Consider the following 57,671-nt stretch of genomic DNA (forward strand, 5'->3'; position numbering starts at 1 on the left):
GCAACAACGCCCGCACCAACAGTACGGCCGCCTTCACGGATTGCGAAACGCAGACCGTCGTCCATCGCGATCGGGTGGATCAGGGTAACAACCATTTTGATGTTGTCGCCCGGCATTACCATCTCTACGCCTTCCGGCAGTTCGATGGTACCAGTCACGTCAGTAGTACGGAAGTAGAACTGCGGACGGTAGCCTTTGAAGAACGGAGTATGACGGCCGCCTTCGTCTTTGGACAGAATGTACACTTCAGATTCGAACTTGGTGTGCGGCTTGATAGAGCCCGGCTTAGCCAGTACCTGACCACGTTCGATTTCTTCACGTTTGATACCACGCAGCAGAACACCAACGTTCTCACCAGCACGGCCTTCGTCCAGCAGTTTGCGGAACATTTCAACGCCAGTACAGGTAGACTTAGCAGTCTCTTTGATACCAACGATTTCAACTTCTTCACCAACTTTGATGATACCGCGCTCTACACGACCGGTAACAACGGTACCACGACCGGAGATGGAGAATACGTCTTCGATAGGCAGCAGGAACGGCTTGTCAATCGCACGCTCTGGTTCTGGAATGTAAGAATCCAGGAAGCCAGCCAGTTCGATGATTTTCGCTTCCCACTCTGCTTCGCCTTCCAGCGCTTTCAGAGCAGAACCACGAACGATCGGAGTGTCGTCGCCCGGGAAATCGTACTGAGACAGAAGTTCACGAACTTCCATTTCTACCAGTTCCAGCAGCTCTTCGTCATCAACCATGTCGCATTTGTTCAGGAACACGATGATGTACGGAACGCCTACCTGACGACCCAGCAGGATGTGCTCACGAGTCTGCGGCATCGGGCCGTCAGTCGCAGCAACAACCAGGATCGCGCCGTCCATCTGCGCAGCACCGGTGATCATGTTTTTAACATAGTCGGCGTGGCCCGGGCAGTCTACGTGTGCGTAGTGGCGAGTCGGGGTGTCATATTCAACGTGAGAAGTGTTGATGGTGATACCACGAGCTTTTTCTTCCGGCGCGTTATCGATCTGGTCGAATGCACGAGCAGCACCGCCGTAGGTTTTAGCCAGTACGGTAGTGATTGCAGCGGTCAGGGTAGTTTTACCGTGGTCAACGTGGCCGATGGTGCCGACGTTAACGTGCGGTTTTGTACGTTCAAATTTTTCTTTAGACACGGCTATATTCCTTACTATAGTGCTCTCCCCTATGGAGAGAGCACGGGACTTAGGTTTTAATCCTGTGGATTATTTACCACGGGCTTCAATAACGGCCTGAGCAACGTTGTTCGGCGCATCGTCGTACTTCAGGAACTCCATGGAGTAAGAAGCACGGCCTTTGGTCAGAGAACGCAGCTGGGTTGCATATCCGAACATTTCAGACAGCGGAACTTCAGCATGGATAACAACGCCAGTGACGTTGGATTCCTGACCACGAAGCATACCACGACGGCGGCTCAAGTCACCGATTACGTCACCGGTGTTCTCTTCCGGAGTCTCTACTTCAACCTTCATGATAGGCTCAAGCAGAACTGGTTTCGCTTTCTTAAAGCCATCTTTGAAGGCGATAGAAGCGGCCAGTTTAAACGCCAGCTCAGAGGAGTCAACGTCATGGTAAGAACCGAAGTGCAGACGCACGCCCAGATCAACAACCGGGTAACCAGCCAGCGGGCCAGATTTCAGCTGTTCCTGGATGCCTTTATCAACGGCCGGGATGTATTCGCCAGGAATTACACCACCTTTGATGTCGTTGATGAACTCGTAGCCTTTCGGGTTTGAACCCGGCTCCAGCGGGTACATGTCGATAACAACATGACCGTACTGACCGCGACCACCAGACTGCTTAGCGTGTTTACCTTCGATATCGGTAACTTTCGCGCGAATCGCTTCACGGTAAGCAACCTGAGGTTTACCGACGTTCGCTTCAACGTTGAATTCACGCTTCATACGGTCAACGATGATGTCGAGGTGCAGCTCACCCATACCAGCGATAATGGTCTGGTTAGATTCTTCGTCAGTCCATACGCGGAATGACGGGTCTTCTTTAGCCAGACGGCCCAGAGCCAGACCCATTTTTTCCTGGTCAGCTTTGGTTTTCGGTTCTACCGCGATGGAAATTACCGGCTCAGGGAATTCCATACGTTCCAGAATGATCGGGTGATCCGGGTCACACAGAGTGTCACCAGTGGTCACGTCTTTCAGACCGATAGCAGCAGCGATATCGCCCGCGCGAACTTCTTTGATCTCTTCACGTTTGTTAGCGTGCATCTGTACGATACGGCCGAAACGTTCACGTGCAGTTTTCACGGAGTTCAGGATGGTGTCACCGGAGTTAACCACACCAGAGTACACGCGGAAGAAGGTCAGGTTACCCACGAACGGGTCGGTAGCGATTTTGAATGCCAGAGCAGCAAACGGCTCGTCATCGCTAGCATGACGCTCAGCAGGAGTATCTTTACCGTCGTCCAGAATACCGTTGATCGCAGGTACGTCTACTGGGGATGGCAGGTAATCAATTACCGCATCCAGCATCGCCTGAACACCTTTGTTCTTGAACGCAGAACCACAGGTTACCAGGATGATTTCGTTGTTCAGAACACGCTGACGCAGAGCTTTTTTGATCTCTTCTTCAGTCAGTTCTTCACCACCCAGGTATTTCTCCATCAGCTCTTCTGAAGCTTCTGCAGCGGACTCGATCAGGTTCTGGTGCCATTCTTCAGCCAGTTCCTGCATGTCAGCCGGGATATCTTCATAAGTGAAGGTTACGCCTGCATCTTCTTCGTTCCAGTTGATGGCTTTCATTTTCACCAGGTCAACAACACCGGTGAACGCTTCTTCAGCGCCAATTGCCAGCTGCAGCGGAACAGGGTTCGCGCCCAGACGGGTTTTGATCTGACCAACAACTTTCAGGAAGTTCGCACCCATACGGTCCATTTTGTTAACGAACGCAATGCGCGGAACTTTATATTTGTTTGCCTGACGCCATACGGTTTCAGACTGAGGCTGAACACCACCAACTGCGCAGTAAACCATTACTGCACCATCAAGCACACGCATGGAACGTTCTACTTCGATAGTGAAGTCAACGTGCCCCGGGGTGTCGATGATGTTTACGCGATGCGGTTCATACTGCTTAGCCATACCAGACCAGAATGCAGTAGTCGCTGCGGAGGTGATAGTAATACCACGTTCCTGCTCCTGCTCCATCCAGTCCATGGTGGCTGCGCCGTCATGAACTTCACCGATTTTATGGTTTACACCGGTGTAGAACAGAATACGTTCGGTAGTAGTGGTTTTACCGGCGTCGATGTGCGCACTGATACCGATGTTACGGTAGCGCGCGATGGGTGTTGTACGAGCCATTTGATTCCTCGTTTATCTTTTAGGCGTTCAATTTAAGTAGCCCAAAGCGGGCTGCTTACTAGAAGCGCCCGCCTGGTGACTAAAACTCCGAAGGGATTACCAACGGTAGTGTGCGAACGCCTTGTTGGCTTCTGCCATACGGTGAACGTCTTCACGTTTCTTAACTGCAGTACCTTTGTTTTCTGCAGCATCAGAAAGTTCGTTCGCCAGGCGCAGAGCCATGGATTTATCACCGCGTTTACGAGCAGCTTCAACGATCCAACGCATTGCCAGAGCATTACGACGGACCGGACGGACTTCAACTGGTACCTGATAAGTAGAACCACCAACGCGGCGAGACTTAACTTCGACAGTCGGGCGCACGTTTTCGAGAGCTACTTCGAAAGCTTCCAGTTCGTTTTTACCAGAACGCTGAGCCAGGGTCTCCAGCGCGCTGTATACGATAGTTTCGGCAGTAGATTTTTTACCATCTACCATCAGGATATTTACAAATTTAGCCAGCAGTTCTGATCCGAACTTCGGATCCGGCAGAATTTTACGCTGACCAATGACGCGACGACGTGGCATGGAAATACTCCGTTGTTAATTCAGGATTGTCCAAAACTCTAAGAGTTTAGTTTGACATTAATATAAAACGTTTGGCCTTACTTAACGGAGAACCATTAAGCCTTAGGACGTTTCACGCCATACTTGGAGCGTGATTGCTTACGGTCTTTAACGCCGGAGCAGTCAAGCGCACCACGAACGGTGTGGTAACGAACACCCGGGAGGTCTTTTACACGACCGCCACGGATCAGGATCACGGAGTGCTCCTGCAGGTTGTGACCTTCACCACCGATGTAGGAAGTCACTTCAAAACCGTTAGTCAGACGAACACGGCAAACTTTACGCAGTGCGGAGTTCGGTTTTTTAGGAGTGGTAGTATATACACGAGTACATACGCCACGTTTCTGCGGGCATGCTTCCAGCGCAGGCACGTTGCTTTTTGCAACTTTGCGTGCACGTGGTTTGCGTACCAGCTGGTTAACTGTTGCCATTAAATAGCTCCTGGTTTTAGCTTTTGCTTCGTAAACACGTAATAAAACGACCTCATACAATATGAGGACGCAGAATTTTAGGTCGGTGTCGAAAAGGTGTCAAGAAATATACAACGATCCCACAATTACCAGGACATCTGGCTGGGATGCTTCACCGTAAGTCTGACGAAGTCAGTATAGCTAACCCTGACGACACTGTCTGAAATTTGACCGCTCAACCCGCGAGCCTTAATGTCTTCTTCCAGTACATAGACCTTAATGGAGGCATTTTGCAGACTTTCAAGGAAACGGCTTCCTTCGATTGCTGCCGTCACGCCATCCTGGAGCAATAAAAGTTCATCGTCTTTATCAATCAGACGAAGAAGAGAGGAGAAATCGGTAAGCCACGCGGAGCGATGTAGTGTGTGCAGCATGAGAGTCTCAAAACCTTAAAATGACGTCATAGTTGCCTAACTCACGGCGTAAATCTTCCGGTTCAAGCGCTGTCGCATCGATCACAAAATTACTCCCCTGCTGAAGGCCCCGCTCGCGTAATGAGGCAGCGCAGAGCCAACATTGATCGATATCGTACAACCCTAACAGTTTGAAGGTCGCGATATAGTCTCGCGCCAGCACGGCATCCGGTTGCTGTCCCTGAAGGATTTGAAAGACGCCATCTCCGATAAAAAACACGCCGAGGTCTTCCGTTAATGCAGAGGTCGCCAGCAATGCATCTAACCCTTCACGGCCAGATGCGCTGCCGTGCGGCACGGTAGAAAAGACAAAAGCAACACGTTTCATCAGAATTGCACCACGCGATCGCAGGTCAGGGATGCCTCAGCCAGCGATCCAAGCCCGCTGAGGTTAAAACCTGATTGTAAATTAGCTCCTGCCAGCCCCAGCCGCTTTGCCTCAGTCTCATCAACCACGCCGCGTCGCAACGCCGCAGCCACGCAAATATTCAGTGTTACACCATGCTGTTGGTTCAGCTGTTGCCAGGCCCGTACCAGATCGTATTCATCACTGGCAGGCGAAGTGAGTAGGTTGGCGTTATACACACCTTCACGATAGAAAAAGATGCTGCTTAACTCATGCCCTTCTTTGAGTAGTGCATGAGCAAATTGCAACGCGCTGCTCGCCTGCTGCGTGCCGTACGCAGGCCCCGTCACCATGATGGCAAAACGCATTACTTATCTTGCCCCTGGAAATCGCCACTTTTGAACTGACGAATATAGAGGTAGACCGTATGTTTGGAGATGTTCAGCCGATCGGCGACCTGGTTGATGGCATCTTTAATATCGAAGATGCCTTTCTCATACAAATTCAGGACGATCTGGCGGTTCTTCGCGTTGTTGGAAACATTACGATCGGCATTCACTTCTTCGATTGTGAATTCCAGCGTCTGGGTAACCAGATCTTCCACCGAAGAAGCGAAGTTGACGGCAGAGCCCACTTCCGGGGTTTCCGGTGGGATAAAGGTATTCATTATCTGCGAGAAAGGGACATCAAGGTTCATGTTGATGCACAGCAGACCAATCACGCGATGCTCACGGTTGCGAATGGCAATCGTCACCGACTTCATCAAGACACCGCTTTTCGCACGTGTGAAGTAACACTTCGACACGCTGCTATCCGCACCCGTCATATCATGCAGCATACGCAACGCAAGGTCAGTAATCGGTGAGCCAATTTTACGGCCCGTGTGTTCACCGTTAGCAATGCGGATGGCCGAGCATTTCAAATCCTGCAAAGAGTGCAATACGATTTCACAATGGGAACCAATGAGCATCGCCAACCCGTCCACTACCGCTTCGTAGGATTTGAGGATATCGAAGTCGGTTTGATCGAAAGGACGTTGATCCAGCAAATCTAGCTCACTGGTTTCGTTGGTTAAAAGCGACCTGGACATGAAAAAAAGCACTCCTTTTCAGGAGCCTGTCGTTATGTTGTCAGGGCAGGCTCATCACTATTATAGGGGCATCTAAAGTAATACAGCGCACAAGGCGCTTTCCAGTATTAATTATATCCTGTCGATAATAAAAAACCGCCGCCCTGTGGGCGGCGGTTTTTGTTAGCTTATTTTTTGCTGCTGTCTGCAGCTTTATCTGCCGGTGCAGCATCTGGCTGCGCGTCAGCTTTCGGTGCCGGTTTGATGTCTAACAGTTCAACATCAAAGACCAGCGTAGAGTTGGCCGGAATGCCCGGAACGCCCGTTTTGCCGTAAGCCAGATCCGGTGGGATAACCAGCTGGATTTTGCCGCCTTTCTTGATGTTTTTCAGGCCTTCAGTCCAGCCCGGGATCACGCCGTCAAGACGGAAAGAGAGCGGCTCACCACGGGTATAAGAGTTATCAAACTCTTTACCATCGATCAGCGTACCTTTGTAGTTAACAACCACGGTATCGCTGTCTTTCGGTGCAGCGCCGGTACCTTCTTTCTCTACTTTGTAGACCAGGCCAGTAGCCGAGGTTTTAACGCCTTTCTCTTTAGCAAATTTCTCGCGGTAAACTTTACCTTTGGCTTCGTTGTCAGCCGCGTCTTTTTCCATTTTTGCCTGGGCGGAGCTCTTCACGCGCGCTTCAAACGCCTGCAGAGTTTGTTCGATTTCCTGGTCAGACAGTTTGCTCTTGTCTGCAAACGCATCCTGAACACCAGCGATCAGCTGATCTTTATCCAGTTTGATGCCCAGCTTTTCCTGCTCTTTCAGAGAGTTTTCCATATAACGACCCAGGGACGCGCCCAGCGCGTAAGCGGCTTTTTGGTCGTCATTCTTGAATGCTGCTTTGCTGTCAGCAGTAGCGGCTGGTTTCGCAGCATCAGCAGCGAAGGTGATCGGGGCATGCAGAGCAACAGCCATTGTGGTCGCCAGCAGCGTTACTTTAAACAGTGATTTCATCCATATCTCCAGGGCCGGGGCATCTCACCCCAGGGTTAACTAACATAAAAATGTACTATAAAGCGTTGCAGAACAAATCAACATACAGGCACGCCCTATTATCACCACTTTTCAGACTCTTTTTGTTTAAATTAGTTTCGTGACCGAAGATTGAGTGCTGTGCAAACAGGCAAAGTTAAGTAGAATTCGCCGCAGTCCGCGATCTGCCGGAGAAAAAAGAAAGAGGTGAATCATGCAGGATACAACAATGGAAACTCGCCTGGCTGAACTGGAAAGTCGCCTGGCATTTCAGGAGATAACCATTGAAGAGCTCAACGTGACGGTGACCGCGCATGAACTGGAAATGGCCAAACTGCGCGACCATCTGCGTCTGCTGACGGAAAAGCTCAAAGCAACGCAACCGTCCCACATCGCGTCGCAGTCTGAAGAGACCCCTCCGCCACATTATTGAGACGTAAAAAAGCGGGGATATCCCCGCTTTTTTTGTGTCCGAAAGCGCTAACGCTTATCGGATCTACTCACATATACCCAAAGGATTTCAAATCACAGCAAGGCGGCAAGCTTGAGGAAGTCCTGGGAGCATAGATAACTATGTGACCAGGATTCGAAAGCGCAGCCAACACCGCTGTGGGTTGAAAGACGAAGGGTATTAGTGGCAACCGCAGCCGCCGCCGTTACCTTTACCGCCACCGCCGCAGCAGCCTTCGCCGCCGTGCTCGTGACCATGGTCGTGGCCGTGACCACCGCAGCAACCGTCATGACCGTGGTCATGATCGTGGTCGTGACCGTGCGCACCGTGAACGTGGCCGTGAGCCAGTTCTTCTTCGGTCGCTTCGCGGATAGCAACAACTTCTACGTTGAATTTCAGATTCTGGCCAGCCAGCATGTGGTTACCGTCAACCACAACGTGGTCGTCTTCCACTTCGGTAATTTCTACCGGTACTGGACCCTGGTCAGTTTCAGCCAGGAAACGCATGCCAACCTGCAGTTCGTCAACGCCCATGAAGACGTCTTTAGGAACGCGCTGCACCAGGTTTTCGTCGTACTGACCGTATGCGTCGTTTGCGCCAACAGCAACATCGAATTTGTCGCCAACTTCATGACCGTCCAGCGCTGTTTCCAGGCCAGAAATCAGGGAACCGTGACCATGCAGGTAGTCCAGCGGTGCACTCACCGGAGACTCATCAACCAACACACCGTCTTCTGTACGTACCTGATAGGCCAGGCTGACCACCAGGTCCTTTGCTACTTTCATGATATCTCCTGAGCATGGAAAGAATAGTGGCGCAGATTGTAGCGGAATTCTGCACCCGTGTACCCTCTAGCTTAAAAAAAGCTGCGCCATATCGCTAGTCCGGATGAAAAATCCCGATCACTTGCTCTTCTTTGCGAACGTGCTCGCGCGCCTCTTTATCGGCTTCCCGCATCTGATGACCGCACTTAACACACTCAACAATATCGATATTATTTTCACGCCACATCGCCAGAGTATCCTGCGACTGGCAGGACGGACATTTTGCACCTGCGATAAAACGTTTACGAATTGCCATGATTATCCTCTACTCAAATTCATCCCAGCCATCCAGCTGACGTCGCTCTTGCTGCATCTCTCGTTGGAAAATTTCCTCCAGCTCGCGCCGTGCTTCCCTGGCTCGAGAGATTTGTACCGTATCTGTATGCATGGGGATCAGTTCCCGCAGCATGCGCATATCCAGCCGACGAAAATGCAGCTGGGCACGCTGGGCCTGGTGCGGATGCATCCCCAGTGTAACCAGCGTTTTACGCCCCAACTCCAGCGCACTGGAGAACGTTTCGCGCGAAAACTGCGTCACACCGGCCTGTAATAACTCATGCGCCTCTACACGTCCGCGCGCTCGCGCAAGAATATGCAAATGCGGAAAATACTGTTGGCACAGTTCCACCAGTTTCATTGTGTCTTCAGGCTCATTACAGGTAATAACAATAGACTGTGCCGCCTCTGCCCCTGCGGAGCGCAACAGTTCCACCTGAGTGGCGTCACCGTAGTAGACCTTATAGCCATATTTGCGCATCAGATTCACCGCGCTGATATCTCGCTCCAGGACGGTAATACGCATTTTATTGGCCATCAACAGGCGACCAATAACCTGACCAAAACGCCCAAACCCCACCACAATCACCTGCGGTTTATCATCTTCCACCCAGGGTTTTTCGTCTTCCTCATCCGTGCCGTTAAACTGGCGGGAGAGCCATTTATCAATCAACTTCATCACCAGCGGCGTGGTCATCATCGACAGTGTGACGGTCACCAGCAGCAACGCCATTTGGTCGCCCTGAAACAGCCGTTGCGAGGATGCCGTTGAAAACAGCACGAAAGCGAATTCACCGCCCTGACTTAAAACCCCGGCAAATTGCATCCGTTCAGAGCTTCTCATGCCGTTAAGACGCGCCAGTACATACAGCACCAGCATTTTTACGACCACCAGCACGATCACACTCGCTGCCACCCACAGAATATGGGTGTAGAGCACGCCGAGATTGAGCGACATGCCAACGGAGATAAAAAACAGCCCGAGCAACAGTCCTTTAAAAGGATCGATTGCCGTTTCCAGCTCATGTCGGTATTCACTTTCCGCCAGCAGCACACCCGCGATAAACGTTCCCAGCGCCATTGACAGCCCCAGCGCATCCATAAATAAAGCAGAACCCAGCACCAACAGCAGCGTGGCAGCGGTGAACACTTCCCGCACGCCAGAATCCGCAATAAAGCGGAAAACCGGACGCAGCAAATAGCGCCCGCCAATCAGCATGCCGGCAAAGGCCAGCACCTTCATTCCCACTTTAATCCAGTCAAAATGTTCGTCAGCAGACCCCGCCAGCAGCGGAACCAGCGCCAGCGCAGGGATCACCGCCAGATCCTGAAACAGCAGCACCGAAAAACCCAACTGCCCGGATTCACTGCGGTTCATGCCTTTCTCACGCATCAACTGTAGCGCCATCGCGGTCGATGACATCGCCAGACCAATGCCGCCAACCACTGCCGCCTGCCAGGAGAACGCAGTGAGCATCAATAATCCTGCCAGCACCACCGCGCTCAGCATCACCTGCGCGGCGCCGACGCCAAAAATTGAACGCCGCAGTTGCCACAGCTTGGCCGGATTAAGTTCCAACCCAATGATGAACATCAGAAAAACCACGCCCAGCTCGGAAAAGTGCAGGATTTCATCCACATCGCTGATGAACCCTAATCCCCACGGGCCGATGGCAATACCCGCCAGCAAGTAACCCAACACCGGACCGATACCCAACCTGGACGCCAACGGTACCGCCGCCACCGCCGCGAAGAGAAACAACACTCCGGCTGTCAACAAATCTGAACCTTCCATCAGCGGCCTCCCACAGGGATCGGATTCGCCAGCCAGTCACCATACGCTTTCGCATGGCTGTCCAGCTCCTGCTTCGTTTGCCTTCTGGCCCAGTAAACGATAATAGGGCTCATCCAGTGCATGCGGCACATACCGGCCGTCAGCTCGAAAGGGCGCAGCACATCGCTCATTGGATAACGGTTTAGCGCGTCATAGCGGTAGGCACTTTCCGGTTCTCCGGTAGTGATAACGCTACGCCAGTACTTTCCCGCCAGTTGATTCCCTCCGGGACCGCTGGCAAATCCGCGGCTCAGTACGCGGTCAAGCCACTCCTTTAACAGCGCCGGACAGCTATAGGTGTAAAGCGGATGCTGAAAAACGATCACATCATGCTCACGCAGCAGCGCCTGTTCATGCGGAATATCGATAAAAAAATCAGGATAGTGCGCGTAAAGGTCGTGCACGGTAACATTGCTGAGCTGCATGGCCGGTTTAAGCAGAACACGGTTCGCGACCGAGTCCTGAGATTCCGGATGGGCATACAGCAGCAAGACTTTCGCTGGCTGGAACATCATCCCCCTCCCGGTTTTGTCTTTTGTCTATTTTCGACGTTTTGGGCTACCATTGCGCCTCGGTGCGGCAAACGGCCCGCACATTACATTATCATAATGATAAATTAACATAGTCTGAACATACGGCGCCTTATGATTGTTTTCTCATCGTTACAAATTCGTCGCGGCGTGCGCGTCTTGCTGGACAATGCCACGGCCACCATTAATCCAGGGCAGAAGGTTGGCCTGGTGGGTAAAAATGGCTGCGGTAAATCTACCCTGCTGGCATTGCTGAAAAATGAACTCAGCGCCGACGCTGGAGGATTTACCTATCCGGGAAACTGGCAGCTCGCGTGGGTGAATCAGGAAACGCCTGCGTTGCCACAGCCCGCGCTGGAGTACGTCATTGACGGTGACCGCGAATATCGTCAACTGGAAGCGCAGTTGAACGACGCCAACGAACGTAACGATGGACATGCCATTGCCACTGTCCATGGCAAGCTGGATGCCATCGACGCCTGGACCGTGCGTTCACGCGCCGCCAGCCTGCTGCATGGCCTCGGTTTCTCCAACGAACAGCTTGAACGGCCGGTCAGCGACTTCTCCGGTGGCTGGCGTATGCGCCTCAACCTGGCCCAGGCGCTGATTTGCCGTTCAGACCTACTACTGCTCGATGAACCTACCAACCACCTCGATCTCGACGCGGTGATCTGGCTGGAAAGATGGCTGAAAAGCTATCAGGGCACGCTGATCTTGATCTCCCACGACCGCGACTTCCTCGATCCAGTGGTGGATAAAATTATTCATATCGAACAGCAAACCATGTTCGAGTACACCGGCAACTACAGCGCGTTTGAAATACAGCGTGCGACCCGCCTCGCGCAGCAACAGGCAATGTACGAAAGCCAGCAGGAGCGCGTGGCACATCTGCAAAGCTATATCGATCGTTTCCGCGCTAAAGCAACGAAAGCAAAACAGGCGCAGAGTCGTATCAAAATGCTGGAACGCATGGAGCTGATTGCCCCAGCGCACGTGGACAACCCGTTCCACTTCAGCTTCCGTGAACCGGAAAGCCTGCCAAACCCGCTGCTGAAGATGGAAAAGGTCAGCGCTGGCTACGGCGATCGCGTCATTCTCGATTCGATCAAACTGAACCTGGTGCCGGGTTCCCGCATCGGTCTGCTCGGTCGCAACGGCGCGGGTAAATCGACGCTGATTAAGCTGCTGGCCGGCGAACTGGCCCCCATCAGCGGCGAGATTGGCCTGGCGAAAGGCATCAAGCTGGGCTACTTCGCGCAGCACCAGCTGGAGTTTTTACGCGCCGATGAATCACCAATTCAGCATCTGGCACGCATGGCGCCGCAGGAGCTGGAGCAGAAACTACGAGACTACCTGGGTGGATTCGGCTTCCAGGGCGATAAAGTCAGCGAAGAAACTCGCCGCTTCTCCGGTGGTGAAAAGGCGCGTCTGGTGCTGGCATTGATCGTCTGGCAGCGCCCGAACCTGCTGCTGCTCGATGAACCGACCAACCACTTGGACTTAGATATGCGTCAGGCGCTGACCGAAGCGCTGATCGATTTTGAAGGCGCGCTGGTTGTCGTCTCGCACGACCGTCACCTGATCCGCTCCACCACCGACGACCTCTATCTGGTACACGACAAGAAAGTCGAGCCGTTTGATGGCGATCTGGAGGATTATCAGCAGTGGCTGAGCGATGTCCAGAAACAGGAAAATCAGAGCGACGAACCGGCGAAAGAAAGCGTTAACAGCGCCCAGGCACGTAAAGACCAGAAGCGTCGTGAAGCTGAACTGCGCACTCTGACGCAACCGCTGCGCAAAGAGATCACCCGTCTGGAAAAAGAGATGGAGAAACTGCACGCGCAGTTAGCTCAGGCGGAAGAGAAACTCGGCGACAGCGAACTGTACGACCAAAGCCGCAAAGGCGAACTCACCGATTGTCTGCAACAGCAGGCCAGTGCGAAATCCGGGCTGGAAGAGTGTGAAATGGCCTGGCTGGACGCTCAGGAACAACTTGAGCAGATGCTCGCCGAGTAGTCATAATTGCCGGATCCGACGCCAATACGTCCTATCCGGCATTTTTGTTGAATTATCCCTGCATCGCCAGACGCTGGCGGATTTCTTCGAAATGCTCGTGGTTAAACAGCTTGCCGTTGAGAAAACGAGTTTTCAGCTCCCCTTCCTGCTCTTGCTCCCAAGTCTGTTCATCATGCAGACGCAGTTCCCCTTGCTCATCACGTGTGACGCGAAGCAGACCACGGGCTGAGCGCTTCAGGCCATTATCGGTTTTCGGCTCTTTGAAAATCGTCCGGCCTTTGCCGTCGACTTCTCCCCACGTCGCTTTCATCGCAAAACCGAAGGTGTCACGCGTGTTGTACTGATAGGTAAAGGAACCGACGCCAAACACGACGTTTGAACTGGCAAATCCTTTCGCTTCCAGACGACGCAGGATCTCATTCGCCCGCTCAAGGGTGATGGAGTCGCCATAAATCAGTCCAACATGCGGGTCGAGCACCTTGTAACCTTTGGCGTTAATCGTACCGCCAAAAATCTCCCACAGCACTTCCACGGACCCTTTCTCCTGAGCGGTACGATCGCTGCTTGTATCGTTATCTTCGCCAGTACCGCACAGAATCTCTACCGGGTTGCCGCTATCCGGACGGAATACCACACGACCTTCACGCGCCAGAATGATGCCCTTCAGTTCACGGGTATATTCCGTCAGTACCTGCCAGTAGTCCCAGGTATCAGATACTATCGATACAAATCCTTGCGGGTAGAGATCGGCAATCAGGCGGCGGAAGGTTTCAATCTCATGCTCGCGCTCGCCCATACACATCACGCTGTGTTCAGTAGCTGGAATGCTGGCGCCGATAAAATAGGGCTCGCCGTCGGTGTAGTAATCGCGGGCGTACAACAGAGATGGAATACTGTCGGTCCCTTTAAAGCTCAACAAATGCCCACTGCCCGCCTGCATGGTGTCCTGTAATCCGGACATACCGCGAAATGAAAAGTCATGGCACTGGAAGTCAAGATGCGTCTGGTCGCTACAGGTTTTCTGTGCCCAGCGTGCGCAGATTTTGCGGTAATGGTGAGCAATCGTGGCGTTTGTCGACGCTTTCCACAATTCCGCCGACAGGACGGTCTCCAGGTAATTCACCAGCCAGAAAAATTCGGGTTTGGTGTTGATAATGGTTAAAACCGGCACCGTCATTGGGACTTTGCTACCTTCATCCAGCGCCTTGATGTGCAGCGGCAGATAGCCCAACTGATGCAATGCACGAATATGGTCCACCGCCACTGCATCTTTGCCGAGATAGCTATCCATGACCTGTTTGTATTCACTCACAACCTCATCTTCCGGGCGGGCAAAGAACGCCTCATTAAACAGGTCGACTAAAAACCACTGCATAAACCCCTGCAGGCCGAAAAATACCAGTTTGCCATCCGCCAACGGCGAGGAGAAAAAGCGATCGCTGCGTGGGGTAAAGTTGGAATACACGCGACGGGTGCCCTGCGGATACTGCACGCGGTGAGACACTTTGTAGCCGTCGATAGCTAAAATTGGATTCATTTTCATAACAGGTGTCTCCCTCAGGCGCGGTAAATAGCGTCAATATCGATAAGTTCAAGCTGCGGATGTTCCAGCGTCGGGGCAGCTAAAGAAGTGGTGGTGTAGATGGCGTCAATACCGTTAGCAAACAGGTGTTCAACGCCCTTAGAAAAGATCCCGTGGGTGACGTACAGGCTAACGCTGCGGGCACCGGCATCACGTAGCACCTGCGCAGAACCTATGAAGGTGCCACCAGCATCACACAGGTCGTCGACAATCAGCAGATCCCTCCCCCTGACGTCTCCGGCCAATAACGCAAATCCCGTCAGGCTGCCGCTTGCCACATCACGTTTTTTGCTCAGGATGGCGTACTGCTCCACACCGGCCGCTCTGGCTACGGCATCAATCTTCTTCAGCGATCCTGCATCGGGAGCAACCAACATCAGCGCGTTTTGCTGAAACAGCCGCGATAATGACGCGCTTTGCATCAGGCAAACCTCCTGGGGGATCGCCACAAAGTTGTCGATTGCAGCCGCCGCCGCGTCACTGTGCGGGTCGAGCACGTTGACCTTGTCAAATTTCAACGTATTGAGCTGACTGGCGAAGACTTTCAGCGCAAAGCTGTCACCCGATACCATATGTCTGTCCTGACGCGCCCACGGCAGCCAGGGAAGGTCGAGATGGCTGACCAGTACATCGGTCTGATGACGGACCGCCTCAACCAGTTGCGCCAGCAGCATAAAATCGTTCATATCGCGCATAGCCGTGGCACGGATGCGCATCAGGCGAGCAAAGGTTGGCAACGCATCGGTGACTTTTAACCAGACAGCACCATCAGGAAAAACACCGCTGGCGACGACATAGACCTGGTCGTCCAAAGTTAGTGTCAATTTTATGTTCATCGCACTCACCCCTTAATTGTGTCCCTTCGACACAATTAATAATGTCCCTAAGACACATATTAAGCAAGCAGAAAATGAATTATTTTTAAGCTGTTAGTTAATCAACTGATAAGTAATGAGAAAAAACGAACCTTGCCCCCCGGTGCCGGGCTGGTACACTTATCAGCGTTACAAATCATCGTGAGTACCTTATGACCACCGAAGCCGACTACCTGAATCAGTACGACGCCAGCCGCTTCCCTTCACCTCTGGTGACGGTAGATAGTGTGTTATTTACCCTGCATCAGCAGGCGCTGTGCGTATTACTGGTCGAGCGGGCAAAGCAGCCGCAAAAAGGACGTTGGGGATTACCCGGCGGCTTTATTGATATCGAAAACGATGATTCAACCCGTACCACCGCGCTGCGCAAACTCACTGAAAAAACGGGTGTTTCGCCTTCGTGGCTGGAACAACTGGATACCTTTTCCGGGCCTGATCGTGACCCGCGCGGCTGGAGCCTGACGGTCACCTGGTTTGCACTAATCGCCTGGGTAGACTGCGCGCCCCATATCGCCAGCGTCAGCAATGCCCGTTGGGTGCCGGTTGATGAGCTGAAAAACTATTCACTCGCGTTTGATCACGAGAAAATCATTACAGCGGCGCTGCATCGCTTGCGGCAAAAAACGATGTACTCGCTCCTGCCAGTGTACTGCTTGCCAGAAACATTTACCCATGGGCAACTACTCGAAGCCACTGAGGTGATCCTCGGTCAGTCGATCCAGCGTAAAAGTCTGATTCGTCGCTTTGAAGCGTCAGGAATGTTTGAAGATACTGGAGAAAGCGTGGCGACAGGGACGCGTAAAGCCCGCCTGTGGCGACGTAAACCTAACGTCGATTTTCATTTTTTCTCGCGTAACCTGCTGACTGACTAGCGACAAAATCACATATTGGCTAACCCGCACGCGCTGTGCGCGGTATAGTTATTCTTTCCGATTATTAATTGCTCCGGTGTTATGGTTGAAATCACGTCCACAGAAATGACCCCACCTACCGACGATTCGCGAGAATTCCGCCCGATGCGCGGTATCAGTAACCGCCATCTGCAGACGATGCTGCCGCGATTAATTCGCCGTAAGGTGAAGTTCGACGCCCACTGGCAGCGTCTGGAATTGCCCGACGGCGATTTCGTCGATCTGGCGTGGAGTGAAGATCCGCAACAGGCGAGACACAAACCGCGCCTGGTGGTTTTTCACGGTCTGGAAGGTAGTCTGAACAGCCCCTACGCACATGGCCTGATTGAAGCAGCACAAAAGCGCGGCTGGCTGGGCGTGGTAATGCATTTTCGCGGTTGCAGTGGTGAGCCCAATCGTTTGAACCGTATTTATCACTCCGGTGAAACAGAAGATGGCACCTGGTTTTTACACTGGCTGGATCGTGAGTTCGGTCGCGCACCGACCGCCGCGGTAGGTTATTCACTCGGTGGAAACATGCTGGCTTGTCTGCTGGCAAAAGAAGGCAACGATATTCCGATAGATGCAGCGGTTATCGTTTCTGCGCCTTTCGTGCTCGAAGCCTGTAGCTACCATATGGACAAGGGCTTTTCCCGTGTCTATCAGCGCTACCTGCTCAATTTATTGAAAGCCAACGCCTCGCGTAAGCTTGAGGCATATCCAGGTTCGCTGCCGGTAAGCCTGGCCCAGTTGAAATCTTTGCGCCGCATTCGCGATTTTGACGATCTGATCACCGCCAAAATCCACGGTTTCGCCGATGCTATCGACTATTACCGCCAGTGCAGCGCCATGCCGTTGCTCAATCGGATCGCCAAACCAACACTGATTATCCATGCTAAAGACGATCCGTTTATGGATCATCACGTGATCCCGAAACCGGAAAATCTGCCTTCACAGGTGGAATATCAGCTGACTGAACATGGCGGCCACGTCGGATTTATTGGTGGCACAGTGCGCCGTCCTGAGATGTGGCTGGAATCAAGAATCCCGGACTGGCTGACAACGTATCTGGAGGCGTCATCATGATTATCCCATGGCAAGATATCTCTCCGGACGCGCTGGACAATCTGATTGAAAGCTTTGTCTTGCGTGAAGGCACCGATTACGGTGAACATGAACGCTCGCTCGAACAAAAAGTCGCCGACGTCAAACGCCAACTACAATCAGGTGAAGCCGTGCTGGTGTGGTCCGAACTGCATGAAACGGTCAACATTATGCCGAGGAAGCAGATTCACGAGTAATCCGTAGCCGCCGGCCGACTTTACTATAATTACAACCATTTCATGGAGTTGTTATGTCTGCCAAACATCCGGTGATTGCGGTAACAGGATCCAGCGGCGCGGGGACCACCACCACCAGCCTCGCGTTTCGTAAAATTTTCGCGCAGTTAAACCTGCACGCCGCCGAGGTGGAAGGTGACAGTTTTCACCGCTATACCCGTCCGGAAATGGACATGGCGATTCGCAAAGCACGCGATGCCGGGCGGCATATCAGCTATTTCGGCCCCGAAGCTAACGACTTCGGTCTGCTGGAGCAAACCTTCATTGAATACGGCCAGACGGGCAAAGGTCAGTCGCGTAAATACCTGCACACCTACGATGAAGCAGTACCGTGGAATCAGGTTCCGGGGACATTCACGCCCTGGCAGCCGCTGCCTGAACCGACGGATGTCCTGTTCTATGAGGGACTTCACGGCGGCGTTGTCACCCCTCAGCAAAATGTGGCCCGACATGTCGATCTGCTGGTTGGCGTGGTGCCAATCGTGAACCTGGAGTGGATCCAGAAGCTGACCCGCGATACCAGCGAGCGTGGACACTCGCGTGAAGCGGTGATGGACTCGGTGGTGCGCTCAATGGACGATTACATCAATTACATCACGCCACAGTTTTCCCGTACGCATATCAACTTCCAACGCGTACCAACCGTCGATACCTCTAATCCCTTTGCCGCCAAGAGCATTCCGTCACTCGATGAAAGCTTTGTCGTGATTCATTTTCGTAATCTGGAAGGGATCGACTTCCCGTGGCTGCTGGCCATGCTGCAGGGCTCATTCATTTCTCATATCAATACGTTGGTCGTACCGGGCGGAAAAATGGGTCTGGCGATGGAATTGATTATGCTGCCGCTGGTGCAGCGACTGATGGAAGGCAAAAAGATAGAGTGATATGTGGAAAGCGCCCGATGGCGCTTCGCTTATCGGGCCTACGACTCAACATCACCCTGTAGGCCGGATAAGGCAACGCCGCCATCCGGCATCAGCAATTACGCGGCAACCACTTCATAGGAGTGGGTAATGTTCACCGCCTTTTCCAGCATCAGCGCCACGGAGCAATATTTTTCCGCCGAAAGATCGACCGCACGTGCGACGGACGCATCTTTCAGATCGTTACCCGTTACGATGAAATGCAGGTTGATATGGGTAAACAGGCGCGGCGCTTCATCACGACGCTCGGAGGTCAGCTTCACTTCGCAGTTGGTCACATCCTGACGACCCTTTTGCAGGATCGACACCACATCAATTGCGCTGCAACCACCCGCAGCCATTAAGACCATTTCCATCGGGCTCGGCGCTTTATCACCGGAATTACCGTCCATCAAAATCTGGTGGCCAGAGGCGGACTCACCGAGGAAGGTCAGCCCTTCAACCCACTTAACACGTGCTTGCATATTTTATTACTCCGATGCATCAATTTTCCTGACAGATTACGCGCACACAACAAATCTCGCAACGGAAGGCGACCTGCGTCATGCTGAAGCGAGACACCAGGAGACACACGGCGAAAGCTATGCTAAAACAGTCGGGATGCTACAGTAATACATTGACGTACTGCATGTATGCAGAGGACATCACATTACAGGCCGTCGCACGTATTGACAGCCCCCTTCCCAGGTAGCGGGAAGCACATTTTTGCAAACCCAGAGACAGGATGTTTTTTGGCTCTGGAGACAGCTTATAACAGAGGATAACCGCGCATGGTGCTTGGCAAACCGCAAACAGACCCGACTCTCGAATGGTTCTTGTCTCATTGCCATATTCATAAGTACCCATCGAAGAGCACGCTGATTCACCAGGGTGAAAAAGCGGAAACGTTGTACTACATCGTTAAAGGCTCAGTGGCAGTGCTGATCAAAGATGAAGAAGGGAAAGAAATGATCCTTTCTTATCTGAATCAGGGCGATTTTATTGGTGAATTAGGCCTCTTCGAAGAAGGTCAGGAACGCAGCGCCTGGGTCCGTGCTAAAACTGCATGTGAAGTCGCTGAAATTTCCTACAAAAAATTTCGCCAATTAATCCAGGTCAATCCAGATATTCTGATGCGCCTGTCCTCTCAGATGGCTCGCCGTCTGCAGGTCACGTCTGAAAAAGTGGGCAACCTTGCCTTCCTCGACGTTACCGGTCGTATCGCGCAGACTCTGCTGAATCTGGCGAAACAGCCTGATGCGATGACCCACCCGGACGGCATGCAGATTAAAATCACCCGTCAGGAAATCGGCCAGATCGTTGGCTGCTCCCGTGAGACCGTCGGTCGTATTCTGAAGATGCTGGAAGATCAGAACCTGATCTCCGCACACGGTAAGACCATCGTCGTCTACGGCACACGTTAACCCCATCGAAGTGGCGCGTTACCCCGTAATGCGCCACTTTTGTTTGCTCCGATGTGGCGAAGACTGATATACCACCCAGAGATCAACTACGCACTACGACAAACGCTGGTGCTATGTTTACCTGTGGCCGTCGGCCTGATCATCGGTCAGCTTCATCTGGGACTCCTCTTTTCCCTCGTCCCTGCCTGCTGCAATATTGCCGGTCTTGATACCCCGCATAAGCGCTTTTTCAAACGCTTAGTGATTGGCGCGTCTTTGTTTGCCGGATGCAGTCTGATCATGCAATTACTGCTGGCACAGACTATACCGCTGCCGCTGATCCTCACCGGCCTGACGCTGATTCTTGGTGTAACCGCAGAATTAGGCCCTCTGCATGCGCGACTACTACCTGCCTCGCTTATCGCGGCAATTTTCACACTCAGTCTGGCAGGTAACATGCCCGTCTGGGAGCCGCTGCTAATCTACGCGCTGGGCACATTGTGGTATGGCCTGTTCAACTGGTTCTGGTTCTGGATGTGGCGCGAGCAGCCGCTGCGTGAGTCGCTCAGCTTGTTGTACCGCGAATTAGCCGATTACTGTGAGGCCAAGTACAGCATGCTGACCCAGCATGCCGACCCAGAAAAAGCGCTGCCTCCCCTGCTGGTGCGCCAGCAAAAAGCGGTGGATTTAATTACCCAGTGCTATCAGCAAATGCATATGCTGTCGGCGCATCGCAACAACGATTATAAGCGCCTGCTACGTGCCTTTCAGGAGGCGCTCGATTTACAGGAACATATTTCCGTTAGCCTCCACCAGCCGGAAGAGGTGCAAAAGCTGGTCGAACGTAGCCACGCCGAACAAGTGATTCGCTGGAATGCGCGCACCGTCGCCGAACGCCTTCGCGTACTGGCCGATGATATTTTGTATCACCGCTTACCGACCCGTTTCTCAATGGAAAAGCAGATTGGCACGCTGGAGAAAATCGCCAACCAGCATCCGGACAATCCGGTGGGTCAATTTTGCTACTGGCACTTCAGCCGTATTGCCCGTGTGCTACGCACCCAGCGGCCACTGTATGCCCGTGATTTAATGGCTGACAAGCAGCGTCGGCTGCCGCTGATCCCTGCCCTGAAAAGCTATCTGTCGTTGAAATCCCCGGCGCTGCGTAATGCCGGACGCATCAGCGTCATGTTGAGCATTGCCAGCCTGATGGGCAGCGCCTTACACCTGCCAAAACCCTACTGGATTTTGATGACAATCCTGTTTGTCACGCAAAATGGCTACGGGGCAACCCGGGTACGTATTTTACACCGTTCAGTAGGGACGCTCGTCGGTCTGGTGATCGCCGGCGTCACGCTGCACTTTCATATTCAGGAAGGTTACACGCTGGCAGGCATGCTACTGATAACCCTGGTGAGTTATCTGACCATCCGCAAAAACTACGGCTGGGCTACCGTCGGCTTTACCGTCACCGCGGTATATACCCTGCAACTGCTGACACTGAACGGGGAACAGTTTATCGTGCCGCGGTTTATCGATACGGTCACTGGCTGCCTGATCGCTTTTGGCGGGATGCTCTGGCTGTGGCCGCAGTGGCAGAGCGGTTTACTGCGTAAAAACGCCCACGATGCGTTAGAAGCCGATCAGGAGGCCATTCGCCTGATTCTTAGCAACGATCCCCAGGCCACACCGCTGGCGTATCAACGCATGCGGGTCAACCAGGCGCATAACACGCTGTTCAACTCACTTAACCAGGCGATGCAGGAGCCTGGGTTCAACTCGCACTATCTGGCGGACATGAAACTGTGGGTTACGCATAGTCAGTTCATCGTCGAACACATCAACGCAATGACTACGCTGGCAAGGGAACATACGATGCTGACGCCGGATTTGGCGCAGCGATATCTGGAGTCCTGTGAAATTGCGATCCAGCGCTGTCAGCAGCGGCTGGAATATGACGGACCCGGAAGCTCCGGCGATGTGAATATTCTTGAGGCGCCAGAGATGCTGTCCCATGGGCCTTTAAGCACCCTTGAGCAGCATCTGCAGCGGGTTTTGGGGCATCTGAACACCATGCATACCATTTCGTCGGTAGCATGGCGTCAGCGACCGCACCACGGGATCTGGCTGAGCCGCCGGTTGCGGGACATGAAAGGTTAAGATCGACTGCCGGATGCGCTACGCTTATCCGGCCTACGAATCACACCTTACCCTGTAGGCCGGATAAGGCGCTCGCGCCGCCATCCGGCAATCAACCCACCACTTTCGCCACGGCCTGCGCGAAGCGCTGCATCCCTTCATCGATATCGGTCTGCTCCACCACCAGCGACGGCGCGAAACGCATCACGTCCGGTCCGGCGTTCAGTACCATCACGCCTTCATTCGCCGCGGCGTACAAGAAATCACGCGCCCGGCCTTTAAACTGCGGCTTCAGTTCGGCGCCAATCAGCAGTCCCATACCGCGAATGTCGCTGAAAATGTCAAACTGCTGGTCAATTTTCTGCAAATGCTGAACAAACGCCTGGCGTTTGGCCTGAATACCTTCCAGCACTTCCGGCGTGTTGATGATATCAAACGCAGCTCCCGCAACCGCGCAGGCCAGCGGGTTACCGCCGTATGTGGAGCCGTGTGAACCCACGTGAAACGCGGAGGCAATCTCCTGGGTGGTCAGCACCGCGCTCACCGGGAAACCGCCACCGAGCGCCTTGGCGCTGGTGAGGATATCCGGCGTCACGCCGTAGTGCATATAGGCAAACAGTGAGCCAGTACGCCCCATCCCGCTCTGTACTTCATCAAATACCAACAGCGCCTGGTGCTGATCACAGAGCTCACGCAAGCCTTGCAGGAATGCCGGCGTTGCCGCAGTAACGCCACCCTCGCCCTGAATAGGCTCGATCACCACCGCGCAGGTGTGATCGTCCATCACCGCTTTGACCGCATGCAGATCGTTAAACGGGACATGGATGATATCTGCCGGCTTTGGTCCAAAGCCGTCGGAATATTTCGGCTGCCCGCCGACGGATACGGTAAACAGCGAGCGGCCGTGAAACGCGTTATGGAAGGCAATGATTTTGGTTTTGAACGGGCTATGACGCACGCAGGCATAGTGGCGCGCCAGCTTAAAGGCGGTTTCGTTAGCTTCGGTACCGGAGTTCATGAACAGTACGCGTTCGGCGAATGTTGCCTCAATGATTTTACGGCCTAAGCGCAACGCAGGTTCGTTGGTGAAAACGTTGCTGGTATGCCACAGGGTTTCACCCTGGGTTTTTAACGCCTCAACCAGCGCAGGATGGCAATGCCCTAACGCGGTAACTGCAATGCCGCCCGCGAAATCAACATACTCTTTACCCTGTTGATCCCATACTCGACTCCCTTTCCCTTTTACCGGGATAAACTCAGCCGGTGCATAAATCGGCAGAATCACTTCATCGAATGTCGCGCGTGTAATTGCAGTTTGTTCAGTTGCCATGTCATTACCACCCTGTTAAGCAGAAATGCTAGTGAAATTATAATCACAAAATATGAATAAAAAATCACTGAATAGCAACCACAAATCACCGGTTGAGGAAATTAGCCAGCAGCTGATGCCCCTGTTCGCTGAGAATGCTCTCCGGGTGAAACTGCACCCCTTCCATATCCCACTCCCGGTGGCGAATACCCATGATCTCCTGCGTTTCACTCCAGGCGGTCACCTCAAAGCAGTCAGGAAGGGTTTCGGGAGCAACCACCAGAGAATGGTAGCGCGTTACCGTTAATGGATTGGCGAGCCCCTGAAAAACGCCCTGCCCGTTATGCGTAATCGGCGACGTTTTACCATGCATCACTTTCGCCGCCCGAACCACGGTCGCGCCAAAGGCCTGCGCCATCGCCTGGTGCCCCAGACAAACGCCCAGCAGAGGGATCTTCCCTGCGAAATAGCGAATAACCTCCAGCGAAATACCGGCGTCATCCGGCGTACAGGGTCCCGGGGAAATGATGATTTTTTGCGGGCTCAGCGCGTCAATTTGCGCCAGCGTCAGATCGTCGTTGCGCCTGACAAGGACATCAGCCCCCAGTTCGCAGAAGTATTGGTACAGGTTCCAGGTAAAAGAATCATAGTTATCGATAAGCAGGATCATGGCGGCTCCGGTACATAAGAACCGCGCTATTCTACTCAGTTTCCGGTGCTTCGCTTACCACTTTACGAAATATCGCCCGCAGTGCAGACAGGTCACCCATCGCCCCGCTCTGATTAGCCTGATTCCACTCCTCAACCGGAATGCCATCCCAGCTCAGCACATACCCTGCATGAATCGCTAACTGTTCGAAGAAAATACGCTGCGCCAGACCGCTACCAATGCGAAACGGATGCAGCACATTGATTTCGCAATAATAGTGCGCAAGACGATCGACAAACTTGTCTTCCGGTAATCCCACCAGCCAGGACTCATCTTCCAGGTCCTGCATCAGTGCATTGCCCTCTTTCTCGATATAGGCGAAATGGCAAAAGCGAGTATCGCCCTGGTAAATATCGACTTCGCGCAGGTGTCCCGCCCAGTCAAAAATATCCCGATACAGCTGGCGATGAATGGCGCACAGGTGCGGTAAGCCCCGTTTAAGCGGCCCCAATTCGATAGTCGCCGCACGCAGCGCCGTCAGTTCATAAGCCGCCTGCGCCAAACGCTGCGCCTGATGAATCCCCAGACGGTTACGCATGACATTCAGGCCCGGATATAAATACGGGTCGCGACCATCACCGAATTTATCGCTCATAGTGCCTCCTCAGCTCTTCAAGACGCGCCAGAGCGTCTTCAGCACTCAGAGTAACCCGTAGAATATCTACGCCTTCCAGCCGTCGGCTGGCCTGGAAATTGGCGTTTCGCCGCTGTTCCCACAGCCTGGACTTTTGTTTATCGGTGAGTTTTTTCACGTGACCTCCCTGAATGAGCCGACACTTGCCACAAGTATAAGCAGCAATTTCGGGTTACGCAGAGAGAGGGGGGAACGCGGGCAAGAACTACCCGCGCGAGATACGATTACGGCAGAACTTTAGCAGAAAGGATAACAATCGGTTTTGACGGAACATTCTGGTATGGACCGACATCATGGGTCTGTACCTGAGAGATCTTATCCGCGACATCCATACCTTTCACAACTTTTCCGAAGACAGCATAGCCAAAGTCGCGCTGGCCGTGATCGAGGAAAGCGTTGTCTGCAATGTTGATAAAGAACTGGCTGGTCGCGCTGTCTTTATCCGCTGTACGCGCCATAGCAATCGTGCCGCGGGTGTTACGCAGTCCGTTATCGGCTTCATTCTTGATTGGCGGGTTAGGTTTCTTCTGCTGCATCTGCTCGGTAAAACCGCCACCCTGCACCATGAAGCCAGGGATAACACGGTGGAACGTAGTGTTGTTATAGAAACCGCTGTTGACATAATCGACAAAGTTTTGCACTGAAACCGGGGCTTTCTGACTGTTCAGCTCCAGCTCAATGTTACCAGCAGAGGTTGTCAGCAGAACATGAGGGTCACCTTTTGCTGCCAGTGCTGCGGGAGAGAGAGCAGAAAGAGCGAGAACAGCTGCAACAGCCGCCAGAGTCGATTTGAGCATGAGAATTCCTTAACAAGAGCAGAAATGAAGCAAGTGAATTGATTCTAAAGAGCCTTCAAGGACAAGGCCATCCCTTTACCTAATTTTACGTACTTGAAACAAATGTAACCTTACTGCCGCATGAATCAATGTGATTTAGATCACATACAAAAATGTAATAAACAAACTCATTACCAATAAATATTTAAATACATCACAAAAGCGCCTAAAATCTGCCCGCTCACGGCGCAGTCAATGCGCCTTACACTTCTATACAGGCCAGTCATGACTAACAGCAATCGCATCAAGCTCACATGGATTAGCTTTCTCTCCTACGCCCTGACAGGTGCGTTGGTAATTGTCACCGGGATGGTGATGGGAAACATCGCAGATTACTTCCATTTGCCCGTTTCCAGCATGAGTAACACCTTCACCTTCCTGAATGCCGGCATTCTGATCTCTATCTTTCTGAATGCATGGCTAATGGAAATCGTGCCCCTGAAAACCCAGTTGCGCTTCGGCTTTATCCTGATGGTACTGGCAGTCGCCGGACTGATGCTCAGCCATAGCCTGGCCTTGTTCTCTGCCGCCATGTTTGTATTGGGTCTTGTGAGCGGTATAACCATGTCGATTGGTACGTTCCTGGTAACTCAAATGTACGAAGGTCGCCAGCGCGGTTCCCGCTTACTGTTTACTGACTCCTTCTTCAGCATGGCCGGGATGATTTTCCCGATGGTTGCCGCGTTCCTGTTAGCGCGCAGCATCGAATGGTATTGGGTCTATGCTTGCATCGGCCTGGTATACGTCGCTATTTTCCTGCTGACCTTCGGTTGTGAATTTCCGGCACTGGGTAAACACGCTCAGCAGTCAGACGCGCCGGTAGTAAAAGAAAAATGGGGGATTGGCGTGCTGTTTCTGGCGATCGCCGCGCTGTGCTACATCCTCGGTCAGTTGGGCTTTATCTCCTGGGTTCCGGAATACGCCAAAAGCCTGGGTATGAGCCTGAACGACGCAGGTAAACTGGTCAGCGACTTCTGGATGTCTTACATGGTTGGCATGTGGGCGTTTAGCTTCATTCTGCGTTTCTTCGATTTGCAACGCATCCTGACCGTACTGGCGGGTCTGGCCACCGTACTGATGTATCTGTTTATCACGGGTACGCCGGAACATATGCCGTGGTTCATTCTAACGCTGGGCTTCTTCTCCAGCGCGATTTATACCACCATCATTACCCTTGGCTCCCAGCAGACGAAGGTCGCCTCACCCAAACTGGTTAACTTCGTTCTGACCTGCGGCACCATCGGTACTATGCTCACCTTCGTGGTAACCGGCCCTATTGTGGCACACAGCGGCCCACAGGCAGCATTGCAGACGGCTAACGGCTTGTATGCGGTTGTATTCGTAATGTGCTTTATTCTTGGGTTCGTCACGCGTCATCGCCAGCATAACGCGCCAGCAACGCATTAATCTCAGTGCCGGGGCGCTTAGCTAGCCCGGCCTACACACTGCCGGATGGTATCCACATCATCCGGCATATTTTCGCCTCCTCTCTTCTTTCTCTGGTCATGTAGGCCAATTCTTACAAAAACCCCTTAATTTGTACGCTATTTGTACAAACACGAAAACTCAAATAATTCCGTCACTTATAAAAATGCTGACAAATCAGTTATATACCTCTTAAGGAGTATATAAGGGCGAATTTGATTTGCATCAATAAGTGCGGTTGCTGAATCGTTAAGGTAGGCAGTAATAGAAAAGAAATCGAGGCAAAAATGAGCAAAGTCAGACTCGCTATTATCGGTAATGGTATGGTCGGCCATCGCTTTATTGAGGATCTTCTTGATAAATCCGACGCTGCCAATTTTGATATTACCGTCTTCTGTGAAGAACCCCGCAAAGCATACGACCGCGTACACCTGTCTTCCTACTTCTCCCACCACACCGCCGAAGAGCTTTCTCTGGTGCGTGAAGGATTCTACGAGAAGCACGGCGTTAAGGTGTTAGTGGGCGAGCGCGCAATTACCATTAACCGCCAGGAGAAAGTAATCCACTCCAGCGCAGGTCGTACGGTTTACTACGATAAGCTAATCATGGCGACGGGCTCTTACCCGTGGATCCCACCGATTAAAGGTTCGGAAACCCAGGACTGCTTCGTTTACCGCACCATCGAAGACCTCAACGCGATTGAGTCTTGCGCGCGCCGTAGCAAACGCGGTGCCGTGGTCGGCGGTGGCCTGCTGGGCCTGGAAGCCGCTGGTGCGCTGAAAAGCCTCGGCGTTGAAACCCACGTGATTGAATTCGCCCCAATGCTGATGGCTGAACAGCTGGATCATATGGGTGGCGAGCAGTTACGTCGCAAAATTGAAAGCATGGGCGTGCGTGTGCACACCAGCAAAAACACCAAAGAGATCGTTCAGGAAGGCACCGAAGCGCGCAAAACCATGCGTTTTGCCGACGGTAGCGAACTGGAAGTCGATTTCATCGTCTTCTCTACCGGTATTCGTCCACGCGACAAACTGGCCACCCAGTGCGGCCTTGACGTCGCGCCACGCGGCGGTATCGTCATTAACGACACCTGCCAGACTTCTGACCCGGACATCTATGCCATCGGCGAATGCGCAAGCTGGAACAACCGCGTGTATGGTCTGGTCGCTCCTGGCTACAAAATGGCGCAGGTTGCCGTTGACCATATTCTCGAAACTGAAAACGCCTTTGAAGGCGCGGACCTGAGCGCCAAGCTGAAGCTGCTCGGCGTTGACGTCGGCGGTATTGGTGACGCGCATGCTCGCACGCCGGGCGCACGTAGCTATGTCTATCTCGACGAAAGCAAAGAAGTCTACAAACGCCTGATCGTTAGCGAAGATAACAAAACCCTGCTCGGCGCAGTTCTGGTTGGCGACACCAGCGATTACGGCAATCTGCTGCAGTTGGTGCTGAACGCCATTGAACTGCCGGAAAATCCAGATTCACTGATTCTGCCAGCACACGCGGGCAGCGGTAAGCCATCTATCGGTGTCGATAAACTGCCGGACAGCGCGCAGATTTGCTCCTGCTTTGACGTCACCAAAGGCATGCTGGTTGCCGCTATCAACAAAGGCTGCCATACCGTTGCGGCGCTGAAAGCGGAAACCAAAGCCGGTACCGGCTGTGGCGGTTGTATCCCGCTGGTAACGCAGGTCCTGAACGCCGAACTGGCGAAACAGGGTATCGAAGTTAACAACAACCTGTGCGAACACTTCCCGTATTCACGTCAGGAACTGTTCCACCTGATCCGCGTAGAAGGCATTAAAACTTTCGAAGAGTTGCTGGCTAAACACGGTAAAGGTTACGGCTGCGAAGTGTGTAAACCTACCGTGGGTTCCCTGCTGGCGTCCTGCTGGAATGAGTACATCCTCAAACCACAGCACACGCCGCTGCAGGACACCAACGACAACTTCCTGGCTAACATCCAGAAAGACGGTACTTACTCCGTGATCCCGCGCTCTGCGGGCGGTGAAATTACCCCTGAAGGCCTGGTGGCCGTGGGCCGTATCGCGCGTGAGTTTAACCTGTACACCAAAATTACCGGTTCTCAGCGTATCGGTCTGTTCGGCGCGCAGAAAGATGACCTGCCGGAAATCTGGCGTCAGCTGATTGAAGCGGGTTTTGAAACCGGCCACGCGTATGCCAAAGCGCTGCGTATGGCGAAAACCTGCGTAGGTAGCACCTGGTGTCGTTATGGCGTCGGCGATAGCGTCGGCTTCGGCGTGGAGCTGGAAAATCGCTACAAAGGCATTCGTACCCCGCACAAAATGAAATTCGGCGTCTCCGGTTGTACCCGCGAATGTGCGGAAGCTCAGGGCAAAGACGTGGGTATCATCGCCACTGAGAAAGGCTGGAACCTGTACGTTTGCGGTAACGGCGGGATGAAACCTCGCCATGCAGACCTGCTGGCAGCAGATATCGATCGCGAAACGCTGCTCAAGTATCTTGATCGTTTCATGATGTTCTACATCCGTACCGCCGACAAACTGACCCGCACCGCACCGTGGTTAGACAATCTGGAAGGCGGTATCGAGTATCTGAAGTCCGTCATCATCGACGACAAGCTGGGCCTGAACCAGCATCTTGAAGAAGAGATGGCCCGTCTGCGTGAAGCGGTGGTCTGCGAGTGGACAGAAACCGTTAACACTCCATCCGCGCAGGTTCGCTTCAAACACTTTATCAACAGCGATAAACGCGATCCGAATGTCCAGGTTGTGCCTGAACGTGAACAACATCGTCCGGCCACGCCTTATGAGCGTATCCCGGTGACTCTGGTGGAGGAAAACGCATGAGCCAGTGGAAAAACATCTGCAAAATCGATGACATTCTGCCTGCAACAGGCGTCTGCGCCCTGTTAGGTAACGAGCAGGTTGCGATTTTCCGCCCGTATCACAGCGACCAGGTGTTTGCGATCAGCAACATCGACCCGTTCTTTGAGTCCAGCGTGCTTTCTCGTGGGCTGATTGCTGAACACCAGGGCGAATTGTGGGTTGCCAGCCCGCTGAAAAAACAGCGTTTTCGTTTAAGCGACGGACTGTGCATGGAAGACGAACAGTTCTCCGTGAAACATTACGAAGCGCGAGTGAAAGACGGCACGGTGCAACTGCGCGGTTAATAAATTTTTGGGAGGCGCAACGCCTCCCCTTTTTTGTATTTTTTTCATTGTAATTGTTATCACAAAATCATTTGTGCTGCATCGCGGCGGCAACTGAGCACCCCCCCAAGAGCATAGTTCACTATGTGACTGGGGTGAGCGAGGGCTGCCAACAAAGAGGCAGTGCAAAGGATGAAGTGAGAAAAGGATAATCAACACATGTTCACAGACACTATCAATAAGTGTGCGGCTAACGCTGCGCGCATCGCACGCCTGTCGGCAAATAACCCGCTCGGGTTCTGGGTCAGTTCGGCAATGGCAGGGGCCTATGTTGGCCTCGGCATCATCCTTATTTTTACCCTCGGTAACCTGCTCGACCCGTCCGTACGTCCGCTGGTGATGGGTGCAACCTTTGGTATCGCCTTAACGCTGGTTATTATTGCCGGTTCAGAACTGTTTACCGGTCACACCATGTTCCTGACGCTCGGCGTCAAAGCGGGCACCATCAGCCACGGCCAAATGTGGGCTATCCTGCCGCAAACCTGGCTGGGAAATCTGGTCGGATCCGTGTTTGTCGCCCTGCTTTATAGCTGGGGAGGCGGCAGTCTGCTGCCGGTCGATACCAGCATCGTCCATTCGGTCGCGCTGGCGAAAACCACCGCGCCTGCAACGGTGTTGTTCTTTAAAGGCGCACTGTGTAACTGGTTGGTTTGTCTGGCAATATGGATGGCAATCCGTACCGAAGGCGCGGCAAAATTCCTCGCTATCTGGTGGTGTCTGCTGGCGTTTATCGCTTCCGGCTACGAGCACTCGGTGGCCAACATGACGCTGTTTGCCCTCTCCTGGTTCGGCCATCACAGCGAAGCTTATACCCTGTCAGGAATTGGTCATAACCTGCTGTGGGTGACACTCGGTAATACTTTGTCCGGTGTCGTATTCATGGGATTAGGTTATTGGTATGCTACGCCAAAATCGGAGCGTCCGGCTCCGGCAAAAATCAACCAGCCAGAGGCGGCTGCTAATAATTAATTAAGGGGTAATGTCGTGGACCATTTGCCTATATTTTGTCAACTACGTGACCGCGACTGCTTGATCGTCGGCGGTGGTGATGTCGCAGAACGCAAAGCGCGGTTACTGCTGGAAGCGGGCGCCCGTTTAACGGTTAATGCACTGGCATTTATTCCGCAGTTCAAAGTATGGGCAGATGAAGGCATGCTGACGCTGGTTGAGGGACCGTTCGATGAGTCCCTGCTCGACACCTGCTGGCTGGCTATTGCCGCCACCGATGACGATGCCGTCAACCAAAGCGTCAGCACCGCCGCGGAGTCACGTCGTATCTTTTGCAACGTGGTCGACGCGCCAAAAGCAGCCAGTTTTATCATGCCCTCCATTATCGACCGCTCGCCGCTGATGGTGGCGGTCTCCTCCGGCGGGACATCGCCGGTGCTTGCCCGTCTGCTGCGTGAAAGGCTTGAATCCGTACTGCCTCAGCATTTGGGCCAGGTCGCGCAATATGCTGGCAAGTTGCGCTCCCGGGTGAAGCAACAGTTTGCCAGCATGGGTGAACGTCGCCGCTTCTGGGAAAAATTGTTCGTGAATGACCGCCTGGCGCAGTCGCTGGCGAACAATGACCTAAAAGCCGTCGAGGAAACCACCGAGCAAATGCTCAGCGAACCGCTGGATCACCGTGGTGAAGTGGTACTGGTTGGCGCCGGTCCTGGCGATGCCGGCCTGCTGACGCTGAAAGGGCTACAGCAGATCCAGCAAGCGGATGTCGTGGTCTATGACCGCCTGGTTTCCGACGACATCATGAACCTTGTACGCCGCGATGCAGACCGGGTGTTCGTCGGCAAACGTGCGGGCTATCACTGCGTACCGCAGGAAGAGATCAATCAGATCCTGCTGCGTGAAGCACAGCAGGGCAAGCGCGTGGTACGACTGAAAGGTGGCGACCCGTTCATCTTTGGCCGTGGTGGCGAAGAGCTGGAAACGCTGTGCCATGCCGGTATTCCATTCTCTGTAGTGCCTGGTATTACCGCAGCCTCTGGTTGTTCTGCCTATTCCGGCATTCCACTGACCCATCGTGATTACGCTCAGAGCGTGCGTCTGGTTACCGGACACCTGAAAACCGGCGGTGAGCTGGACTGGGAAAACCTGGCGGCCGAGAAACAGACGCTGGTTTTCTACATGGGACTGAATCAGGCAGCCACCATCCAGGAAAAACTGATTGAATTTGGCATGCAGCCTGATATGACCGTCGCGCTGGTAGAAAACGGGACTTCCGTGAAGCAACGCGTCGTCAACGGGGTTCTGACACAGCTCGGCGAGCTGGCACAGCAGGTTGAAAGTCCGGCGCTGATTATCGTCGGTCGCGTGGTTGGACTACGCGATAAGCTGAACTGGTTCTCGAATCATTAATTGAATGCTAATAAATGCCCTGATATTCAGGGCATTTATTTTATTAATAGAGTTATTTATTCTAACAAGACAATTAAAAAAAACTAAATAATTCACTCTAGAAATACACGAAGATAAAAAAACGCATAATTATCAATAAAGCGCCTCCCGCCCGCACAAAACAAGCAAACTACATTCATCAGAAAAATGAATAGCTCCGAGGGCCTATTTGACCAGGTCCGATATATCGATGGTAAAATAATATTCATTGAATGAAATTCCCTAGACTAATCATATTTCACTTACATTTAAGAATTTCATTTCCAATTACAGGATGTTATATAACCAAGGACGATTCTTATGAAAAGAAGAAAGATCATTGCTATTGCGATTGCGGTTGCATTACAACCCTGGTACACCCCAGCATTTGCCTCAGATAACAACGATGACAATGAAGATTGTCCGAAAAACATTTCCTTATTATCCAAAGAAGAACGTAAAAAACTCTCTGCAGCCTGTCTTGCTGCATTGCCTGAAAACGACAATCACTGGGGGTGGGTAACAGGGGGAGTAGCGGCTCTGGTTGCCGGCGTCGCCATTGGTATAGATAACAACGGCGGCGGTCATGCTCGCCATCAGGATACCTCACCACTCCCTCCAGACGATAATGTAACACCGATACCACCTGACGATGGCGGCGATGATGTCACCCCGCCTGACGACGGTGGCGATGATGTCACTCCGCCTGACGACGGTGGCGATGTCACCCCGCCTGACGATGGCGGCGATGTCACTCCGCCTGATACTCGCGTAAATATCTATGATAACGGCGTGACGTCCGATCACGGCGCGGCAACGGTCACACTGGATGAGCTAAACATTAATACCGCAGCGACCAGCGCCACCAATGTGGTTCTGAGCTGGCAAAAATCAACAGATGGCAACAGCTACATCCTGACTGCCGCAGACGGCACGCAACTGGTTGCCGATAAATGGCACATCACCGATGACAACAATGCCGTTTTCAGCGGCACAACCTCTGATGGGCGTTTCTGGAAATATGACAGTCGCGGTAACCTGATTGTCGCCAGCAAAGGGACGCTAATTACCGACCAGGACGGCGCAACGCATACCAGCGAACGCGGGCTGGTGATCAGCGGTGAGAATGAAACGGGTGTGATTATTTCCGGCGATAACACACAAAACACGCTGAATGGCAACTCCACGGTAAGCGATGGCGCTATTGGTATTATTGTTACCGGCGATAACACTATCAACACCATTTCAGGGCAATCGACCACTGACGGCGCGACCGGCGCATTTATTTCAGGTAATGGCACGACAACCAACATCTCAGGCGGTATCGACGTCACTGACGGTGGTACAGGTCTGGTTATCGATGGCGACGATATTACGATCGATAATACCGGAATCTCAGACATCAGCGGTGAAGGTTCCACTGGCTCTGTTATCAACGGTAATAACGCGCGCGTCGTCAATGAAGGTGAAATGACTATCACCGACGGTGGCACCGGGGGACACATTACCGGGGATAATGCGTTCATCGAGAATAAAGGGAACTCAACCGTCAGCGGAGAGGGATCGTCTGCGCTAAATATTAGCGGCGACGACGCCACCGTCATCAGCGAAGGCGCACAGTATATATCCGATGGCGCTACTGGCACTCATATCAACGGTAATGATGCCACTGTTAATATGACTGGCGATATCACCGTCAACAACGGTGCTATCGCTATGATCATTGACGGTGACAATTCCAGTGTGAATATCACCGGAACCTCCGATATTAGCGGACAGGGTTCAATCGGAACGATCATTAATGGCGATAAAGCGCATATCACTAACGATGGTGAACTCAATGTAGCTGACGGTGGTACAGGAGCGAAAATTACTGGCAACGATACAGTCGTCGACAATACAGGGGATGTTACAGCCAGCGGCACCGGTTCCACTGCACTGTATATTGAAGGTGACGATACGCAGGTTATCAGTCAGGGACAGCAAACCATTACCGATGGTGCAACCGGTACACGAATCAATGGTGACAGCACTCGCATTACCAACACGGGCGATATTACGGCCGATGGCGCAGGCTCAATAGCCGCCGTTATTGATGGCAATGACTCCAGTCTGATCCAAACCGGCGATCTGCTGGTGACTCATGGTGCTACGGGTCTTGTCGCCTATGGCCAGAACAACACCCTTAGCAATACCGGTAATGCCACAGTACAGGATACATCGTCTATCGGCTTCGTGGTGGCCGGCCAGGGGAACACCTTTAAAAACAAAGGCAATATCCAGGTTAGCCTCAACGGTACGGGGACGTTGGTGAGTGGCAATGAAGCGCAGACCACGCTCGGTGGCAATATCATTGTCGACTCAACGCAGGACAGTACGGGTGTTTATCGTGGCGCAACCGGCATTTCCATTATTGGCGATGATACCACCACCGATATCTCCGGCAGCGTATCGCTTAACAGTGATTTTGCCAATAATAGCAAAATGGCAAGCAGTGATGTTTTATCCGGTATTGATATCACTGGTGATAATAATCAGGTAAGTTTATCCGGTGCTCTCACCATTTATTCCAGCGATCAGACGAGTAACGACTCGGGCGGCTACCTAAATTCTATCGGGCTTAACATTACTGGCGATGGCAATAATGTTGATCTGATGGGAGGGATCAATATTGACCAGTCTGCCGTCCCGGGGATGTATTCCTCCCTCGTTACCGGCATTAATATCAATGGCGAAAGCAACGTCACGCTGGATGGACATTCTCAGCTGAAAATTAAAGATATCTCCGGAGGCAGTACCGCCCTGGTTAATGTGGCAAATGGCGGAGAAGTTATATTTAACGACACTTCGGTGGTGGATATTCAATATAACTTCATTGACAGCCAGTACTTCAGCCTCAATGCAATAATGGCAGCAGGCGGTACGAACTCTTCTATTGAAAATCAGGGGGCAATTAACATGAGCGGTATAACAACCCTCATGCGTGCCTCAAATGGAGCATCGGTTAAAAATAGCGGTGATATCAAAGCAACAACCAACACCACCAAGTACAACATGATAGCAACCCTCGAAGCCGATGGAAAAAATTCGACCGCAGTCAATGCCGCAGGCGGCAGCATCACGCTGACCACCGGGTCAACGCCTTACGGCGAAGGCGGCATCCTCCTCTATCCAATCGCCTGGTATAGCAATACGGTTTACGGCATGTTGGCCTACAACAATGCCGCGGTGTTCAACGACGCCGGGGCCGAAATATCCCTTTACGGAGCAGGGTTATATGGTATGACCGCATCCAAAGGAACAGCACTTAACGCCGGGTCGATTTATGTCGACGGTTTTAAGCAGACGCTGGATGCAGACGGTAACATCATTAGCGAAAGTTACTGGGCGCCTTCCGACCGTAGAGTGAGCAGTAGCGGAATGGTAGCAGGCTCCAGTAATAGCGGTAGTGGTAGCGCTACGGTAACGAATACCGGCACCATCACCGTCCATAATGCGGGCTTCGGTATGTCGGCCCTGTCAGGCGGTACGGCGATTAACCAGGGCACCATCAATTTAACCAGCGATGAGAACGTGGGAACAGAGACTCCCCTGCTGGTTGGTATGGCCGCGACCGCAGGAGGGACAGCAATAAATAGCGCGACAGGCGTTATCAATATTGATGCCAGCTACGGCCAGGCATTTTATGCCGACGGCAGCAGCTACATCATCAATAATGGCCAGATCAACCTCAACGGTAGCCCGATGGATGATCAGGATACGCATATGGGCTCCACGCCAGGCGATCAGCTGTGGCTGCAGGTGCTGGCGGGCAGCGGCGACAGCGACACCCAAACCTCCGCCAGCGGATTCATCAGCGTCACCCCCTTGGCAAACTACGGCAACGAAACGCTTAACGGCAATGTTGATGCGAAAAGCTGGCTATACAACGAAGCGGATGCCGCACTGACCGTTGATGGTACGTTGAGCATCAACGCAGGTGGTCTGGAAAACAAAGGAACTCTGAACGCCGATAAAATAAAGGCCAATGCAACCACGTACAACCGTGCGGGCGGCAGCATCACCACCGATCTACTGACCCTCGGCGGCAACACCACCTTCTTTAACGATGGTGATTTTATCGGGGCTATTTCAGCAAGCAGCTACCAGCAGGAAATCGTCAACAACGGTGGTATGACGGTGACGGAAGACGGTAAAGCGCTGATGAGCGGCAGCTTCCTGCTCTACAATGATGCGGGGGCAACACTCAGTAACAGCGGCAGCGCGGTAGCGGGCGGCGAAAATACTATTGTCCATGTCACACGCACCAGCGACTCTCTCTCTCAGGTCAACAGCGGCACTATCACTGCCACTAACGGCTACAGCGCCATCACCACGGCCAGTACCGATTCAAACAGCAATGGTAAATGGATCTGGAATACCGAAACAGGCGTGATTAACGGCATTAACCCAAATGCGCCGCTCATCAACCTCGGACGCGGCTATAACTTCGCCAACCAGGGAACCATCAACGTACAGGGCAACAACGCTGTCGCAATCAGCGGCGGCTCCACCAGCTATATTGTCAACCTGGTTAACAGTGGCACCATTAACGTTGGTACCGAACAGGGGCAAATCGATGACACCAACGGCACCGGGCTTATCGGAATCAAGGGCAATGGTTCGAAAACCACGATCAACAACACGGCTGACGGCGTAATCAACGTATACGCGGATAACTCTTATGCCTTTGGCGGCACGACAAAAGCCATTATCAATAACGGCGAGATCAATCTGCTGTGTGATAGCGGCTGCGGTATCTATGCGCCAGGAACCACCTACACCAACGAAGACGGCGCTGCGGATATCGCTATACCAGACGCGGATACTGCACCATCTCAGGGAAACATCCCGACGCCGCCAGCCGATCCGAACGCGCCGCAACAGCTCTCTAACTACATTGTCGGCACCAACGCTGACGGCAGCTCCGGCACGCTGAAAGCTAACAATCTGGTGATTGGCGACAATGTAAAAGTGGGTACCGGATTTACCGCGGGCACGGCAGACACTACTATCGTGGTGGATAACGCCTTTACCGGTAGCAATATCCAGGGCGCGGAAAACATCGGATCCACCAGCGTGGTGTGGAATGCTAAGGGCAGCACCGACACCGACGGCAACGTAGATGTCACCATGACCAAAAACGCCTACACCGACGTGGCGACCGACAGCAGCGTCGACAGCGTCGCCCAGGCGCTGGATGCAGGCTACACCAACAACGAGCTGTATACCAGCCTAAACGTTGGCACCACCGCCGAGCTCAACAGTGCCCTGAAGCAGGTGAGTGGCAGCCAGGCCACCACTGTATTCCGTGAAGCGCGCGTACTCAGCAACCGCTTCAACATGCTGACCAGCGCTGCGCCGCAGGTGAACGCGAATGGTCTGGCGTTCAACGTGGTGGCGAAGGGCGATCCGCGTGCCGAACTGGGCAACGACACCGAGTACGACATGCTAGCGCTACGTCAGACGCTTGATTTGACCACCAGCCAGAACCTGACGATGGAGTACGGGATCGCCCGTCTGGACGGCAGTGGTTCACAAAAAGTGGGCGACAATGGCCTGACTGGCGGCTTCAGTCAGTTCTTCGGTCTCAAGCACAGCATGGCGTTTGAAGACGGACTGGCGTGGAATAACGCCCTGCGTTATGACGTACACAATCTCGACAGCAACCGCTCTGTCTCTTATGGCGATGTCAGCAAAGTTGCGGATTCCAGCACGCGTCAACAATACCTCGAATTCCGCAGTGAAGGTGCGAAAACCTTTACCCTGGATGAGGGGCTGTCGGTCACGCCATACGCAGGAGTGAAATTACGTCACACGCTGGAAGACGGCTACAAAGAACGCAGCGCGGGTGATTTCAACCTGAGCATGAACAGTGGAAGTGAAACAGCTGTTGATTCTATCGTCGGCCTGAAAGCGAACTATACAGGTCAAAATGGCTGGAGCGCTAACATGACGCTTGAGGGCGGTCCAAATCTGAGCTACAGCAAGAGCCAGCGCTCAGCGTCTTTGCAGGGTGTGGCGGGTCAACAGTTCAGTCTCGATGATGGTCAGAAAGGCGGCGGCATGAACGGCCTGGCAACCGTCGGCGTGAAATACAGCGCCAAAGATGCCAGCCTGAACCTGGATGCTTACCAGTGGAAAGAGGACGGTATCAGCGATAAAGGCTTTATGTTGAATTTCAAGAAAACATTTCGCTAAATAAATAGCGCTGGCGGTCTGATATTATTTATTAAAATCAGACCGCATTTATAACCCATAAATTCACCAAACAAATAATTAATAAATAATACAAAGTCCTTATCTGGACTACATCAATGCCCTATTACCTGATATTTTAACGACCGAGAAATGGATTTCATCCATTTAAAAATAGATACCTAATAAGGATTTTGATATGTTTAAATTTGCAAAAATCACCATTGTTGCAGGGATTCTGGCTACGCTGACCGCATGTACTGGTCATATTGAAAACACAAAAAACAACTGTAGCTACGATTATTTATTCCATCCGGCGATTTCAATTTCTAAAATTATTGGTGGCTGCGGCCCGGCTGCAAATCAATAATATACGCGATTGCGCAGATACAAAAAAACCGGGAATTTCCCGGTTTTTTCATTTTAGATTTACGCTCACTCACATGCACTCACGCTTTCCCGCAAAATCCGCAGCACCGTGTCCTCGCCACTGCGATTGGGATTAATACGAATCGCATAGTCGCTCAGCTCTGGATTCGCTTCACGGAAGGTCCCGGAGAGGCGATAAAACAGCGGCGGGATTTCATATTTCGACTCCGCTCCTACCGGATACGGTAGCGCACCTCTCTCTTGCGCCGCTTTCAGCACACGGGCGGCAATCGGCTGGTGAAACTCCACGATCAGCACCTTCGACTGGGCATTAGCAATAACCGCTTTTTTCACCTCAGGTATCGCTCCACTATCGAGCAGATTCAGCAGACGCTCAGAAACACCAGCCTGCACCGCATGCATCACCGGAGCGAAAACCAGACCGCTAAGAACCTCGAGCGCCTGCACTCCCTGGATCTGGCTGCCGCCGGAATAGAGGGTGCTACGAATTTTAGCGATGACCTCTGCCTTGCCGATAACCGCCCCTACGCCTTCCGGGCCGAAGAGCTTAAAGCAGGAAAAGGTGGACAGCGTCGCCCCACACTCGCAGCCGATACCCTCTACTTTCATCACCGCGTAGTTATCATCGGTTAATGTCGGTACGCCACATTGTGTTATTTCCGCCAACACATCCGCTAAAACGTAATGGTCCTGCGGTTGCTGCCGCGTATGCTGTACCAGCGCGGCATCAGGGCGATACTGCGTAATAGCCCGCATGATTGCCGAGGGGCTGTTGAAATCAGCCCTGACCAGGGTGATGCCCATCTGCTCGATGATCACCTGTGTTGTAGGATACACAGGTGCGTCGTGTACCAGCAGCCGCTGCCCGGGTTTGAGCAGTGCGGCCAGCCCAGCGCGAATAGCCCCGGTGCCAGCCCCCTGAACCAGCACGGCGGCTTCAGCATGAAACGCCTCGGCCAGCACCTTTTCCACTCGCTGCGTGACCCGGGGCTGATTCAGTCCCGGGGCCAACCCAAAATCGCCACCAGCCAGAAAGTCAGCGCCAGGAAAGTGACGGCAGAGCGTATCCACCAGCGCAAACTGCTTTTGTTGTGCTTGCGCGAGCGTCAGACTTTGCAGAGGGAACGTCTTCATGTTTTACGCCTCCTCAGGCCGGAACAAACAGACCAAACCAGTAGAGAATATTCAGCACAATACCCGTAATCATCACCGCCACGACCGGGGCCGCCATCTTCTGCACCGGACGCCCTATCGATTCGTTAAGGAAGTAAATCGCCACCGCAATCGAGAAACCGGTGTAGCCAGCCATCTTAATGGCGGCAAAAATCGAGCCTATCAGCAGCGCCATTTCCATCAGCATATTCATCGCATTACGAATATTGTCCGATGCGTTACGCACTGACGGATAACGCCCCAGCCATTTGCCAATTGAGCGCAGCAGCAGCACTTCCGCGGAAATCACGATAGCGCCAAGGATTGCCGCTATCCACGGGTTCGGTGCCAGATAACCAACGGAATAAACAAAGGTGAAGCCCGCTACCGCGTACACACCGGTTGCCAGCGCGGTGGTGGCAATCAACGGCACAAAACCCAACCCACGCATAAATTCCGCCAGCGCCGCCTGGTTAATCAGCGTCTGCGATTGCTCAGGCGTAATCCCCGCTGAATAGGCTTTTTCCAGCGTAAAAATTGAGACCTCGCTACCAGCAAAAATTTTCATACTGGCAACGGCGGCAATCAGCGCGCCAACGATGGCAATATACGGCAGGTTTTTAATAATCCGTGAGGTTCGTTCTTCAAAGACAGATAACCCGCTGGCATCCATCTCTTCATCGCCACGATGGCGAATATCATGCGTAATGGCGATCGCCAGCAGCATCATCATCCCCACAAAAATCTCAATTGATTCCGGGTTCAGATGCGGGAAGTAACGCACCACCACCACGCGGGTCATCAGTACCACCACCGCCGCGATAATGCTGTGTTTCCAGCCAAACTGGTAGAAAATCGCCACCAGCGGGAAGAGTGCGAATGCAGAAACCACCGGCGAACTTAATTCACCCAAGCTACCCAGCACATCCACCGGCAGCGCCGTGAGCAGATGGTTCACCGGCAGCAGGCAGGTCAGAATCAATACGCCCCAGATAGCGCCCAGACCGAACGCCAGCAGGCTGTTCATTGCCAGCACGCCGAGAATATCCGTCGGCAGGAACAGCAGCCAGGCGTTGAGCAAGCCGGTTTTCAGGGTAAAGGAGATCCCCACCGACGCTACAAAGCCGATACTCAGACCAAACGCGATACTTCCCGCCTCACGGCGGTTCATGTACCCCTCGATCAGTTGCGGCAGAATCGGGCGGATGCCGTCATGAAAAACGGCCGCCGAGCGGTGTGCCAGAAGTGACGTCATGCCGGTCAGGCAGGCCACCACCACAATCTGAATATACAGATCCATAGTCATGCCTTTTATTTCAGGTGGTTAACCAGCATCGGAATCGCATGTTCAACATGTTCGACGGAGAGACCAAACGCCACTTTCCCTTCCGCAACCATTTTTGCGATATGTTCGTCTTTCGCCTTAATACCCGGCTTGGCGATAGTGCAACTCTTGTTGTAGCCAATCACCGCGATGGCAATCGACAGTGCTGCACCCGCGCCGGTGTTACAAGCGCCGATGTAGTAATCCAGTTGTCCGGATTTCACCTTCATCGCCGCTTCCATATCGTTATGAATGGAGACTTCAAAGCAGCCCGGTGCTGCGGTTTCGATGGTTTTTTTAATCTGCTCACGCTGTAAGCCAGCAACGCCAATCTTTTTCATGATTCTGTCCTTATTGGAAAAATTTTGAGGGGTTATCACGTAACATCATGTCCACATCGGCCTGACTGAATCCTGACTGGCGCAGCTGTGGGATAAAGGTGGTTAACAGATAGTCGTAGCCATTGCCGCCATTGGCTTTTAAATGCGAGCGGCGGGTAATGTCCATAGAGAGCATGACGTGGCTAAGCAGTCCGCGATCGCGTATCGCGTGCAGCATGGCGATGCGTTTCTCGTCCGGGTAATAGTTGTTTTTTCCGATGGTATCGAATTGCACATACGCGCCGAGCTCGATCATGCGTAAGATATTGTCGAGATTATCTTTCAGGTCGCAGTGACCAACGGTTACGCGGGAAAGGTCGACGCCGTGCGCCTGTAGCAACACCAGCTGTTCCACTCCCATCGTGCTAAAAGAGGTATGGGTTGAGATGGGGCGTCCGGTTTCGATGTGTGCCCGTGCCGCGGCGATAAACACCTTCTCTTCAAGCGGCGTAATCACGCCTTCACTAGAGCCAATTTCCGCGATAATTCCGGCCTTCAATTCAGTGCCATCAATACCGATGACTATCTCATCGACCATCTCCTGCGCGAGCTGTTCCACGCTGTGCGCCGCAACATGTTCAGGGAAGAACGCATCCTGGTAATAGCCTGTGCAGGCCACGACGTTGATGCCGGTATCGCGCATCAGGTCGAGCATGAATTGCGGATTACGTCCCATATAGCGGTTGGTCATCTCAATAATGTTGCTGACGCCTGACGCCCGGAGATCCTTCATTTCCTGACAAATGAGATCGTACTGATCTAACCGGCAGTCGAGGTTATTCTTAAATCCGGAGAGATCGATATGCAGATGTTCGTGGACCCAGGTGTAGCCCGTCGGATCAAAGTTCATAAGGTGTCTCCTGTAAGGCGCAATGCCGAGAGAAAAGAACAGCCGTTTTGTGGCGCCGCCGCGCCGAAAAATTCACACACCGTAGCGCCAACATCGGATAACGTCGCCCGGATGCCTAATTGCGCAGGCTCAAGCCCCTGTTGATACACCAATACCGGCACAACTTCCCGGGTATGGTGGCTGTGCCCTATGGTCGGATCGTTGCCGTGATCGGCCATGACCACCAGACAGTCATTTGGCTCCATAGCGGTCAGAAGGCGTGAAAGATTAAGATCAACAAGCTGCAGCCGTTCGGCATAACGTGCGACGTCTTCAGCGTGTCCGGCGAGATCGGTTTCCTGAATGTTGGTACAGATAAATACCGTCGATTCCGCGTTAAATTCGTTAAGCGTGATATCCATAATCTGCTGGCTATCTACCAGGTTTTGCCAGCTGCGCCCGTGCGGATTGCCAACGATGTCCGCTACTTTACCGACCAGCACGGTAGGGATTCCGGCGTCATGCAGTTTTTGCGGTACCTGTACCTGCTCATCTACGCCAAAGCCCATATGCCTGACCTGAAAACCGCTTTCATACGCGCCGGAGCGTGGGGCATTAATGCCGACAAAGCGCCCTTCCATCGTTTCGGCGGCATCCAGAATGCGCTGGCTGTTCGCAAGCTGGCCGCCAAAGGTGATGACGCGCCCGACCTGAACCTGTTCACGCACTACGCGGCCAATCTTTAGCACCTCATCAAACGCAATAGCGGACAGGTTGGCAGTGACGTTGTAGACCTGACCTAAATCCGCTTCGAGGTTATCGCCCACTGCAACCGCATCGTTGATCCAAAGAAACGCCAGGTCGCCGCCGCGACGTTCCACCTGCCAGCCTGCGGCTTTTAGCGCTTGCTCAACGCGATCAATGACGTCGCTAAATGGCATCCGCAGCGGGGCCTGAGGCCGTGTGCCTAAAATCTCCTGATGGCCCATAAAGGTATCTCCCCCTTCATGCTGCAGTTCCGCAACGCCCCAGACCGCCGATTCCGAAGGTTTCATCACGCCAGGCGCAAAGCCCAGAGCGTTAATCAGCCCCAACTTCTCAAGCGTTGGCAGCCGTAACTGCGGGAGTTTGCCCAGGATATGACCACAGGTATTCGCTCCGGCATCCTGCGGCCTGACCCGCGTGACGTCTTTCATTGCGCCAACGCCAAAACTGTCGATTACCAACACCACGAATCGGGCCATTAGTCCTCCAGAATATTGCCGAGACTGTCGTATCGCGCGACGATTTCAGCTACGCCGCGCTGAATGCCCGACACCAGCACCACGTCGCTACGCGTCACGAAGATCTGGGTGCGAAAACAGAAGATCACCGCGCTGCTCACCGGAAACTCACCGGCCACAGGCAGGTAGTAGTCAATGCTGCTGTCGTCCACGGGTTTTAGCTTCGCTGCGATCGGCGCGTCATTTTCTGGCGTAAAGACCAGCGCATTTTGCGCATGGCCGCGACGATAATAGCCCCCGCCGTAGCAATAACTGTCCCCGCGAAAATTGTGCGATATCTCGCTCAACCACAGCATCGCAATGCGTTCCGGCTGGTCGCCTTTTTGATTGGAAGGAATGGTGCCGGTCAACGCATGACCCGGCTCCGCATGGGTGACACCATATTCCGCCAGCAAAGGGAGTGACGAACAGCTACTGGCTGACGGCGCATTAAGCTGCTCAATGGCAATCCCGGCCTCAACCAACTGACGTCGGGCATTTACCAGCGTATGCAGATTAGGCGTCGGCATCGTCTGCGCGGAGTTTTCATCCCATAACAGGCATGGGAAATGGGTGAGGCCGCTCAGGCGCAGGCCCGGCAGTCTGCGGATTTCATTGACCACATCCGTCAGATACATCAGCGGAAATCCGCTTTCCTGTCCCGGGTAGAGAAAATCATCTTTGTCGTACACCTTCAGCATCACGTTCTGTTCACAACCGGCCTTCACCGCAGCAGCGGAAACTTCGCGCGCTTTCTCCAGTGAGAACAATGTGATGACTTCAGTACCTTGCGCTACAGCTTCATTGACCAGCCGCGACGGGATCTGCACCAGATGTCCCTGATGCGCAACCGGCAACCCGGCACGGCGCATGACGCGACTCTCCTTGTAATCGACAACCACGATGCCTTCATAGCCAAGCTGCAACAGTTTCTCCGCCAGCCACGGGTTACGTCCAACCTGTTTGGTCATCAGATACAGCGAGATACCATGTTGCCCCGCGACATCCAGCAGACGTTTGCCATTCTCAATGACCTGGTCAACATCAATAACCCAACTATCAGGGGCGATCTTTCCCTGCTGCCATAACGCGATAGCGGCGGAGATTAGCGCAGGGTTCTGGCGTTTCAATGCGTCTATAAACATTTCTCTGCCTCGTTTCTAATCCTTCAGTTAAATATTCATTTTTTTGAATATTTAAGATGCAATAAGCTCATTTCCCAGTGATTTCAGACACCTTCGTTCGCCGCCATCCACAATCCATACAAGTTCGCCAACATATAGCCTTCTTCATTCGCGTGCAGCGCAACCGTAAACTCTTTCATCAGCGCCTGATGTACCAGCAAAATAGTTGGCCAGAGATGAGATTGCGCCAACTCCTCCAGCAACTCACCATCCAGCGCTTCAATCACTTCGCCCTGGCGACTGCGCATTAACGCACTCGCCATATGGGTCATCGCCATGGTTCCTTGCTCGCTGTGAATCGGCAAACGCCACTCTTCATCCAACCGCCTGACCACTTGCAGCATGCCGCTACAAATATCCTTGTCGATAACGCCTGCTTCACACAGCAGGTTAAGCCTGTTTTCCATGTCGTTTGCCTTCACTTAATAACTGGGTTCCTGTTCACCGTTCGCCACACGTTGTTGGTGGGCAAGCAGCGCCTCTTTGTTAACAACGGCGCGCAGTAGCTGCTGCATCGCATAATCCTCTGCGCGGGTAAGTACCACGGCCTCCGTGGCCTGCAGAAATCGCGGATCGTTGGTGAGCGGCGTGGCTTCTAACCCCAGTACCGCCAGCTCGGCCTCGGCAACCACGTTCCAGATAACCGCATCCACATCCCCTTTCGCGATGCGCTGCAAGCTTTCGTGATAAGGCATATCGATCAATTCAACGTCACGGTTGCCAAAACAGGCCTCGGTCATGATTTTCTGATCCGCCGAACGGTTATCGAGTCCGACACGTTTTACATCTGCAGATTCGCCCTTGCGACAAATTAGCTGATGCTCGCCAACGTAGGTATGCGGTCCCAGCGCCAACGTGATGCGCAGCCCGTCCTGAGCAAGGTAACTTTCCGCCGCCAGACGAGAAACCACCGCCATGTCGTAGACGCCGTTTAGCAGGCATTCCACGCGAATATCAGCCCCACGCATGTGTGCATAATAAAACGGGATCCCATCGAACTGCGCTTTCAGCCCACTCGCCAGTCCTTCATATAAACGGGTGTAAGGCAGCGGCATCGCACAGACCACGTTATTAATATCCACATGCTTTAGCAGCGTACGGTTATCCATATCCACCAAATAGCTACCGTTACGCCCACGACGCTCAATACGGATTGCCCCAGAGGATTCCAGCGTTTTCAACGCAGCCTGAGTTAACCCTACCGATGAGTGACACTCGGCTGCCAGTTCATCAATAGTTTTCAATCTGTTACCGCACTTCTCACCGAGCAGGTAACGAGCCAGGGTTGTCAGCACAACCCCCTCTTTCTTGATAAATGTCCGACGCATTTTATATTTTCAGTAAATTGAATATTTATATCTTCATTAAAGTGAAGATATAACGCAATGAGGAAATATGCAAACGGCGAGGCGCTTCACATTTTTTGAGGTTCACAAACCAACAGGCGAAAAAAAACCGGGCGTAACCCGGTTTCTTCAACAACACAGAGCGCATTACGGCTTGGCGACAAAACCAATCGCTTCGTAAACGGCTTTAAGCGTAACAGAAGCACGTGCGCTGGCTTTTTCCGCACCGTCTTTCATCACTTTCTGCAGGAAAGCTTCATCGTTACGGAAACGGTGATAACGCTCCTGAAGCTCGGTCAGCATACCGGAAACGGCCTCTGCGACTTCACCTTTCAGATGACCATACATTTTGCCTTCGAAGTGCTGTTCCAGCTCCGGAATGCTCTGGCCGGTGACCGCAGAGAGGATATCCAGCAGGTTGGAAACGCCCGCTTTGTTCTGCACGTCGTAGCGTACAACAGGCGGCTCTTCAGAGTCGGTCATCGCGCGTTTGATTTTCTTAACCACAGATTTCGGATCTTCCAGCAGGCCGATCACGTTGTTGCGGTTGTCATCCGACTTGGACATTTTCTTCGTCGGCTCCAGCAGCGACATCACGCGCGCGCCGGATTTAGGAATGAACGGCTCAGGCACTTTGAAGATCTCGCCATACAGGGCGTTGAAGCGCTGGGCGATATCGCGGCTCAGTTCCAGATGCTGTTTCTGATCTTCGCCAACCGGTACCTGGTTGGTCTGATACAGCAGAATGTCTGCCGCCATCAGTACCGGATAATCAAACAGGCCGGCGTTGATGTTCTCCGCATAGCGTGCGGATTTATCTTTGAACTGGGTCATACGGCTCAGCTCGCCGAAGTAGGTGTAGCAGTTCAGCGCCCAACCTAACTGTGCATGCTCCGGTACGTGAGACTGCACGAAAATTGTACTTTTTTCAGGATCGATACCGCATGCCAGGTACAGCGCCAGCGTATCGAGCGTTGCTTTACGCAACTGCTGAGCATCCTGACGAACGGTGATGGCATGTTGGTCAACGATGCAGTAGATGCAATGGTAGTCATCCTGCATGCTCACCCACTGACGCAGCGCACCCATATAGTTGCCAATGGTCAATTCACCTGAGGGCTGTGCGCCACTAAAAACGATGGGCTTAGTCATTTTTTGATTCCTGATTTTCGCTATGCGGAAGCCCGAGAGCGGGCAGTAGTTCATTAATACGGTCGTAAATAACGTCGGGCTGGCTCAGCGCGATCGACTCACCGTAGTTGTAGCCATAGGTCAGGCCAACGGACGGACAGCCAGCAGCTTTTGCCGCCTGAATATCATTGCGTGAATCCCCTACGAAGAGCATTTGCTCAGGCTTGATGCCAAGCTTGCTTGCCACCAGCAGCAGCGGATCCGGATGCGGTTTTTTATTCTGCACGTCGTCACCACCGATGACCACGCTAAAGTATTTGGCGATATCTAATGCTTCGAGTAATGGCGCGACAAACGGGGTCGGTTTGTTGGTTACCAGACCCAGCGGCAATCCTTTCGCATGCAGCGCGCCCAGCGTGTCGGCAACATCAGGGAACAGGAATGTCCCCTCTTCTGCGACATCACCGTAGTATCTGTCGAACAGCTTACGCAAAATACGTACCTGTTCCTCAGCGGGAATATCATCATCAACGGGCGGTTTACCCATCGTTTTACGTAATGTCGCGCGCTCCTGACGAGACCACGCCAGCGCGCGCTCCATCAGTACATCTGCACCGTTGCCAATCCAGGTGATAACGCGTTCTTCTCCGGCAACCGGCAATTCCAGCGCATACAGCGCCATATCCACCGCTGCGGCTAATCCCGGCGCGCTGTCGACCAGCGTGCCGTCGAGGTCAAATGCAGCGCCCCGAATATCCTGAAACTTATCCATGACTTACCTTCGCCAGTTCATTGCGCATTTCATCAATGACTTTTTTGTAGTCTGGTTGGTCGAAAATAGCGGAGCCTGCGACAAACATATCTGCGCCTGCCGCGGCAATTTCGCCAATGTTGTTCACTTTGACACCGCCGTCCACTTCGAGGCGGATATCGTAGCCAGATTCATCAATGCGACGACGCACTTCGCGCAGTTTATCCAGCGTTTGTGGGATGAAGGACTGCCCGCCAAAGCCTGGGTTAACGGACATCAGCAGGATCACATCGAGCTTATCCATGACGTAGTCCAGATAGCTCAGCGGCGTTGCCGGGTTGAACACCAGGCCCGCTTTACAGCCATGCTCTTTGATCAGCTGTAAAGTGCGATCAACATGCTCGGAGGCTTCCGGGTGAAAAGTAATGATGCTGGCACCGGCGGCGGCGAAGTCCGGGACAATACGATCGACCGGTTTCACCATCAGGTGAACATCAATCGGGGCAGTGATGCCATATTTACGCAGCGATTTCAGTACCATCGGTCCGATGGTCAAGTTCGGTACGTAGTGATTGTCCATGACGTCGAAGTGCACGACGTCGGCACCGGCAGTCAGCGCTCTCGCAGTGTCCTCACCCAGGCGGGCAAAATCAGCCGACAGAATTGAGGGGGCGATCAAATACTGTTTCATCCGCTTCTCCTTGAGATTTATTTCTTCGCAGGCGTTACAACTCCTGGTTTATACAGTGCCAGCAGTTCGTTCACCTTTTTACGCGTGCCGCCATTGCTGCTTATGCTGCGCCGCACTTTGACCTGAAAATGTTTCGCCGCTCGGTACCATTCACGGGTATCGGGCGTATCGTGGTTCGAAATTAACACTGGGATCTGCTTACTGACCAGCTTTTCTGCCATCTCGGCCAAATGCGCCTGCTCTTTCGGGCTAAAGCTGTTGGTGTGATACGCAGTGAAATTTGCCGTCGCCGAAAGTGGTGCATAAGGCGGGTCACAATAGACCACAGAGTTGCTATCCGCACGATCCATGCACTCTTCATAGGAGAGGCAATGGAACTCCGCATTCTGCGCTTTCTCAGCAAAATGGTACAACTCGGCTTCCGGGAAGTAAGGTTTTTTATAACGCCCAAACGGGACGTTAAACTCGCCGCGCAGGTTATAACGGCACAATCCGTTGTAACCAAAGCGGTTCAGATACAAGAACAGCACTGCTCTGCGGAACGGATCCTGGCTGGCATTAAATTCTTCTCTGAACCGATAGTACACCTCAGCCTGATTGGTTTCAGGCATAAACAGCTCACGAGAAGCCTGCACATACTCATCGGTACGCGTCTTCACGATGTTGTAGAGACTGATAAGGTCGCTGTTGATATCGGCAAGAATATAACGAGAAAAGTCGGTGTTGAGAAACACCGACCCGGCACCCACGAAAGGTTCAATCAGGCACTCACCCTGAGGTAAATGCCGTTTAATATCATCAAGCAGGGGGTATTTCCCCCCTGCCCATTTTAAAAAAGCGCGATTTTTTTTCATGCTGACTAACTAATTACACCTTCTCCGGCTGTGGAGAAAGCTCCGACAGCATCCTGCGCTTTAGTCTTTGTCCCGCAATTGGGCGAAACAGCAAACCATTGCAGAACATATCCTATCTTACTTCAAATCGGCCTGAACCTGGTGCAGCGGTTTTGCCCACGGGTTTTTCGCCTGAATATCAGCGGGTAACGTAGACACTGCACGTTTCGCATCTTCTTTAGACGCATACACGCCTGTTACCAGAACATACCACGGTTGACCGTTACGCGTTGTCTGGTACACCACATAGTTCTTCAGGTTTTCTTTCTTCGCCCAACCGTTCAGGTTGTCGTAGTTAGAAGAACTGCTGAGCTGCAGCGTGTAATGGCTGGACGGCGCAGATTTTAACGCTCCAACGTTACCTGCACTTTTCGCTCCGCCAGCAACAGGTGTTGTCGTTGTTGCTGTCGCCGTTGGCGCAGGCGTTGCGGTCTGTGCTGGCGCCGTCGTGGTTGCTTTCGGCTCAACGGTCGCTTTCGGCGTAGCGGTTACCACAGGTGCTTTGGTTGTGGTAGTCGGCGCAGTTGCGGTTGGTTTTGCCTGGGCAACAGGTTTCGGCTCTGTCGGCGTCGCTTTCACCGTAGTTTGCGATTTGCTCTTCGGCTCAATTACGGCCTGTTTACGTTCCTGATGCGTAGACGCAGGACGTTCAGTCGTTTCCGTTTTCGCAGTCTGGCGCGCAGCATTACCATTACGCATCGGCGCAACGGTCGCAGGTTCGGTCGGCAGCGTAGAGTTAACCACAGCGTTGTTAACTTGCTCCTGCCCTTGCGGTTGTGTCAGAGCGTTGTTCAAATCGCCCTGCACTTCAACACGCTGCTGCCCTTCAGTTGCCGCAGGTGTCTGACCTTGAGTCGGGGTAGAGGAAATCGGTGGCAGGGAAACATCCTGCTGGGTATTGCCAGCAGTCTGCTCTGCGCCCGTTGCAGGTGTCGTTGCACTCGCCTGATCCGTTGCATTGCTGCCAGAGAGATCGATGCTCTTCTCACCAGATGCTGCCTGCTCATTGGAAGAAGATGAGGGGGCTTTCAGCGCAGAACCAATGCCGATAATCAGCAGCAGCAGTACCAGAACACCCACGCCCATCATCATATACTGGCGGGAGGCAGGCTTGCTGGCGGCTTTCTTACGCTTGCGCGGACGACGTTCTACACGCTCTTCATCCACGGTATCGTCATCAGATTCATACTCTTCTTCAATGTCCTGCTCTTCATCACGCTCTTTGCGTGCGCGCGCAGGACGGCGATCGTCAGCATCCAGATCAACATCATCAAAATTGATTTGCGGCTCATTATCGCGTTCAGACGATTGACGAGAACGACCAGTACGACGATCGCTGGGATCGGGTTTCAGCTCGTCTTCTGGTTTGAATTCATCCATTTAACACCCCACTCAAAGGTTAATGCTTACGACTTTGCACATAACCTGAAGCTAAAAGACCTACGTTTCGCAACGTAAGCCTGACCTTTCTTGTTGTTACGCCTGCTGGCAATCAGCAATAGCGTTAAGAACCACCTCGTGCGACACTCCGCCGCGCACTTCACTCTTCCCTATCGCTCGCGGAAGCACCAAACGAATCTCTCCCGCTAACACTTTTTTATCTCGCAGCATGTGCGGCAGATAAGCCTCAGTGGACATTTCACGCGGCCCATTCACCGGTAAGCCTGCTCGCTGTAACAGCGTAATGATGCGCTGCGTATCAGCGGAGGTGAACTGACCCAAACGTTCAGACGTACGGGCAGCCATTACCATACCAGCGGCCACCGCTTCACCATGTAACCAATTGCCATAACCCATTTCAGCTTCGATCGCATGGCCAAACGTGTGCCCCAGATTCAGTAAAGCACGTAAGCCCATTTCACGCTCGTCTGCTGCGACAACTTCTGCTTTCAGCTCACAACAACGACGAATACAGTACGCCATCGCCGGACCGTCCAGACGCAACAACGCATCCAGATTGTCTTCCAACCAGCTGAAAAATTCACCGTCAAGAATGATGCCGTATTTGATCACTTCCGCCAGCCCCGATGCCAGCTCACGCGCAGGAAGCGTTTTCAGACAATCGAGATCCACCACCACGGAGGCCGGTTGGTAAAACGCGCCAATCATGTTTTTACCGAGGGGATGGTTTACGGCGGTTTTGCCGCCAACGGAGGAGTCGACCTGCGACAACAGAGTTGTCGGGACTTGAATAAAACGAACACCACGTTGATAGCTGGCTGCCGCAAAACCGGTCAGATCGCCAATCACGCCGCCGCCAAGGGCAACTAACGTGGTATCACGACCGTGCGGTTTTTGCAGTAACGCGGTGAAAACCGTATCCAGAACCGTCAGGCTTTTATGCTGCTCGCCATCGGGAAGGATAACGCTATCAACGTTAACACCCGCCTGTTCAAGTACGCCGCGAACCTTATCGAGATAAAGGGGGGCCAGGGTTTCGTTGGTCACCAACATAACCTGATCGCCCGATTTCAGCGGTAAGAATGAAGCTGGTTCATTGAACAAACCAGCCGCGATGGTGATAGGGTAACTACGTTCCCCGAGAGTGACTGTGATCCTCTCCATTACGCGACATCCACCTTAGTTACTTGTACCCGCAGACGAGTGTGTATTCAGCCAGAATTAGTTGCTTTCCAACATATGAATAATCTGGTTTGCTACGACTTTTGCGCTCTGATCGTCGGTGCGAATGGTCACGTCAGCAATCTCTTCGTACAGAGGATTGCGTTCGTCAGCCAACGCTTCCAGAACTTCACGAGGCGGTGATTCTACCTGCAGCAGCGGGCGTTTCTTGTCACGTTGAGTACGCGCAAGTTGTTTTTCAATTGTCGTTTCAAGATAGACCACGACGCCACGCGCGGAAAGACGGTTACGTGTTTCACGTGATTTTACAGAGCCACCGCCAGTTGCCAGCACAATACCCTGTTTTTCCGTCAACTCGTTGATGACTTTTTCTTCGCGATCACGGAAGCCGTCTTCACCTTCTACATCGAAGACCCAGCCCACATCAGCTCCGGTTCGTTTCTCAATCTCTTGATCAGAATCGTAAAATTCCATATTGAGTTGTTGAGCTAACTGGCGCCCAATAGTGCTTTTTCCGGCACCCATAGGCCCAACCAGAAAGATATTGCGTTTCTCTGCCATTTTTTCGGTACTACTAAGACTATTCGTTAATGGTAAACCCGCTTCGCAGACACCCAGCGCAGCAGGACATGAACTGAAACCTCATAAGATATTGCGAGAGTCAGACTGAAAATTATCTCAATACTCAAGCGGGTTTGGCAACTGAATAAATCACCAAACCTAACGCATTTCTGGTCGTGGCAGGCATGCTACCCTGCAAACATCAGACCTGGCGACGTATCGCGCAGCCAAATGACACCCAATAAGCCTATGGCACACCACCGGAAAGGCAAAGCGTATTCACTGCCGCATAAGTAAAGAAAAGTACCGACGCTCAAATCGGTACTCCTTGTATGCTAAATACACCCTCACGTCAAATCCCTGAAACGTGTTCAGTGCAAAAACAACGGCTTTTCATGCATAAGTTATTCCGTTGAAACCAGTCTGGGCGTAATAAAGACCACTAACTCGCGCCGTTCATCTTCTTTACCATCATGGCGAAAAAGAGAGCCAAGCCAGGGAATGTCGCCTAATAGCGGCACGCTGTCGGCTGCGGATTTATTCTTATGTGAAAAAATCCCGCCAAGCGCAATCGTCTCGCCGCTTCTTACCTCGACCTGCGTTTCAATCTCTTGCTTGTCGATAGCCAGCACTTCGCCATCTGCCTGTTGTAGAACCTGTCCCGGAACATTCTGGCTGATATGCAGTTTCAGCCTGATTCTCCCTTTCTGCAACACCGTTGGCGTCACCTCCATCCCCAGTACCGCTTCCTTGAACTCGACGGATGTCGCACCGCTTTCACCGCTGGAGACCTGATAAGGGATCTCACTGCCCTGCTTAATACTGGCAGGTTGCAGGTGAGATGCCAGTAATCGTGGACTGGCAATGATATCCAGTTGCTGTTTTTGCTCCAGCGCGGACAACTCCAGTTCCAGTAAACGACCGTTAATACGGCCAATGTTAAATCCCACACGGGATGTGGCGGTGGCTACAGAGAGATCGCTGGCAAGCGTTGTGACATTCCCAACCGCCCCCGGTTGTTGTGCATCAGCCAGTGACCACTTCACCCCCAGCTCACGCAAACTTTTTTCATTAATGGTGACGATATGCGCCGCCAGTTCAACCTGGGCAACTGGCAAATCCATTTGCGCTACCCACGTTTCCAGGGTGTCGAGAACAACACGATTGTCACGCAGCAGTAAGCGATTGGTTCGTTTATCCACCGTCATGCTTCCTTTAGCACTGAGCAGCTTTTCTCCGGCTTTTACCAGCTCGGTGGCATCAGCATAGTGCAAAATGATGCTGCGATGTTCCAGCGGAAGACTAGCCTGAATCCGCGCCTGCTCGTTTTCCTGACGAGCCGCATTTTCACTCTGCCATTGAACAGAATGCACATGCAGGACGTTGCCTTCCTGACGTAATACCAGCCCGGCACTTTTTACCACCGTCTGCAATGCCTGCTTCCAGGGGACATCCGTCAAATGCAGCGACAGCACACCGCTGACATCCGGCGAAACCACCAGGTTTTTTTGTTCCTGTTCAGCCAGCGCCTGCAATACCTGCGTAACCGGCACATCATCGACCACCAGCGTCACGTTTTGCGGTTTCGTCGCCAGCGCGCTCGTTATCCCGACCGCCAGTGCCATTACTATCAACGCTATCCATCGCTTCATTTACCGCTCCTTGTCGCTGCCACTGCCACCGCGGCGGTTCGCAGTTTTTTTCTGTGTCGAGGGTTATGTTCTGGGCCGTTATCTGCATAATCGTCCAACCGTTTTTCAGGACGTCATTTCGCTTAACCCGCCGCCATTTTTTCTGGCTATCCTGAACGATGCCGATGGGTCGTGTGCCCTGACTCACCATGCCCTGAAAACGCCATGTCGACAGCTCAGCAATTTGACAACGGTCCTCCGGCGGCAGGAAGGGATTACGCATACCGGTGAGCATCAGTACGCTTATACATGCCAACAACCAGCGTTCAACCATCATTCAGGCGCTCCAGCTGTAGCGTTAGCAGCAGCTCTGTGCCTTCTGCGCTAAGCGAAAATCGGCTGACGTTCATCCCCTGATCCGCCAACTGGACAAACGTCAGCGGGATAGCATCCCAGGCCGATATCAGCGCCATCTCTCCCCCCTGAACTGAGGGTTGCCAGTGGATAAGACGGGTAAGTGAATTCTGAAACAGCAGCGGGGAGAACAAGGTCAGTTTCTCTTCAGACTCTGCTGGTGATGCCGCCAGCAGATATACATCTCGCCATTGCATCTGAATAGCCGCACGTTGCTGGACCAGCGACTCGCGTTGCATAGTCCGCTCCCGCGCTACGGGGTAAAGACATAGCGTCACCAGTATGAGTAACCCCAACATCCAGCCGCACCAGCATATGAGTCGAAAGCGTGGCGACTGCGCTAACCAGACATCACAGAGCGTTATCATGCGCATCGCTCCGTGTCAGTCGAAAGTGGAATTGCCAGCGTCCCTGCGCATCCTGCTGCGTTTCTCCAGGGCTGTTCAACATAAACAACGGCAACTGGCGTAATTGCGCTTCCAATACCTTCAATGCGGCAAAGTTCAGCGTGTTTCCCGTCAGTTCCAGCGTGTCCTGCTGCCAGGTCATTTTTGTTAACCACGCCTGCTCCGGCAGTAATTCCGCCAGCCCTTGCAAAGCCCGCTGCCAGCTTCGGGTCTGCTCACGCTGTTTGTTCCGCGCCTGAACCTGCTGCCATCGTTGCTGGCGCTGTTGCACACGCGGCTTCAGCGCCATGAGGGCCTCGGCCCGCATTTTTTCGGCGTCTGCCAGCAACAATTCAGCCCGATTTTCTACACTCAAAACGCTGTAATAGCGCAACAACACGCCAATACTAAGCAAGAGTGAAGCGCTAAATAAGATGCCCCAGAAGCGCAGGCAAGCGTAACGCCGAGCCTGACGCCAGGGCAGAAGATTAATGGTCGCAATCATCAGTACACGCCCCCCATAGCGAGTCCCAGCGCAATGGCGAAGTGATGGCTTTGCGTTGGAATGGGCGGCTGGCGTACAGACACGGCGCTTAAAGGATCGAAGCCGCCGGGGGAGCATTGCGCAATGGCTGTCGTGGGCAGAGATAATGTCGTGGCAAGCTCCTCGATACAGCTAATATCGCCCGTTGATTTACGTCCCCATGCTGAACGGGTCGCCCATAACCACTGGGCATCATCGCGCCATACCAGACACTGGTGATGCTCCGGCAGGAAGGGAATAAATCGCTGTAACGCGCTGGCGTCCGGGGTAATCGCCGTAACCTGCACCTTCAGGGTTTGGATAAGCGTCAGAAGCGCTGAAATCTCTTTGCTTTGCGCAGCAGTGACGTTAAACGCCGGGCTCAAAGTGTCTTCGCTATAATCAAAATGCAGTGCATCCGGAGCCATATCCAGTTCACGCGCCATCGAACCGGACAACCATGCGGTTTGCTCTGGCTCGCGTAACGTCATTGTCGGACGAGGAAACTTTTTTTGTAACGTCCTGTTGGCGGGAAAAGAGAGATGAATATTGTGTCGGCGAGGGAGCTCCCGGCTCCACGGCAGTAGCGCGGCGACCAGCTGTTCAGGCTCGCGAATGTGGCCATCGACGATAACCTGAGGCGTCAGCGGTATACGCCACCAGCGCTGCAGATACCAACCTGATGCTTCGCGAACGATAGCGACAGCCAGCACTTCATGTTGCTGAATATGCAGACCAATTTTCCAGATATTGAAAGCCATTGCTGATGATCTCCTTATCACCCGTCGCTTTAACGGGTATATCAATGCGTCTGGCTTGCCTTTATACTACCGCGCGTTTGTTTATAAACTGCCCAAATGCCACTAAATGGGAAATCTCCAGTGAAGTTCGTAAAGTATTTATTAATCCTTGCAGTATGTTGCATCCTGCTGGGAGCAGGCTCGATTTATGGCCTTTATCGCTATATCGAGCCGCAATTACCTGACGTCGCGACGCTCAAAGATGTGCGTTTACAGATCCCGATGCAGGTTTACAGCGCTGACGGCGAGCTAATCGCGCAGTATGGCGAGAAACGTCGAATCCCGGTCACGCTGGATCAGATGCCGCCGGTAATGGTTAAAGCCTTTATCGCCACAGAAGACAGCCGCTTTTATGAGCACCACGGGGTAGACCCGG

Annotated in this window: 56 protein-coding genes and 1 pseudogene (1 of these 57 running past the window's edge); 16 read left to right on the forward strand and 41 right to left on the reverse strand. The window is 52.9% G+C overall.

Annotation, left to right across the window (positions count from 1 at the left end; genetic code table 11):
* The 9 genes from tuf to fkpA all read right to left on the reverse strand — a co-directional run.
* On the reverse strand, positions 1-1,169 hold a 1,169-nt coding region (tuf, locus tag OGV71_RS05355), incomplete at its 3' end, for an elongation factor Tu (protein WP_049014834.1).
* 69 nt (positions 1,170-1,238) lie between these two features.
* On the reverse strand, positions 1,239-3,353 hold the full coding sequence (gene fusA, locus OGV71_RS05360; RefSeq protein WP_003023659.1) for an elongation factor G: 2,115 nt from the start codon (positions 3,351-3,353) through the stop codon (positions 1,239-1,241).
* Positions 3,354-3,449: 96 nt separating this feature from the next.
* Positions 3,450-3,920 (reverse strand): 30S ribosomal protein S7, encoded by a 471-nt coding sequence (rpsG, locus tag OGV71_RS05365; protein ID WP_003023657.1) that lies wholly within the window; start codon positions 3,918-3,920, stop codon positions 3,450-3,452.
* Between the two features lie 95 nt (positions 3,921-4,015).
* Positions 4,016-4,390 carry a 30S ribosomal protein S12 gene (gene rpsL / locus OGV71_RS05370; protein WP_003023654.1) on the reverse strand — a complete coding sequence of 125 codons (375 nt, stop codon included), beginning with the start codon at positions 4,388-4,390 and terminating at the stop codon, positions 4,016-4,018.
* A 125-nt stretch (positions 4,391-4,515) separates the two neighbouring features.
* Positions 4,516-4,803, reverse strand: a complete 288-nt coding sequence (gene tusB, locus OGV71_RS05375) for a sulfurtransferase complex subunit TusB (protein WP_003023651.1) — start codon at positions 4,801-4,803, stop codon at positions 4,516-4,518.
* 7 nt (positions 4,804-4,810) lie between these two features.
* Complete coding sequence (gene tusC, locus OGV71_RS05380; protein ID WP_003837966.1) at positions 4,811-5,170, reverse strand: sulfurtransferase complex subunit TusC; 360 nt, start codon at positions 5,168-5,170, stop codon at positions 4,811-4,813.
* Positions 5,170-5,556, reverse strand: a complete 387-nt coding sequence (gene tusD, locus OGV71_RS05385) for a sulfurtransferase complex subunit TusD (RefSeq protein ID WP_204583223.1) — start codon at positions 5,554-5,556, stop codon at positions 5,170-5,172. Before tusD ends, tusC begins: the two co-directional genes overlap by 1 nt.
* Positions 5,556-6,278: a helix-turn-helix transcriptional regulator gene (locus OGV71_RS05390; RefSeq protein WP_003023643.1), complete on the reverse strand. Its 723-nt coding sequence runs from the start codon at positions 6,276-6,278 to the stop codon at positions 5,556-5,558. The genes tusD and OGV71_RS05390 overlap by 1 nt, the downstream gene beginning before the upstream one ends.
* 167 nt (positions 6,279-6,445) lie before the next feature.
* Entirely contained in the window at positions 6,446-7,264 is an 819-nt protein-coding gene (fkpA, locus tag OGV71_RS05395) for an FKBP-type peptidyl-prolyl cis-trans isomerase (RefSeq protein ID WP_003023641.1), read from the reverse strand.
* A gap of 232 nt (positions 7,265-7,496) precedes the next feature.
* On the opposite strand from fkpA, the gene OGV71_RS05400 reads away from it, so the two are divergent.
* Positions 7,497-7,715, forward strand: a complete 219-nt coding sequence (locus OGV71_RS05400; protein WP_003023639.1) for a protein SlyX — start codon at positions 7,497-7,499, stop codon at positions 7,713-7,715.
* A 198-nt stretch (positions 7,716-7,913) separates the two neighbouring features.
* Here the strand turns inward: OGV71_RS05400 and slyD are convergent, their stop codons facing one another.
* The 4 genes from slyD to kefG form a co-directional block, all read right to left on the reverse strand.
* Entirely contained in the window at positions 7,914-8,519 is a 606-nt protein-coding gene (gene slyD / locus OGV71_RS05405) for a peptidylprolyl isomerase (RefSeq protein ID WP_003023634.1), read from the reverse strand.
* 94 nt (positions 8,520-8,613) lie between these two features.
* On the reverse strand, positions 8,614-8,814 hold the full coding sequence (locus OGV71_RS05410) for a YheV family putative zinc ribbon protein (protein ID WP_003023632.1): 201 nt from the start codon (positions 8,812-8,814) through the stop codon (positions 8,614-8,616).
* Positions 8,815-8,823: 9 nt separating this feature from the next.
* Positions 8,824-10,629, reverse strand: a complete 1,806-nt coding sequence (gene kefB / locus OGV71_RS05415; protein ID WP_003023630.1) for a glutathione-regulated potassium-efflux system protein KefB — start codon at positions 10,627-10,629, stop codon at positions 8,824-8,826.
* Complete coding sequence (gene kefG / locus OGV71_RS05420) at positions 10,629-11,180, reverse strand: glutathione-regulated potassium-efflux system ancillary protein KefG (RefSeq protein WP_003023629.1); 552 nt, start codon at positions 11,178-11,180, stop codon at positions 10,629-10,631. The genes kefB and kefG overlap by 1 nt, the downstream gene beginning before the upstream one ends.
* A 132-nt stretch (positions 11,181-11,312) precedes the next feature.
* Between kefG and OGV71_RS05425 the strand changes: the two genes are divergently transcribed.
* Positions 11,313-13,214: an ABC transporter ATP-binding protein gene (locus tag OGV71_RS05425; RefSeq protein WP_204583222.1), complete on the forward strand. Its 1,902-nt coding sequence runs from the start codon at positions 11,313-11,315 to the stop codon at positions 13,212-13,214.
* Between the two features lie 52 nt (positions 13,215-13,266).
* On the opposite strand, the gene OGV71_RS05430 is transcribed toward OGV71_RS05425, so the two are convergent.
* Together OGV71_RS05430 and prs are read right to left on the reverse strand one after the other, a co-directional pair.
* Positions 13,267-14,757, reverse strand: coding sequence for a nicotinate phosphoribosyltransferase (locus OGV71_RS05430; RefSeq protein WP_204583221.1), 1,491 nt, complete (start codon positions 14,755-14,757; stop codon positions 13,267-13,269).
* A gap of 14 nt (positions 14,758-14,771) precedes the next feature.
* The gene (prs, locus tag OGV71_RS05435; RefSeq protein ID WP_204583220.1) at positions 14,772-15,632 is read right to left on the reverse strand and encodes a ribose-phosphate diphosphokinase; all 861 of its coding nucleotides are present in this window, start codon (positions 15,630-15,632) and stop codon (positions 14,772-14,774) included.
* A gap of 191 nt (positions 15,633-15,823) precedes the next feature.
* Here prs and OGV71_RS05440 point away from each other — a divergent pair, with 191 nt between their 5' ends.
* The 4 genes and pseudogenes from OGV71_RS05440 (at position 15,824) to OGV71_RS05455 (ending at position 18,785) form a co-directional block, all read left to right on the forward strand.
* A complete protein-coding gene (locus OGV71_RS05440) occupies positions 15,824-16,543 on the forward strand; it encodes an NUDIX hydrolase (RefSeq protein WP_003023620.1) in 720 nt (239 codons plus the stop codon).
* A 35-nt stretch (positions 16,544-16,578) separates the two neighbouring features.
* Positions 16,579-17,647 (forward strand): annotated as a pseudogene (locus OGV71_RS05445) (hydrolase).
* Entirely contained in the window at positions 17,644-17,862 is a 219-nt protein-coding gene (locus tag OGV71_RS05450; RefSeq protein WP_003023615.1) for a YheU family protein, read from the forward strand. Before OGV71_RS05445 ends, OGV71_RS05450 begins: the two are co-directional and overlap by 4 nt.
* Before the next feature lie 53 nt (positions 17,863-17,915).
* Positions 17,916-18,785, forward strand: a complete 870-nt coding sequence (locus tag OGV71_RS05455) for a phosphoribulokinase (RefSeq protein ID WP_155574530.1) — start codon at positions 17,916-17,918, stop codon at positions 18,783-18,785.
* A 98-nt stretch (positions 18,786-18,883) separates the two neighbouring features.
* Here the strand turns inward: OGV71_RS05455 and OGV71_RS05460 are convergent, their stop codons facing one another.
* Entirely contained in the window at positions 18,884-19,288 is a 405-nt protein-coding gene (locus OGV71_RS05460) for an OsmC family protein (RefSeq protein ID WP_003023611.1), read from the reverse strand.
* A gap of 306 nt (positions 19,289-19,594) precedes the next feature.
* Between OGV71_RS05460 and crp the strand changes: the two genes are divergently transcribed.
* Positions 19,595-20,227: a cAMP-activated global transcriptional regulator CRP gene (gene crp, locus OGV71_RS05465; RefSeq protein ID WP_000242758.1), complete on the forward strand. Its 633-nt coding sequence runs from the start codon at positions 19,595-19,597 to the stop codon at positions 20,225-20,227.
* A 51-nt stretch (positions 20,228-20,278) separates the two neighbouring features.
* Complete coding sequence (locus OGV71_RS05470; RefSeq protein ID WP_003023605.1) at positions 20,279-22,366, forward strand: YccS/YhfK family putative transporter; 2,088 nt, start codon at positions 20,279-20,281, stop codon at positions 22,364-22,366.
* Between the two features lie 91 nt (positions 22,367-22,457).
* Here OGV71_RS05470 and argD read toward each other — a convergent pair whose 3' ends face one another.
* The 5 genes from argD to ppiA form a co-directional block, all read right to left on the reverse strand.
* A complete protein-coding gene (argD, locus tag OGV71_RS05475) occupies positions 22,458-23,675 on the reverse strand; it encodes a bifunctional acetylornithine/succinyldiaminopimelate transaminase (RefSeq protein WP_003023603.1) in 1,218 nt (405 codons plus the stop codon).
* Positions 23,676-23,760: 85 nt separating this feature from the next.
* Positions 23,761-24,324 (reverse strand): aminodeoxychorismate synthase component 2, encoded by a 564-nt coding sequence (gene pabA, locus OGV71_RS05480; RefSeq protein WP_071697077.1) that lies wholly within the window; start codon positions 24,322-24,324, stop codon positions 23,761-23,763.
* Positions 24,325-24,355: 31 nt separating this feature from the next.
* The gene (locus OGV71_RS05485; RefSeq protein WP_003023599.1) at positions 24,356-24,958 is read right to left on the reverse strand and encodes a putative adenosine monophosphate-protein transferase Fic; all 603 of its coding nucleotides are present in this window, start codon (positions 24,956-24,958) and stop codon (positions 24,356-24,358) included.
* Entirely contained in the window at positions 24,948-25,115 is a 168-nt protein-coding gene (gene ficA / locus OGV71_RS05490; protein ID WP_003023597.1) for a FicA/YhfG family antitoxin, read from the reverse strand. Before ficA ends, OGV71_RS05485 begins: the two co-directional genes overlap by 11 nt.
* 106 nt (positions 25,116-25,221) lie before the next feature.
* Positions 25,222-25,794, reverse strand: a complete 573-nt coding sequence (ppiA, locus tag OGV71_RS05495) for a peptidylprolyl isomerase A (RefSeq protein WP_003023595.1) — start codon at positions 25,792-25,794, stop codon at positions 25,222-25,224.
* Between the two features lie 264 nt (positions 25,795-26,058).
* Between ppiA and tsgA the strand changes: the two genes are divergently transcribed.
* The 7 genes from tsgA to OGV71_RS05530 all read left to right on the forward strand — a co-directional run bounded on the left by tsgA (position 26,059) and on the right by OGV71_RS05530 (position 39,434).
* Positions 26,059-27,240, forward strand: coding sequence for an MFS transporter TsgA (gene tsgA, locus OGV71_RS05500; protein ID WP_003023593.1), 1,182 nt, complete (start codon positions 26,059-26,061; stop codon positions 27,238-27,240).
* Between the two features lie 305 nt (positions 27,241-27,545).
* Positions 27,546-30,089, forward strand: a complete 2,544-nt coding sequence (gene nirB / locus OGV71_RS05505; protein WP_003023592.1) for an NADPH-nitrite reductase large subunit — start codon at positions 27,546-27,548, stop codon at positions 30,087-30,089.
* Positions 30,086-30,412 carry a nitrite reductase small subunit NirD gene (nirD, locus tag OGV71_RS05510; RefSeq protein WP_003023590.1) on the forward strand — a complete coding sequence of 109 codons (327 nt, stop codon included), beginning with the start codon at positions 30,086-30,088 and terminating at the stop codon, positions 30,410-30,412. The genes nirB and nirD overlap by 4 nt, the downstream gene beginning before the upstream one ends.
* Positions 30,413-30,610: 198 nt before the next feature.
* The gene (gene nirC, locus OGV71_RS05515; RefSeq protein ID WP_003023587.1) at positions 30,611-31,420 is read left to right on the forward strand and encodes a nitrite transporter NirC; all 810 of its coding nucleotides are present in this window, start codon (positions 30,611-30,613) and stop codon (positions 31,418-31,420) included.
* A 15-nt stretch (positions 31,421-31,435) separates the two neighbouring features.
* A complete protein-coding gene (gene cysG, locus OGV71_RS05520; RefSeq protein WP_192474560.1) occupies positions 31,436-32,809 on the forward strand; it encodes a siroheme synthase CysG in 1,374 nt (457 codons plus the stop codon).
* Between the two features lie 339 nt (positions 32,810-33,148).
* Positions 33,149-39,067, forward strand: coding sequence for a pectate lyase-fold domain-containing protein (locus tag OGV71_RS05525; RefSeq protein WP_286532813.1), 5,919 nt, complete (start codon positions 33,149-33,151; stop codon positions 39,065-39,067).
* Positions 39,068-39,263: 196 nt separating this feature from the next.
* Positions 39,264-39,434: a YhfL family protein gene (locus OGV71_RS05530; protein WP_071697075.1), complete on the forward strand. Its 171-nt coding sequence runs from the start codon at positions 39,264-39,266 to the stop codon at positions 39,432-39,434.
* A gap of 65 nt (positions 39,435-39,499) precedes the next feature.
* On the opposite strand, the gene OGV71_RS05535 is transcribed toward OGV71_RS05530, so the two are convergent.
* The 20 genes from OGV71_RS05535 to OGV71_RS05630 all read right to left on the reverse strand — a co-directional run bounded on the left by OGV71_RS05535 (position 39,500) and on the right by OGV71_RS05630 (position 57,256).
* The gene (locus tag OGV71_RS05535; RefSeq protein ID WP_286532816.1) at positions 39,500-40,588 is read right to left on the reverse strand and encodes an aminotransferase class I/II-fold pyridoxal phosphate-dependent enzyme; all 1,089 of its coding nucleotides are present in this window, start codon (positions 40,586-40,588) and stop codon (positions 39,500-39,502) included.
* A 13-nt stretch (positions 40,589-40,601) separates the two neighbouring features.
* Positions 40,602-41,906 carry a YhfT family protein gene (locus tag OGV71_RS05540; RefSeq protein ID WP_046671293.1) on the reverse strand — a complete coding sequence of 435 codons (1,305 nt, stop codon included), beginning with the start codon at positions 41,904-41,906 and terminating at the stop codon, positions 40,602-40,604.
* Positions 41,907-41,917: 11 nt separating this feature from the next.
* Positions 41,918-42,271, reverse strand: a complete 354-nt coding sequence (locus OGV71_RS05545; protein WP_003023576.1) for a DUF2620 domain-containing protein — start codon at positions 42,269-42,271, stop codon at positions 41,918-41,920.
* Between the two features lie 10 nt (positions 42,272-42,281).
* Positions 42,282-43,160 (reverse strand): phosphotriesterase-related protein, encoded by an 879-nt coding sequence (locus tag OGV71_RS05550; RefSeq protein WP_032937263.1) that lies wholly within the window; start codon positions 43,158-43,160, stop codon positions 42,282-42,284.
* Positions 43,157-44,383: a phosphopentomutase gene (locus tag OGV71_RS05555; RefSeq protein WP_204583219.1), complete on the reverse strand. Its 1,227-nt coding sequence runs from the start codon at positions 44,381-44,383 to the stop codon at positions 43,157-43,159. The genes OGV71_RS05550 and OGV71_RS05555 overlap by 4 nt, the downstream gene beginning before the upstream one ends.
* On the reverse strand, positions 44,383-45,546 hold the full coding sequence (locus OGV71_RS05560; protein WP_003023571.1) for a YhfX family PLP-dependent enzyme: 1,164 nt from the start codon (positions 45,544-45,546) through the stop codon (positions 44,383-44,385). The genes OGV71_RS05555 and OGV71_RS05560 overlap by 1 nt, the downstream gene beginning before the upstream one ends.
* An 83-nt stretch (positions 45,547-45,629) precedes the next feature.
* Positions 45,630-45,992, reverse strand: a complete 363-nt coding sequence (locus OGV71_RS05565; protein WP_003023568.1) for a hypothetical protein — start codon at positions 45,990-45,992, stop codon at positions 45,630-45,632.
* 15 nt (positions 45,993-46,007) lie between these two features.
* A complete protein-coding gene (gene yhfZ / locus OGV71_RS05570; protein WP_044701428.1) occupies positions 46,008-46,913 on the reverse strand; it encodes a GntR family transcriptional regulator YhfZ in 906 nt (301 codons plus the stop codon).
* 165 nt (positions 46,914-47,078) lie between these two features.
* Positions 47,079-48,083 carry a tryptophan--tRNA ligase gene (gene trpS, locus OGV71_RS05575; protein ID WP_003023564.1) on the reverse strand — a complete coding sequence of 335 codons (1,005 nt, stop codon included), beginning with the start codon at positions 48,081-48,083 and terminating at the stop codon, positions 47,079-47,081.
* Positions 48,076-48,834, reverse strand: coding sequence for a phosphoglycolate phosphatase (gene gph, locus OGV71_RS05580; protein ID WP_003837920.1), 759 nt, complete (start codon positions 48,832-48,834; stop codon positions 48,076-48,078). The genes trpS and gph overlap by 8 nt, the downstream gene beginning before the upstream one ends.
* Positions 48,827-49,504, reverse strand: coding sequence for a ribulose-phosphate 3-epimerase (gene rpe / locus OGV71_RS05585; protein WP_003023561.1), 678 nt, complete (start codon positions 49,502-49,504; stop codon positions 48,827-48,829). The genes gph and rpe overlap by 8 nt, the downstream gene beginning before the upstream one ends.
* Before the next feature lie 17 nt (positions 49,505-49,521).
* Entirely contained in the window at positions 49,522-50,358 is an 837-nt protein-coding gene (gene dam / locus OGV71_RS05590) for an adenine-specific DNA-methyltransferase (RefSeq protein WP_003023558.1), read from the reverse strand.
* A gap of 117 nt (positions 50,359-50,475) precedes the next feature.
* Entirely contained in the window at positions 50,476-51,777 is a 1,302-nt protein-coding gene (damX, locus tag OGV71_RS05595) for a cell division protein DamX (protein WP_071697072.1), read from the reverse strand.
* 96 nt (positions 51,778-51,873) lie between these two features.
* On the reverse strand, positions 51,874-52,962 hold the full coding sequence (aroB, locus tag OGV71_RS05600) for a 3-dehydroquinate synthase (RefSeq protein ID WP_003837915.1): 1,089 nt from the start codon (positions 52,960-52,962) through the stop codon (positions 51,874-51,876).
* A gap of 57 nt (positions 52,963-53,019) precedes the next feature.
* Positions 53,020-53,541, reverse strand: a complete 522-nt coding sequence (gene aroK / locus OGV71_RS05605; protein WP_003023552.1) for a shikimate kinase AroK — start codon at positions 53,539-53,541, stop codon at positions 53,020-53,022.
* 404 nt (positions 53,542-53,945) lie between these two features.
* Positions 53,946-55,193 carry a DNA uptake porin HofQ gene (gene hofQ / locus OGV71_RS05610; protein ID WP_008321545.1) on the reverse strand — a complete coding sequence of 416 codons (1,248 nt, stop codon included), beginning with the start codon at positions 55,191-55,193 and terminating at the stop codon, positions 53,946-53,948.
* Positions 55,096-55,509, reverse strand: a complete 414-nt coding sequence (locus OGV71_RS05615) for a HofP DNA utilization family protein (protein WP_003837912.1) — start codon at positions 55,507-55,509, stop codon at positions 55,096-55,098. The genes hofQ and OGV71_RS05615 overlap by 98 nt, the downstream gene beginning before the upstream one ends.
* Entirely contained in the window at positions 55,499-55,954 is a 456-nt protein-coding gene (locus OGV71_RS05620) for a HofO family protein (protein WP_032932729.1), read from the reverse strand. The genes OGV71_RS05615 and OGV71_RS05620 overlap by 11 nt, the downstream gene beginning before the upstream one ends.
* Positions 55,938-56,477 (reverse strand): PilN domain-containing protein, encoded by a 540-nt coding sequence (locus tag OGV71_RS05625; protein ID WP_204583218.1) that lies wholly within the window; start codon positions 56,475-56,477, stop codon positions 55,938-55,940. Before OGV71_RS05625 ends, OGV71_RS05620 begins: the two co-directional genes overlap by 17 nt.
* Positions 56,477-57,256, reverse strand: a complete 780-nt coding sequence (locus tag OGV71_RS05630; RefSeq protein WP_204583217.1) for a type IV pilus biogenesis protein PilM — start codon at positions 57,254-57,256, stop codon at positions 56,477-56,479. The genes OGV71_RS05625 and OGV71_RS05630 overlap by 1 nt, the downstream gene beginning before the upstream one ends.
* A gap of 120 nt (positions 57,257-57,376) precedes the next feature.
* On the opposite strand from OGV71_RS05630, the gene mrcA reads away from it, so the two are divergent.
* A protein-coding gene (gene mrcA, locus OGV71_RS05635) for a peptidoglycan glycosyltransferase/peptidoglycan DD-transpeptidase MrcA (RefSeq protein ID WP_204583216.1) crosses the window boundary here: on the forward strand, positions 57,377-57,671 show its 5' end (the start). It continues 2,258 nt past the right edge of the window; only the first 295 of its 2,553 coding nucleotides appear in the window; its start codon is at positions 57,377-57,379; the stop codon falls past the right edge of the window.

Source organism: Citrobacter sp. Cf088 (genome assembly GCF_030334295.1).
Taxonomy (GTDB): Bacteria; Pseudomonadota; Gammaproteobacteria; order Enterobacterales; family Enterobacteriaceae; genus Citrobacter; species Citrobacter freundii.

Bases quoted from the DNA above. Each gene is read 5' to 3' on its own strand.
- nirC (WP_003023587.1), top strand. From the start codon at position 30,611: ATGTTCACAGACACTATCAATAAGTGTGCGGCTAACGCTGCGCGCATC.
- fkpA (WP_003023641.1), bottom strand. From the start codon at position 7,264: ATGAAATCACTGTTTAAAGTAACGCTGCTGGCGACCACAATGGCTGTT.
- OGV71_RS05535 (WP_286532816.1), bottom strand. From the start codon at position 40,588: ATGAAGACGTTCCCTCTGCAAAGTCTGACGCTCGCGCAAGCACAACAA.
- damX (WP_071697072.1), bottom strand. From the start codon at position 51,777: ATGGATGAATTCAAACCAGAAGACGAGCTGAAACCCGATCCCAGCGAT.
- OGV71_RS05470 (WP_003023605.1), top strand. From the start codon at position 20,279: ATGTGGCGAAGACTGATATACCACCCAGAGATCAACTACGCACTACGA.
- pabA (WP_071697077.1), bottom strand. From the start codon at position 24,324: ATGATCCTGCTTATCGATAACTATGATTCTTTTACCTGGAACCTGTAC.
- OGV71_RS05410 (WP_003023632.1), bottom strand. From the start codon at position 8,814: ATGGCAATTCGTAAACGTTTTATCGCAGGTGCAAAATGTCCGTCCTGC.
- kefB (WP_003023630.1), bottom strand. From the start codon at position 10,629: ATGGAAGGTTCAGATTTGTTGACAGCCGGAGTGTTGTTTCTCTTCGCG.
- OGV71_RS05560 (WP_003023571.1), bottom strand. From the start codon at position 45,546: ATGTTTATAGACGCATTGAAACGCCAGAACCCTGCGCTAATCTCCGCC.
- dam (WP_003023558.1), bottom strand. From the start codon at position 50,358: ATGAAAAAAAATCGCGCTTTTTTAAAATGGGCAGGGGGGAAATACCCC.
- OGV71_RS05390 (WP_003023643.1), bottom strand. From the start codon at position 6,278: ATGTCCAGGTCGCTTTTAACCAACGAAACCAGTGAGCTAGATTTGCTG.
- OGV71_RS05525 (WP_286532813.1), top strand. From the start codon at position 33,149: ATGAAAAGAAGAAAGATCATTGCTATTGCGATTGCGGTTGCATTACAA.
- nirD (WP_003023590.1), top strand. From the start codon at position 30,086: ATGAGCCAGTGGAAAAACATCTGCAAAATCGATGACATTCTGCCTGCA.
- OGV71_RS05425 (WP_204583222.1), top strand. From the start codon at position 11,313: ATGATTGTTTTCTCATCGTTACAAATTCGTCGCGGCGTGCGCGTCTTG.
- OGV71_RS05540 (WP_046671293.1), bottom strand. From the start codon at position 41,906: ATGGATCTGTATATTCAGATTGTGGTGGTGGCCTGCCTGACCGGCATG.
- trpS (WP_003023564.1), bottom strand. From the start codon at position 48,083: ATGACTAAGCCCATCGTTTTTAGTGGCGCACAGCCCTCAGGTGAATTG.
- kefG (WP_003023629.1), bottom strand. From the start codon at position 11,180: ATGTTCCAGCCAGCGAAAGTCTTGCTGCTGTATGCCCATCCGGAATCT.
- slyD (WP_003023634.1), bottom strand. From the start codon at position 8,519: ATGAAAGTAGCAAAGGACCTGGTGGTCAGCCTGGCCTATCAGGTACGT.
- OGV71_RS05530 (WP_071697075.1), top strand. From the start codon at position 39,264: ATGTTTAAATTTGCAAAAATCACCATTGTTGCAGGGATTCTGGCTACG.
- OGV71_RS05485 (WP_003023599.1), bottom strand. From the start codon at position 24,958: ATGAGCGATAAATTCGGTGATGGTCGCGACCCGTATTTATATCCGGGC.
- gph (WP_003837920.1), bottom strand. From the start codon at position 48,834: ATGGATAAGTTTCAGGATATTCGGGGCGCTGCATTTGACCTCGACGGC.
- nirB (WP_003023592.1), top strand. From the start codon at position 27,546: ATGAGCAAAGTCAGACTCGCTATTATCGGTAATGGTATGGTCGGCCAT.
- OGV71_RS05615 (WP_003837912.1), bottom strand. From the start codon at position 55,509: ATGATGGTTGAACGCTGGTTGTTGGCATGTATAAGCGTACTGATGCTC.
- hofQ (WP_008321545.1), bottom strand. From the start codon at position 55,193: ATGAAGCGATGGATAGCGTTGATAGTAATGGCACTGGCGGTCGGGATA.
- tusB (WP_003023651.1), bottom strand. From the start codon at position 4,803: ATGCTGCACACACTACATCGCTCCGCGTGGCTTACCGATTTCTCCTCT.
- rpsL (WP_003023654.1), bottom strand. From the start codon at position 4,390: ATGGCAACAGTTAACCAGCTGGTACGCAAACCACGTGCACGCAAAGTT.
- tusC (WP_003837966.1), bottom strand. From the start codon at position 5,170: ATGAAACGTGTTGCTTTTGTCTTTTCTACCGTGCCGCACGGCAGCGCA.
- aroB (WP_003837915.1), bottom strand. From the start codon at position 52,962: ATGGAGAGGATCACAGTCACTCTCGGGGAACGTAGTTACCCTATCACC.
- aroK (WP_003023552.1), bottom strand. From the start codon at position 53,541: ATGGCAGAGAAACGCAATATCTTTCTGGTTGGGCCTATGGGTGCCGGA.
- yhfZ (WP_044701428.1), bottom strand. From the start codon at position 46,913: ATGCGTCGGACATTTATCAAGAAAGAGGGGGTTGTGCTGACAACCCTG.
- OGV71_RS05565 (WP_003023568.1), bottom strand. From the start codon at position 45,992: ATGGAAAACAGGCTTAACCTGCTGTGTGAAGCAGGCGTTATCGACAAG.
- OGV71_RS05625 (WP_204583218.1), bottom strand. From the start codon at position 56,477: ATGATTGCGACCATTAATCTTCTGCCCTGGCGTCAGGCTCGGCGTTAC.
- OGV71_RS05630 (WP_204583217.1), bottom strand. From the start codon at position 57,256: ATGGCTTTCAATATCTGGAAAATTGGTCTGCATATTCAGCAACATGAA.
- argD (WP_003023603.1), bottom strand. From the start codon at position 23,675: ATGGCAACTGAACAAACTGCAATTACACGCGCGACATTCGATGAAGTG.
- OGV71_RS05460 (WP_003023611.1), bottom strand. From the start codon at position 19,288: ATGCAAGCACGTGTTAAGTGGGTTGAAGGGCTGACCTTCCTCGGTGAG.
- crp (WP_000242758.1), top strand. From the start codon at position 19,595: ATGGTGCTTGGCAAACCGCAAACAGACCCGACTCTCGAATGGTTCTTG.
- prs (WP_204583220.1), bottom strand. From the start codon at position 15,632: ATGAACATAAAATTGACACTAACTTTGGACGACCAGGTCTATGTCGTC.
- tsgA (WP_003023593.1), top strand. From the start codon at position 26,059: ATGACTAACAGCAATCGCATCAAGCTCACATGGATTAGCTTTCTCTCC.
- OGV71_RS05550 (WP_032937263.1), bottom strand. From the start codon at position 43,160: ATGAACTTTGATCCGACGGGCTACACCTGGGTCCACGAACATCTGCAT.
- OGV71_RS05555 (WP_204583219.1), bottom strand. From the start codon at position 44,383: ATGGCCCGATTCGTGGTGTTGGTAATCGACAGTTTTGGCGTTGGCGCA.
- rpe (WP_003023561.1), bottom strand. From the start codon at position 49,504: ATGAAACAGTATTTGATCGCCCCCTCAATTCTGTCGGCTGATTTTGCC.
- ppiA (WP_003023595.1), bottom strand. From the start codon at position 25,794: ATGCTCAAATCGACTCTGGCGGCTGTTGCAGCTGTTCTCGCTCTTTCT.
- tusD (WP_204583223.1), bottom strand. From the start codon at position 5,556: ATGCGTTTTGCCATCATGGTGACGGGGCCTGCGTACGGCACGCAGCAG.
- rpsG (WP_003023657.1), bottom strand. From the start codon at position 3,920: ATGCCACGTCGTCGCGTCATTGGTCAGCGTAAAATTCTGCCGGATCCG.
- fusA (WP_003023659.1), bottom strand. From the start codon at position 3,353: ATGGCTCGTACAACACCCATCGCGCGCTACCGTAACATCGGTATCAGT.
- OGV71_RS05400 (WP_003023639.1), top strand. From the start codon at position 7,497: ATGCAGGATACAACAATGGAAACTCGCCTGGCTGAACTGGAAAGTCGC.
- OGV71_RS05620 (WP_032932729.1), bottom strand. From the start codon at position 55,954: ATGATAACGCTCTGTGATGTCTGGTTAGCGCAGTCGCCACGCTTTCGA.
- OGV71_RS05455 (WP_155574530.1), top strand. From the start codon at position 17,916: ATGTCTGCCAAACATCCGGTGATTGCGGTAACAGGATCCAGCGGCGCG.
- OGV71_RS05545 (WP_003023576.1), bottom strand. From the start codon at position 42,271: ATGAAAAAGATTGGCGTTGCTGGCTTACAGCGTGAGCAGATTAAAAAA.
- OGV71_RS05440 (WP_003023620.1), top strand. From the start codon at position 15,824: ATGACCACCGAAGCCGACTACCTGAATCAGTACGACGCCAGCCGCTTC.
- OGV71_RS05430 (WP_204583221.1), bottom strand. From the start codon at position 14,757: ATGAAAATGAATCCAATTTTAGCTATCGACGGCTACAAAGTGTCTCAC.
- OGV71_RS05450 (WP_003023615.1), top strand. From the start codon at position 17,644: ATGATTATCCCATGGCAAGATATCTCTCCGGACGCGCTGGACAATCTG.